The organism is Streptomyces sp. NPDC042336 (assembly GCF_055581985.1).
The window spans coordinates 1-54,532 of sequence record NZ_JBVJEA010000015.1 but is presented as its reverse complement, the minus strand read 5'-3'; the positions used below and the strand labels follow the sequence as shown (position 1 = coordinate 54,532).

Sequence of the window (54,532 nt, the reverse complement as noted above, 5' to 3'; positions counted from 1 at the left end):
TGGGTTTCGGGTCCTTCGTCGACGGCATGTTCGGAGGCAAGGACCTCGCAGAGATCTGGCAGAACCGGAACGATCCCCAGGCACTGTTCTCGCAGGCCGCGGGCATCGCGGCCGGAGCCGTTTTCGGGGGCCTGTGCACCGCTGGGACCGCCACGATGGCGACGGCCGCAGGGATGCCCTACCTCACTCCGCTGACCACGGCACGATGCGGTATCGCGGCCGACACCGTAAGCAACGTAACCGCAGGTGCGATGCAGGACTCGTTGTCCTGACAGAAGGAGAGCACGTGGACACTGGCAACGATCAGGGAAACACGCTGGACCACGGCGACGAGGCCGGACGAGCGGTGGCTGCTACCGGATTGTGGATCGCCCTGGCCGCCGGTGTCGCCCTTGTACTCATCGGTGCCTTCGGCATGGTGGCAGGTCTGAAGCCGGCCGTCTGGGTGGCCGTGGTCGGTGTGATCTTCTCGATCGGAGTGGCGGTGGCCATCCGCTCACGGAACAAGTGAGTGGCGGAGGGAACCGATCGGCCGCCACGGGCATCGCCCGGTGCGGCCGGTGGTTCCCTCACCACCGTCTACGGCTGCGACTCCCGCGTCCGCGTCCGCGAGGTCTCCTCCACCCACTTCACCGTCACCTACTTCTACGACGGCGAGGGCAACGTCCGGAGACGCCGGCCTCCAGCGCGCACCGCCATGACGACCTTACGCAGGTCAACGGGTCCTTCCGCGAGGCTTCAGCGGGACGGCCGGCAGCTCGGGGGCGGGCAGCGGGGCGCCGTCGTAGCCCTTGACCTCACCGAACCGCGACCCTTCCATCCAGTCCCGCCGGGCCTGCTCGATCTCCTCCTGGGAGCGCCCGATCCAGTTCCAGAACATGATCAGTTCCTCCTCGAACGGCTCGCCGCCCAGGAGCATCAGGCCCGCGTCCGAGTCGGCGCGCAGGGGCAACTCGTCGCGGCCGCAGCCGAGGTAGAGCATCGAGCCCGGCACCAGGGGCACGCCGTCGACGTGGGCCTCACCGCTCATGGCCAGTACGGCGTACTCGAAGTCCCGTTCCAGCGGCAGGCGTACGTCCGTGCCGCCGGTGAGGGCCAGGTCGGCGCCGACGAGGGGGGTGTACGTGGTGCCGGGCGAGGTGGCGGTGTCGAGGGTGCCGAGGAGCACGGTGGCCGCCAGGCCCGGGGCCGTGACCCGGGGCAGCTCGGCGTGGAACTCGAAGTGGGGGTCGGTGTGCCGGTGGGCGTCCGGGAGGGCCACCCACAGCTGCGCGCCGTGCAGGAGGCGCGCGTGCGGGCGCGGGCTCTCCTCCGAGTGGCTGATCGCGCGGCCGGAGGTCATCAGGCCCAGCTGACGCGGGCGGATGGTCTGCAGGCTGCCGGTGGAGTCGCGGTGCAGTACTTCGCCCTCGTGCAGCCAGCTCACCGTCTGCAGGCCCATGTGCGGATGCGGGGGCACCTGCATGCCGGGCTCGTCGGCGATGTCGTCGGGGCCGTAGTGGTCGACGAAGCACCAGGCGCCGACCATGCGCCGGCCCAGGTTGGGCAGCAGTCGGCGGACCTCGGTGGACTCGCCGAGCTTGACGTGGCGAGGGCTGAGGAGTTCCCGTACGGGCTCCGTCACCACGAAGCCGCGGCCGCCGCAGAGACTGGGTACTGCCTCGCGATCAAGGTTGCTCATGCCGCCCAACCTAGACCCGGCGGGGCCTTCGCGTCAGACGGACGGCGGGCCGTCACCGTGGCGGGCTACGGCGCCCCTCGGCGCACCGCCATCGGTATTGGAATGTTCAACCGTGTGGTGTGGTTGCACGGGCCGAAGGAGGTCCTCAGTGGACATGACGTACTACGACCACGGAACGCCGGCGGAGCGCTGGAAGCGCGCACGGATGTTCTTCGACGCCAAGGACTACGCCGCCGCGGCGCGCGTCCTGGACGGACTGGTCGCCGAGGTGCCCGAGCAGACCGGCCCGCGGCTGCTGCTGGCGCGCTCCTACTACCACTCGGCCCAGTTGCGGCGGGCGGAGGCCGAGCTGCGGATCGTCGTCGAGCGTGATCCGGTCGAGCACTACGCCCGGCTGATGCTGGGCCGCACCCTGGAACGGCAGGGGCGGCAGGAGGAGGCCGACGCCCAGCTGCGGATCGCCTCGGCCCTCGCGGGCGACTTCGCCGAACTCTGAGCGCGAACCCCGGGCGTGGCATCCTGGCGCGATGGGAACCGCGCTGGGAACTCCGAGTGATCGCCCCCCGCTTGCCGAGCGGGTCGAGGAACTGCTCGCCGTCGGCGGCCCGTTGCCGATCGTCGCGGCCGGGGATCCGGTGCTGCGGCGCACGGCCGAGCCGTACGACGGGCAGTTGGCGCCCGCGCTCTTCGAGCGGTTCGTCGAGGCGCTGCGGCTGACCATGCACGCGGCGCCCGGTGTGGGTCTGGCCGCGCCCCAGGTCGGGGTGGGACTGAGGGTCGCGGTGATCGAGGACCCCGCGCCGGTGCCCGAGGCGGTGCGGGTCGCACGGGGGCGGGTGCCGCAGCCTTTCCGGGTGCTGGTCAACCCGTCGTACGAACCGGTCGGCGTCGGGCGGGCCGCGTTCTTCGAAGGCTGCCTGAGCGTGCCGGGCTGGCAGGCGGTGGTGGCACGCCATGCCGAGGTGCGGCTGCGGGCGCGGGACGAGCACGGGCGGTCGGTGGACGAGGTGTTCACGGGCTGGCCGGCCCGGATCGTGCAGCACGAGACGGACCACCTCGACGGCACGCTGTACCTGGACCGGGCCGAACCGCGCTCGCTGGCCTCGAACGCGGCGATGGCGGACCTCTGGTCCCAGCCGACGCCGGAGCGGGCGGCGGCGGCGCTGGGCTTCGACCTGCCCGGCCCGACGGCCTGACCGACCCCCGCGACCGGCCTGCGGCACCGACCTCAGGCACCACCCGCCCACACCGCCCTCCCGCACCGGCCGCGGGACCACCTGCCAGGACCCGCCGCCGGCACCAACCTGCGAGACCCGCCGCCACGACCGACCTCCCGCACCACCCACCGGAACCAGCTCACCGGCACCGGCCTCCCGCACCGGCCACCGGAACCAGCCCACCGGCACCGACTACCTGGACCGGTCACGGGACCGCCCACCAGCACCGCCAGCCAGCCCGCACCGGCCGCGGGACCGCCTGCCAGGACCCGCCACCGGCACCGACCCCCCGCACCGCCCACCGGAACCAGCCCACCGGCACCGACTACCTGGACCGGTCACGGGACCGCCCACCAGCACCGCCAGCCCGCACCGGCCGCGGGACCGCCTGCCAGGACCCGCCACCGGCACCGACCTCCCGCACCGGCCACCGGAACCAGCCCACCGGCGCCCGCCGCCGGTTCCGGGCCGGCGCGGCGGGGCGGGTCAGTTGTCCCGGTACGCCTCCAGCAGCCTCAGCCATACCTCGCTGATCGTCGGATACGACGGGACCGCGTGCCACAGGCGGCTGACCGGTACCCGGCCGGCGACGACCACGGTCGCGGAGTGGATCAGCTCGCCGACGCCGGGGCCGACGAAGGTGACGCCGCGGACGATCTCGTCCTCCAGGTCGACCACCATGCGGGCCCGGCCCTTGTAGCCGTCGCCGTACAGGCTCGATCCCGCCACCGCGATGTCGACGTCGACCGCGCGCACGCGGTGGCCGGCCTGCTCGGCCTCGGCCAGGCTCAGGCCGACGGACGCCGCCTCGGGGTCGGTGAAGACCACCTGGGGAACGGCGTGGTGGTCGGCGGTCGCCGCGTGGGCGCCCCACGGGTCGGACTCCAGGATCGGTACGCCGGAGGCGCGGGCGGCGATGGCGGCGCCCGCGATGCGTGCCTGGTACTTGCCCTGGTGGGTGAGGAGGGCGCGGTGGTTGACGTCGCCGACGGCGTAGAGCCAGTCGTGGCCCTCCACCCGGAGGCTGTCGTCGACCGGCAGCCAGGAGCCGGGCTCCAGACCGACGGTCTCCAGGCCGATGTCGCCGGTGCGCGGCGTCCGGCCGGTGGCGAAGAGGATCTCGTCGGCCTCCAGGCGGTCGCCGGTGTCGGTGACGGCGACGACGGTGCCGTTCTCGCGGGTGACGGACTCGACCGAGACGCCGGTGCGGATGTCCACCCCGGCCTCGGTGAGCGCCTCGGCGACCAGTTCCCCGGCGAAGGGCTCCATCCGCGCGAGCAGGCCGCCGTCGCCGCGCACCAGCATCGTGACCCGGGAGCCGAGGGCCTGCCAGGCGGTGGCCATCTCCACGGCGACGACTCCGCCGCCGACGACGATCAGCCGGCCGGGCGCGCTCTTGGCGCTCGTGGCCTCGCGACTGGTCCAGGGGCGCACCTCGGCGAGTCCCGGCAGCGGGGGCAGGGCGGCGGCGCTGCCGGTGCAGACGGCGACGGCGTGCCGGGCGGTCAGGCTCCGGCGGCTGCCGTCGGACCCGGCCACCTCCACGGTGCGCGGTCCGGCGAGCCGCCCCTGGCCGCGGTACAGGTCGGCGCCGATGCCCTCGACCCACTGGACCTGGCCGTCGTCCTTCCAGTGCGAGGTGAACTCGTCGCGGCGGGCGAGGACGGCCTGCGCGTCGAGGGGGTCCTGGACGGACTGGGCGAGGCCGGGCAGGCGGCGGGCGTCCGCGCGGGCGATGACCGGGCGCAGCAGGGCCTTGCTGGGCATGCAGGCCCAGTAGGAGCACTCGCCGCCGACCAGTTCGCTCTCCACGATCGCGGTGGACAGCCCGGCCGCGCGGGTGCGGTCGGCGACGTTCTCGCCGACGGGTCCCGCGCCGATCACCACGACGTCGTACGTGAGGGAATCCGATTGCGTCATGGGGTCAGTCTGGTGGGTGGTGTGCGAGGTGGCCACATGGGTACGCGCGCGGAATACCCACCAGGTCGGCAGTGTTGTGCCGACGGCTTCTCCCCCGAACCCAGGAAGAGGGATCACCTCATGACCAGCACCGTGGAACTCACCAAGGAGAACTTCGACCAGACGGTCACGGACAACGAGTTCGTGCTGATCGACTTCTGGGCGTCCTGGTGCGGTCCGTGCCGTCAGTTCGCCCCGGTCTACGAGAAGGCGGCGGAGGCCAACCCGGACCTGGTGTTCGGCAAGGTGGACACCGAGGCGCAGCCCGAGCTGGCGCAGGCCTTCGGCATCCAGTCGATTCCGACGCTGATGATCGTGCGGGACCAGGTGGCCGTGTTCGCGCAGCCGGGCGCGCTGCCGGAGGAGGCCCTCACCGACGTGATCGGTCAGGCCCGGAAGCTGGACATGGACGAGGTCCGCAAGGCGGTCGCCGAGCAGCAGGCGCAGGCCGGGCAGAACGGCGAGGAAGGCCGGTAGCGGGCGGACCGGCCGCCGGTCAGCTCGACTCCCGGTGCACCACCCTCGCGCCCAGCACCTTGTGGCGCTCGGGCGCGGCGCCGGGGTCGTGCACCGCCCGGTCGACGAGTGCCGCCAGGTCGCGGCCGGCGGGCAGATCCAGGTGGACGGTGCTGAGCCGGGGCCGCAGCAGCCGGCCCAGCATCAGGTCGTCGGCGCCGATCACGGCGGCGTCGCCGGGGATGTCGAGGCCCTCGTCCTGAAGGGCCCGCATCAGCAGCATCGCGTACTCGTCGTTGTACGCGTACACCGCGTCGAGTCCCAGGGGACGCCAGCGCGCCGCGAGGCGGGCGGCGTCCCGTTCGTCGTAGGCGAGGGGCAGTTCGGTGACGGTGGCGTCGGTGCCGGACACGGCCCCGCGGGCGCCGGCGAGGCGCGGTGCCGAGAAGACGTCGAGGCCGCCCTCCGCGGGCACGACGACGCCGATCCTGCGGCGTCCGCGGTCGTAGAGGTGGCGGGTGGCGCTGCGGCCCACCCCCTCCTGGTCGGTGAGGAGGGCGTGTGCTCCGTCGACGGCCTCGGGGCCGAGGGTGAGGACTGCCCGGGCGCCGGAGCGTTTGAGGACCTCCACCCCCCGCGGGCCGAGGCCGGAGCCGGGTACCAGGACGGCGACCGGGCGCAGTTCGGCCCAGGCACGGGCGGCCTCGTCGCCGTGGACGCCGACGGTGCCGTGCTGCACGACTGTGTAGTCGAGGCGGCCCAGCGCCCACTGGAGTTCGGTGAGGAAGCGGTTGTAGAGCGGGCCGGCGGGGAAGGACGGCGCCGGCATCAGGACCATGCGGCTGTGTCCGGCGCGCAGTGAGCGGGCCGCGGCGTGCGGGACGTAGCCGAGTTCCCGGGCGGCCTCGCGGACGCGGCGGCGGGTGGGTTCGCTGATCCGTACGGCGTCGGCGTTGTTGAGGACGTAGGAGACGGTCGCGCGCGAGACGCCGGCCAGGCGGGCCACATCGGCGCTCGTGGGGGCGGAGCGCGGTGCGGAGGGGTCGGGGGGCGGCTGATTCGGTATCTGCACCATGACGTACGGCATCCTGGCAGAAGCCGGGCGCGGGTCGGCGGGCGGGGCAACTTCGGCCGCCGCGGACCGAGTTCAGGCCGGCGGTGCGGGGGCCGGGAGTTGCGTCCCGGGGGCCGGGGTGTCGGTGCGGGTGACCCGCGCGACCAGGTCGAGCCAGCCCGCCCGCACGCGTTCGGCGGGCAGCCCGCACTGCTGGGTGAGGTGGTGGATCAGGGCGGCGTCGAGGTACGCCATGAGGGTGTGCGAGAGGAGTTCGCTGTCGGCGTCCGGCACGGCCTCCCGCAGCAGCAGCGCCACGTGATGGCGCAGGAAACGGCGTGGCGGGAAGGTGTGGCGGCGTTCGGCGCTCGGTTCCCCGGCCAGGAGCAGGTCGAGTTCGTCGATGGAGCGGCGCAGCAGCGCGCAGCCGAAGGCCCGCAGCCGCTCGACCGGGGGCGCGCCGGGGCCGAGGGGTGGCGGGCCGGTCAGGAGCGCGGCCTGGAACTTCCGCTCGGAGTGGTCGAGCAGCGCCGCGAGCAGCCCGGTGCGGTCGCCGAAGCGGCGGAAGACCGTGCCCTTGCCCACGCTGGCCGCGGCGGCCACCGCCTCCATGGTGAGGGCGCCGGCCCCGTGCTCGGCGACCAGCCGCTCGGCGGCCTCCAGGAGCCGGGCGCGGTTGCGGGCGGCGTCGGCCCGCAGGCAGGGCTCGTCCTCGTCGGTCCCGGTGCCGAGTTGCAGCAGCTCGGGCGGACCGGCGTTCTCCTGGGGCTGCGGGAAGCGCGGCGGGGCGGCGGACATGAAGCCAGCGTAAAGCATCGGGAAGAAAACTGGACCGCGGTCCGTTTGGGATGTTAGAAATTAAACGGACCTCGGTCCGGATCGTCACGGCAGTGTGTCGGTCCGCCCGCCAACCCTTGTTCAGCAGTGGGAGTACTCATGTCTGTCCGCATCCTTGCGCTCGTCGGCAGCCTTCGCGCCGGTTCGCACAACCGCCAGCTCGCCGAGGCGGCCGTCAAGTTCGCGCCGGAGGGCGCCGAGGTGCAGCTGTTCGAGGGGCTCGCCGACATCCCCTTCTACAACGAGGACATCGACGTCGAGGGCAGCGTCCCGGCCGCCGCCGCGAAGCTGCGCGAGGCCGCCCAGGGCGCGCAGGCCTTCCTGCTCTTCTCGCCCGAGTACAACGGCACCATCCCGGCCGTCCTGAAGAACGCCATCGACTGGCTGTCCCGCCCCTACGGCGCCGGCGCCTTCACCGGCAAGCCCGTCGCCGTGGTCGGCACCGCCTTCGGCCAGTACGGCGGCGTGTGGGCGCAGGACGAGGCCCGCAAGGCCGTGGGCATCGCCGGCGGCAAGGTGATCGAGGACATCAAGCTGGCCATCCCCGGCTCGGTGACCCGCTTCGCCGAGACCCACCCGGCCGACGACGCCGAGGTCGCCGCCCAGCTGACCGAGGTCGTCGCCCGGCTGCACGGCCACGCGGACGAGGCCGTCGCCGCCTGACCGGCGCACCGGCACACCTGCGGGACCGGAGCTCCGCCGAGCTCCGGTCCCGCCGTGTGTCAGGCCACCGCCGCGGCGGCCAGCGTGCGCAGTTCCTCCAGCGCGGCCGCGACCGCAGCACGGCGATGACCACCGCTGCGCGTGCAGGTCAGCAGCTTGCGGTGCGGCCGGCCTGCGCAGGGCACGCGGACGATCGGCAGCTCGGGGGTCAGCCGGGCGAGCCGGGGCACGAGCGCGACACCGAGCCCGTGGGCGACCAGGTGGGCCGTGACGTTCCAGTCCACCGCGAGATGGACCACGTCGGGAGTGAACCCGGCGGCACCGCACGCCGCCACCATGTGCGTCCGGCAGGGGCTCTGCGGCATCGGCGCGATCCAGACCTCGTGGGCCGCCTCGGCGAGGTCGGCCTCCTCCCGCCCGGCCAGCGGATGGTCCGCGGGGACGACCAGGTCGAACGGCTCGTCCAGGAGCGGCCGCTGCTCGAAGCGCGCGTCGGCCGACGGCGGGCTGACCGGGGTCGCCTCCACCACCGCCAGATCGCTCTCCCCCTCGAAGAGCAGGTCGAAGCTCTCCGCCACCTCCACCTCCCGGATCCGCACCGACAGCCGGGGGTGCCGCTCCCGCAGCCGCGCCGCCATGGGGGCCAGCAGGACGGCGACGGCCACCGGGAACCCCGTCACCCGCAGCGGCCCGGCCGGGGCCCCCTCCCCTGCCCGCAGATCCTGTTCGGCCTCGTCCCAGCGCGCCTCGATCGCGTCGGCGTGTGCCAGCAGGCTCTCCGCCGCCGCGGTGAGCCGCACCCCGCGCCCCTGCGGCTCCAGCAGGTCGACGCCCAGGTCCCGGGCGAGCTGCCGGATCTGCTGCGAGGCGGCCGAGGGGGTGAAGTGCAGGGCACGGGCCGCCGCGGTGACGGTGCCGTAGTGGGCGACCGCCCGCAGCACGTGCAGCCTGCGCAGGTCAATCATGAAGTGCACGCTTCACGGTGGAGTCCGTAAAGTCAACCTGGACGTGAACGGATCCGTGGCCGCACCCTGTCAGTGGCGCCACGGTGGGACCGGCGCCCACACCAGCATCCCGACGTACCACTGACGCGAGGAGTCGCCATGCCCAGCACGACCGGTGTCGTCTGCCCGCACTGCGGGTGGCCCGACGGTGCCGAGCCCTTCCAGGTGCTGTCCGCCCACCCCACCGGGGCGGGCGGCACGCTGTGGACCCGGTGCGCCTGCGGTTCGCTCCAGGCCCGCGTCGTCGACGACCACGGCACCCGGGTGGTCTCGCGCGGCAGGCCCACTCCCGCCGGCCGCTGAGCGGCCGGGCGGCCAGGCGGCCGGGCGGCCAGGAGCGGGTGGAGCGGGTGTCAGGCCCGCTCCTGCCGCCTCGTGGCCCACAGGCTGCTCGCCGTGGTGACCGCGAGGACCAGCACGATGAACCCCAGCGAGAACGGGATGCCGATCTCTGGCACGTCCACGCCCGACTCGTGCAGCGCGTGCAGTACCAGCTTGACGCCGATGAACCCGAGGATGACGGACAGGCCGTAGGAGAGGTGGACCAGCTTCTTCAGCAGGCCACCGATGAGGAAGTACAGCTGACGCAGGCCCATCAGGGCGAACGCGTTGGCGGTGAACACGATGTACGGGTCCTGGGTCAGCCCGTAGATGGCGGGGATGGAGTCCAGGGCGAACAGGATGTCGGTGAACCCGATGGCGAGCATCACGACCAGCATCGGGGTCATGACCCGCCTGCCGTTCTGCTCCACCCACAGCCGGGTGCCGTGGTACCGGTCGGCGACGCCGAAGCGGCGCTCGATCGACTTCAGCAGCTTGTTCTCCTCGTACTCCTGCTCGTGCTCGTCCTTGCGGGCGTCCTGGATGAGCTTCCAGGCCGTCCAGATGAGGAACGCACCGAAGAGGTAGAACACCCAGGAGAAGGCGGAGATGATCGCCGCGCCGGCCGCGATGAACGCGGCGCGCAGCACCAGGGCCACCAGGACGCCGACCATCAGCACCCGCTGCTGGTACCGCGAGGGCACCGCGAACTTGGCCATGATCAGCACGAAGACGAAGAGGTTGTCGACGCTGAGCGACTTCTCGGTGAGGTAACCGGCGAAGAACTCGCCCCCCGGTCCGCCGCCGCCGACCACCAGCAGCCCCACCCCGAACAGGCAGGCCAGGACCACCCAGACGGCCGTCCAGATCCCCGCCTCCCGGAGGGACACGTCGTGCGGCTTGCGCCCGATGAAGAAGTCGGCGGCGACGAGGACGCACAGGCCCGCGACGGTCAGCAGCCAGACGCTGAGGGAGACGTTCACCGGTGCTCCTCGTGCGGATCGGGTCGCGTACGGGTGGTTCTTGGCCAGGGTGTTTCCGGGATGCGGCGCAGGCAACCCGGCACCGTGCGCGGCCCCACGCACCGAGACCGGCGCGCGCCGGCCGATTCCGACGTGACGGGAGTCCCCGGATGAACCTTCGGCCCTCGCATCCGCCCCCCGCCCGCCGGGGCCCGCGCATCGGCGTGCTGGGTTCCTACGGCGGCTTCAACATCGGCGACGAGGCGATCCTGACCTGCGTGCTGAGCTGTCTGCGCGCCCGGCGGCCGGACGCGCACCTCGTCGTCCTGAGCCGGAACGCGGAGCACACCCGTGCCCATCACCCCGACGCCGACGAGGTGGTGCCCTGGGAGGGGGTCAGCCGCAACCACGTCCTCGACGTGCTGCCCGGCCTGGACCTCCTCGTGCTGGGCGGCGGCGGAATCCTGTACGACGGCGAGGCGCGGCGCTATCTGCGCCTGGTGCGCGCCGCGCAGACCCGGCACGTGCCCACCTTCGCCTACGCCGTCGGCGCCGGGCCGCTGACCGACGCCGAGGACCGGGACGCGGTGCGCACGGTGCTGGCGGAGATGGACGACGTGGTGGTGCGGGACGAGGAGTCGCGGCTGGTGCTGGAGGAGGTCGGCCTGGAGCGGGAGGTCGCGGTCACCGCCGACCCGGCGCTGCTGCTGGCCCCGGAGCCGTTCACCGAGGCGATGATGCGCGACGAGGGCATCCCGTCCGGCGCGCGGCTGGTGGGGATGTCGGTGCGCGAGCCGGGGCGGGCCGCCGAGAAGCTTGACGAGGGCGGCTACCACGCGCTGCTCGCCGATGTCGCGGACTTCCTGGTCCGACGGCTGGACGCGCACGTGGTGTTCCTGCCGATGGAGCGGCACGACGTACGGCACGCGCACGCCGTGCTGTCCCACATGACGGCCCCGGACCAGGGCCGCATCCTGCACGGCGACTACAGCCCGGGGCAGGTCCTCGGCTTCATGCGCCATCTCGACGTGGCCGTGGGCATGCGTCTGCACTTCGTGATCTTCGCGGCGCTCACCGGCGTACCGGTGCTGCCGCTGCCGTACTCCGGCAAGGTCTTCGACTTCGCGCGCCGGCTGGGCGCCCCGGCGCTGGTGGGTGTGGCGCGGGAGCAGGCGGGGCTGCTGCTGGCGGAGGTGGACCGGCTCTGGGACGAGTATCCGCAGCGCCGCGACGACCTGCGGACCCGGATGGGCGAGCTGTCCGCGTCGGCGCGGGAGACCTGCGAGCGGTGCGGGTCCCTGCTCGACGAGATCGGCGCCGCACGAGGGTCGGGCGGCGCCCCCGCGGCGGACGCGGGCCCCGCGGACGGAGGCCCGGCAGGTGGGGGCCCGGCGAGTGGAGGCCCGGCGGGTGGAGGCCCGGCCGGTGACGGGACGTACGGCGCCGAGCCGCGGCCGCTGAACGCCTGATCCGGAGGTGAACGATGCCGATACTGCAAGAGCCCCACGAGTCCCGCACCGTCACCCTGCCGCCCCGGCCCGCCCGGCACGGCGGCCGCTGCGACGTCCTGGTGGTGGGCGGCGGTCCCGCCGGGTTCGCGGCGGCGGTCGGCGCGGCCGACGCCGGGGCGGACGTCGTGCTGGTGGAGCGGTACGGCTTCCTCGGCGGCAACGCGACCGTGGCGCTGGTGATGCCGCTGATGTCGTTCCACAACGAGCACAAGCAGGCCGCGTTCACCGAGGACGGGGACACCTCACGGCTGCTGCCCACCGACCACGGCGAGGGCGAGCCGGTGGTCGCGGGCGTCCTGTGGCAGTTGCTCGACCGGCTCATGGGCCGCGGCGGCTGTCTGCCGCCCTCTCCGAAGACCGGGTACACGGTCCCCTTCGACCCGGAGCTGTTCAAGTCCGCCCTGCTGGAGATGATGGACGAGTCGGGGGTGCGGATGCTGTTCCACTCCTTCGCCTCCGGCGCGCTGCCGCTGGAGGACGGCTCGGGCTGGCGGGTGGTGTTCGAGACCAAGTCGGGGCCGGTGGTGATCGACGCCGGGGTCGTCGTGGACGGCACGGGCGACGGCGACGTGGCGACGGCCTGCGGAGCGCCGTACGAGATCGGGCGGCCGGAGGACGGGCTGGTGCAGCCCATGACGCTGATGTTCCGCGTCGCCGACTTCGCCCGGCCCGACTTCGCCGCGTACGTGCGCGAGCACCCCGACCAGTGGCGGGGTGTGCACGGGCTGTGGGACCTGATCGAGGAGGCCAGGGCGGGCGGCGAACTGCGGCTGCCGCGCGAGGACATCCTCTTCTTCGCGACCCCGCACCCGCACGAGGTCGCCGTGAACAGCACCCGGGTGAACCGGGTCCTGGGCACCAGCGTCTGGGACCTCTCCCGCGCCGAGTACACCGCCCGGCGCCAACTGGCCGAGATCGACCGCTTCCTGCGCACCCGGGTGCCCGGGTTCGAGGAGTCGTACGTGGTGCAGAGCGGCACGCACATCGGGGTGCGGGAGAGCCGCCGGGTGCTCGGCGACTACCAGCTGACCGGCCACGACATCCTGGCGGCGCGCACCTTCCCGGACGTGATCGCGCACGGCGCCTATCCGGTCGACATCCACAATCCGCGCGGCTCCGGCACCGTCCTGAAGAGGGTGCCGCGGGGCAGATTCTACGACATCCCGCTGCGCTGTCTGCTCCCCCGGGGCACCGACCGGCTGCTGGTGGCGGGCCGCTGCATCTCCGGGACGCACGTGGCGCACTCGTCGTACCGGGTGATGCCCATCGCCATGGCGACCGGCCACGCGGCCGGGGTGTGCGCGGCGCTGACCGTCCGGCACGGGCGCGGACCGCGAGGTCTGCCCTACCGGCTGGTCCAGCGCGAGCTGCTGCGGCAGGGGGCCCGGCTGCGGACGGGGCCCGAGTAAGAGTCCGCCGCCTCGGCTCCGGCCGGGTCAGCTCGCCCAGTCCAGCAGGCGTTCCCGGTGCTCGGGTGCGCGCAGGTGGGCGAGCGAGGCCTTCTCCAGCTGGCGGACGCGTTCGCGGGTGAGGCCCACGTGCTGGGCGACCTGTTGCAGGGTGCGGGGACGGCCGTCGTGCAGTCCGTAGCGCAGGCTGAGGATCAGGGACTCGCGGGGTGCGAGGGTGCCGACGGCCTCCCGCAACTCCGCCGCGAGCGCCTGGAACTCGGCGACCTCCGGGGCGCGCAGCACCTCGGTGTCGGGGATGAGGTCGCCCACGACGGTGTCGCCGGTCTCGTCCACGGGGGTGTCCAGGCTGACCGCGTCCCGTCCGACCCGGCGCAGCCAGACGACCTTGTCCGCGTCGATGCCGCTCTCGGCGGCGACCTCCTCGGTGGTCGGCTCGCGGTCGAGGCCCGCGCGGAGCTTGCGTTCGACCTTGGCGAGTTTCTGGAGCTGCTCCACGACGTGGACCGGCAGCCGGACCGTCCGGGCGTGGGTGGCCAGGCCCCGCTCGATGGCCTGGCGGATCCACCAGGTGGCGTACGTGGAGAACTTGAAGCCCTTGGTGTGGTCGAACTTCTCCACGGCCCGGATCAGTCCGAGGTTGCCCTCCTGGATGACGTCGAGGAGGGGCAGACCGCGGTGGGCGTGGCGCTTGGCCATCGACACCACCAGCCGCAGATTGGCCCGCACCATGTGGTCCTTGGCCTCCTGGCCGTCGTGCACGGTCTCCTGCAGCGCGCGGCGCCGCCCGGGCGCGGGGGCGGGCTCGCCGGTGTCGGCCGCCTCCAGTTCCTCCCGGGCCCGCACGCCCGCCTCGATGCGCGTGGCGAGCCGTACCTCGTCCGCGGCGGTCAGCAGGGGCGTGGCGCCGATCTGGGTCAGGTACTGGCCGAGCAGGTCGGGTTCCTCGTCGGGTTCGGGGATCCGGGTGCGCAGCCGTGCGGTGCGGGTGGTGGCGCGGCGGTCCTCCCGGGTGCGTGGTGCGGGTGTGCGTGCCGTGGGCGCCATGTCGGTCCCTCCGTCCCCCTCATCGGGTCGCTTCGTCAGTGCGGCTGGTGTCCGTTCCGCAGCCGTCGGACCACCACCAGCAGGTCGGCCGCCGCCGGCAGGGCGAGCGCCCCGCACACCACGGCGATCACCACGAGCGTGCCGCGGCCGGGACTGTCGCCGGAGGCGGTGTCGGCGGCCCACGCGCCGAAGAACGCGGCTCCCGCGAGGAACAGCGGCGGGAAGAGCGCCGACAGCAGCAGCCTCAGCCGCAGCGCGCTCCGCGCGTGGACCGGTTCGCTCATGCCGTTCCTCCCCGGTGCCGGGGTGTCAGTGGCCGGGTGCGGCCCGGCTGATGTCCGCCAGCGCGGAGTGCGGGTCGTCGGTGGCGGCGAGGTCGCCGAGGCTGACGACGCCGACCGGGACGCCGCCGTGCTCGACGACCGGGAGCCGGCGCACGGCGTGGCGGCGCATCAGCTCGGCGGCGCGGTCGGTGGTGTCGTCGGGTCCCAGGGTGACGACGGGTGGGGGCGTGCACACCGCGCCGACCGTGGTGGCGTCGGGGTCCCGGCCGTCGGCGACACCCCGGAGCACGATGTCGCGGTCGGTGAGGACACCGAACAGGTCGCAGTCGTAGGTCACGAGGACGTCGCCGACGTCCTCCTCGCGCATCAGCCGGGCCGCCCGCGTCACGGTCGTCATGGGCTCGACGGCCACCGCGGCCGGTGACATCACGTCTCGGATGCGCCGTGTCATGTCGCGCCTCCCGGGGGTGTCGGTACGGGATCGTCCGCAGGCCGCGTAGCCCGCACCCGGGCCGGTAAACCGTGCCGCGACGGCCGGTTCAGCCCAGGTCGATCAGGGCCAGGCCGATGTCGGGACGGTGGGTCCTGGCCAGCTCGGCCGGGCTGTCCCGGACGACGACCTCCAGCGTCGGCCAGACCCGGCCGGACAGCAGGTGGCCGCCGCGGGTCGAGCCGTCGGACAGGCCCAGTACGGCGTGCAGGTGCGGGGTGGGTCCGTCGTCGGCGACGGCGATGTCCCCGATGAGGGACAGCACCTCGCACTGCTCCTGGACCGGGACGCGCCGGTAGTCCTGGGCCCGCCGGTCGAACCAGCCGACGACCGCCTCGGAGAAGGCGCCCACCGCGGTCACCTGGGAGGCTCCCAGCGACCGGTCACGGGCGAAGGCGGTCAGTTCGGCGACCGCGTCCTCGCCCTGGTCGAGCACCACCACGTACACCGCGGACGGACCGTCCTGGACCTGCTGCCACTTCATGGCCCGGCGGGTACCCGGCACGGGCCGGGGCAACCCCGGTCGGCGTCCCGCCGCGGGGCCCGGCTCGGCGCGAGGTCTGTCCACGCCGGTCCCCGGCCTCGGCAGGCCCGTGACGACGGCTCGCCGCGACTCCGTCACGCGTCCAGGGTCCGGCGGATCGCGTCGAGCCATCCGTCGACCGGTCCGAAGGTGAGCAGTCCGCTGCCCGCGCCCGCGAGTTCACCGGACGCGGGCAGCAGCCTGTCGTACGTCCGCCGCAGGGCCGGGCGGTCGCCGAGTGCGAGGGCGAGTGCGGCCTCGGCGCAGCACAGGGCCTCGTAGAGGAGGTCGGGCGGAGGTTCCGGCAGGGCCCGCAGGGCGCCGCGGGCCTCGGTGTCACGGCCCTCGGCCAGCAGGGCGAACGGCTCGGCCCAGGGCCGGTACGGCCCCCAGTCCGCGCCCGGGTCCACCGCCGCGGGCCGGCCGTGGGCCAGGCGCAGGCCGAGCAGGGCGAGGGGCAGCAGCCCGCGTTCCAGGCCCGGCATCCCCGCGCCGTCGAGTCGCCCGGCGGCCGACCGGTAGGCGGCCTCGGCGCGGTCGTGGGAGTCGGCGGAGCAGTCGGCGGTGGCCGCCCGGCGCAGGGCCAGGTACCAGGCGGTGAAGACGGCCACGAGGGGTCGTTCGTGCCGTTCGGCGAGGCGGTCGACGGCGCTCGCGTGTGCGTCGGCGGCGGTGAGGTCGGCGAGGGCCGAGCGGGCCTGGAGCCGGATCAGGTGGCCGAGCACCTCGTAGTTGACCAGGCCGTGCCGGGTGCCGAGGGCGACGAGTTCGGCGCCGATCGCGTCGCGGCGGGGAGCCAGCCCGGCGCGGGTGCAGGACTGCATGAAGACGCCGTTGAGGGCGAACGCGAGCAGCGCGGGGTCGTCCAGGCGGCGGGCGATCCGCTCGGCCTCGGCGGCCGCCCGCGGCCCGCGCGGGGAGCGCACGCCCCGCGACTCCAGGGCGACGGTGGCCAGCAGGCGGCAGCGTGCCGCGTCCGTCGTGGGGCTCTCCGGCAGAGCGGCGAGGGTGCGTTCGGCGGCGGCGACGAGGCTCCGGGCCAGTTCGGGGTCGTCGCTGCGAGTCCAGTTGGCGGGGACGTCGTAGGCGCCGATCACCCGGGCCGTCAGTTCCGCGTCGCCCGTCTCCTCCGCCGCCTGGACCGCCGTCATCCGGTGTTCCCGGGCAGCCTCCAGGCCACCGCCGCCGGTGACCGCGAGGCTCCGCAGCAGGCCGACGGTGGATTCCAGGCGGGCCCGGGAACCGGCGGCGACCGTGCGGTCGTACGCCTCGGTCGCCCGGGCCCACAGCCGGGCCGCCGCGTCCGCCGGTTCGCCGGGCGGGTCCAGGTCCGGGTCCTGGGCGAGGATGCCGGCCTCCAGCCTGCGCAGCCGCGGGCCGGGGTCGATGCCCAGCCGGCCGGCCAGCAGGGCGCGGGCCCGGCGCAGCACGGCGAGGGCGTCCGCCTGCCGTCCGGTCCGGTACAGGGCGAGCGCGAGCAGGCGCCAGGACTCCTCGCGCCAGGGGTGCTCGGCGAGGTGCGCGTCCAGGTCGGGGACGGCCTCGGAGGCGCGGCCGAGTTCCACGAGCAGCTCCGCGCGGCGTTCGACGGCGCGCAGCCGCAACTCGGTGAGCCGGGAGCGTTCGCCGCGGGCCCAGTCCGCCGCGCCGAACTCGGCGTAGGCGGGTCCCCGCCACTCCCCCAGGGCCACCCGCAGCCGGTCGGGTGCCTGGGCGGCCGGCATCCGGTCCGCCTCGGCGACGGCGGCCTCGAAGCGCCACGCGTCCACGGTGGCGGTCGCCGCGCGCAGGGCGTATCCCGGGCCCTCGGTGACGAGCAGCCGGGCGGGGGCGCGCGGCGGGCGCTCCGGTTCCAGGGCGCGGCGCAGGTCCCCGACGAAGGTGCGCACCGCCCCCACGGCCCGCGGCGGCGGCGCGTCCCACAGGTCATCGACCAGGCGGGCGACCGGGACGACCCGCCGCCGGGCCAGGATCAGCCGGGCGAGCACGGCCCGGTGCCGGGGGCCCTTGAGGGCGAGCACGTCGGGGCCGCGCCAGGCGGTGACCGCGCCGAGCACACCGAACGTGACCGCTTCCATGTCCGTGTTCCGTCCGCTCCGATCCGCCACCGCGCCTGCGCTGACCACGGTACGCGTGCGGGCCGGTCCCCGGCCGGTCGCGGATCGGCTGCTGATCGGTTGCTGATCGGTTGCTGATCGGCGCGCGGCAGTCTCGTAGGCGTCACAGGAACGTGTGACACGAGCGGGAACAGAGAGGCATCTACCACCATGACCACCACGGAACCGGCCATCCCCGGCTTCACCCAGGAACGCGTGACCGTCGCCGACGGCGTCGGCCTGCACGTGGCCGTCGGCGGCACGGGCAGCCCCGTCGTACTGCTGCACGGCTTTCCCCAGACCCACCTCATGTGGCGGCACGTCGCCGCCGACCTGGCGGCCGACCACACGGTCATCTGCCCCGACCTGCGCGGCTACGGCGCCAGCGACAAGCCCGCCGACCCGGACGGCACCGCGTACGCCAAGCGGTCCATGGCCGCCGACGTGGTCGCCCTGGCCCGGGAGCTGGGGCACGATCGGTTCGCGCTGGCCGGTCACGACCGGGGCGCGCTGGTCGCGGTGCGCGCCGGGCTCGACCACCCCGACGCGGTGACGCACCTGGCCGCGCTCGACGTGCTGCCGACGCTGGACATGTGGGACGTCCTGCACGGCACGACGGCGGCGGTGGGCTTCCACCTGTATCTGATGGCGCAGCCGCCGGGGCTGCCGGAGCAGCTGATCGGCGCCGCGCCGGACGCGTTCTTCGGTCACTTCCTCGACGTGTGGACCCGGGACCCGCAGGCCCTGCCCGCCGACGTCCGCGCCGCCTACCTGAAGGCGTCCCGCGAGGCGGTGCCGTCCATCGTGGCCGATTACCGGGCCTCGGCCGGCATCGACGTCGAGCACGACCGGGCGGACCGGGAGAACGGCAACCGGCTGCGGATGCCGGTGACCGTGCTCCAGCAGGACTGGGGCGCCGCTCTCGGGTACGACGCCGCGGCGCTGTGGCGGGCGTGGGCCCCTGACCTGCGGCACGAGACCGTCGACTGCGGGCACTTCATGGCGGAGGAGGCGCCGGGCGAGGTCGCCGGGGCGCTGCGCAAGCTGCTGGCCCGGTAGGACGCGCGGAGCCACGCCGCACAACGATCGGTTGTACGTACTGCCCGGCCGGTTGTTTGATCCGCCCGGGCCCGGCTCGCTTTGATGTCCGGCGTGACGGAGTCGGGTGTGGCCGGGTCGGACGTGGTGGGCAGCAGCGGGTCGTTGGGACGGGGGTTCGGATGGCTGTGGGCGGCGTTCACGGTCAGCACCTTCGGCACGCGGCTCGCCTTCGACGCCTTTCCGTTGATCGCGGTCCTGGTGCTGGACGCCGGACCGGCTCGGGTGGCGGCGCTCGCGGCGGCCGGTCTCGCGGTGGGGGCGCTGGTGGCCGTGCCGCTCGGGCCGTGGGTGGAGTTCCGGCGCAAGCGGCCGGTGATGGTCGCGATGGACCTGGTCCGGTGTGCGGTGCTGCTGAGCGTGCCCCTGGCGTACGCCTTCGGCCGGCTCGGCTTCGCCCAGTTGCTGGTCGTGTCGGTCGTCGTCGCCGCGGCCGACATCACCTTCAGGTCCGCCGCCGGTTCCTGCCTCAAGGCGCTGGTACGGCCGCCGGACCTGCTGCGCGCCAACGGCCGGTTCGAGTCGACGACCTGGACCGCGGCCATGCTCGGACCCCCGGTCGGCGGGGCCGCGGTCGGGCTGTTCGGCCCGGTGGTGACGGTGGCGGTCGACGCGGTCAGCTATCTCCTGTCGGCGCTGGGCATCCGGGCGATCGGGGGCGGGGAGCCGCGCCCGCGGCGTGCGGGGGCGAGCCGGTTGCGCGCCGGTGACCTGCTGGACGGCTGGCGGTACGTGCTCGCCTCATCGGGTCTGCGTTCGCTGTTCCTCAACACGGTCCTGGTCAACGGGCTGATCATGGCGACGGCACCGCTGCTGGCCGTGCTCATGCTGGGCGACCTGGGCTTCGCGCCCTGGCAGTACTCCCTCGCCTTCGCGGTGCCGTGCGTCGGCGGGCTGATCGGCTCGCGCCTGGCCGGACCGCTCGTGGCGCGCTTCGGGGAGCACCGGGTGCTGGTCACCAGTGGCGTGCTGCGCGTGTGCTGGCCGGCCGGGCTGGCTTTCGTGGGGCCGGGGACCTCGGGGCTGGTCCTGGTGATGGCCGTCGAGTTCGCCCTGATCACGTCCGTGGGCGTGTACAACCCGGTGTGCGTCGCCCGGCGGCTGGAGTTGACGCCCGCGGACCGGGTGGCGCGCACCCTGTCGGCCTGGACGGTCAGCGGGAAACTGACCACAGCGGCGCTGACCGCGGTGTGGGGTCTGCTGGCCGGCCTGACCGGAACGCGCACGGCGGTCGCCCTCGCGGGCGTCCTCCTCCTGGCGACCCCGCTGCTGCTGCCGCGACGGAGCCGCGCGTCCGCCCCCACCCCGGCCCGGCACACCGCCGACCGCTGAGGCCCACCTGTCACCCACCCGGCGTGGGCCGGGCTGAGCACCGGCTCCGACGGCTCTCATTCCGAGCCCCGTCCGCATCCGCACGGCCAGTCCCCCTCGCATCCGGCACCTCGGGGCCACCGGTACGCGGAGGGGGTCTGACCACGGTCCTGCCCGACAGCGGCGCGTGACGGCCGCGTGAACGGCCCCGGGACGCCGGTCAGCGGGCCCCGGGCACGTCCTCCGTGACGCCGTTCAGCGGCGAGGACGGGTCACTGCCGTACGGGCGGGTGAAGGCCTCCATGCCGTGTCCGGACGGGTCGGTGAAGTACACGCCCCGGCCGCCGTCGTTGCGGTTGATCCGGCGCGGGTGCCGGCCTTGTGGGTCGGCCTGGATGGGGATCCCGCCCTCGACGAGCCGGGCGAGGACGTCGTCGAACTCTTCCTCGGAGACGAGGAACGCGTAGTGCTGCACGGGGATGTCGACGTCGACGGTGGCGAAATCGAGGGTGACGCCGTTGGCGGTCGTCACGGGCAGGAACATTCCGGCCGGTTCGCCGACCTCGAGGCCGAGGACTCCGGCGAGGAAACGGGCGGACTTCTCCCGGTCGCGGGAGAGAACGATGGTGTGGTTGAACTCGACTGACACGGGTCAATGCCTCCACGGGCATCTCCGCGGCGCCTCCATGCCTCACCCAGACGGTGACCGACACGCGATGCCGCCCGAAGATCGTACACCCCGTGACCGCACCCCGGTGGCCGGGCGCGCTGTTCCGGCGCCCGGCGCCGCAGGGTCCGTCCGTCAGCCCACCTGGGAACTGTCCTTCAGGGCTCCCCAGCCGTGCCAGCGCTCCACCTCGATCCAGGCGCTGACCCGGGGACGCTCCCGGTTCGGGTACGGGTTGCCCGTGTAGTGCCGGGAGAGGCGGTCGATGCCGGAGAGGTCCTCGTCGTCGCGCATCTCGGCGACCCGGCCGATGAGGGTGACGTGGGTGTACCAGTCGTCGCCCGCGAGGACGGTGAGGGTGATGCGCGGGTCGCGGCGCAGGTGTCCCAGGCGCACGCGGCCCGCGTCGAGATTGATCAGCACGCGGCCGTCGTCGTCCCAGGCGTACCAGGTGGGCGTGGTGACGGGGGCGCCGTCCTGGCGGAGGGTGGCCATGACGCACGGGTTGGGGCGGCGCAGCAGTTCGACGGCCTCGGGCGGCAGCGGCGGCTTGGACATGCGGGGGCTCCTCGCTGTTCGTGTGGTCCGGCACCGGGTCCGGTCGCCGGTGTCGGGCTGGTCTCGTGCACCCGGTACCCCGGGTGGGCTCAGTCGGTCGCCTTCTCCTCGAAACTGGCGAAGTAGGCCGCCGCCATGTCCTCGTCGCCGTGTCCCTGGGCGGCGGCCCGGGCGAACCGCTGCACCCCGGCGGCGGCGAGGTCCAGCCGGACCCCGTTCGCCTCGCCGGCCTCGACGATCAGGCGGGCGTCCTTCTCGGCGGTGGCGACGGCGAACTGGGCGGGGGTCAGCGAGCCGTCGCGGATCAGACCGGCCTTGGCGCGCAGGTAGCCCATGTCGAGCGGCCCGCCGGCGATGGCGTCGAAGAACGCGTCCGGGTCGACGCCCAGGGCCTTGGCGAGCGAGAGGGTCTCGCCGCCGGCGTTGGTGACGGCGAGGACCCAGCTGTTGGCCACCAGCTTCAGCCGGGTCGCGCTGCCGGCCGCGCCGTCCTCACCGGTCCACACGGTGCGTGAGCCGACGGCGTCGAACACGGGCGCCACGGTGCCCCGCGCCTGGCCGGGACCGGCCGCCAGCACGAGCAGCTGACCGGCCTCGGCGGGCTGCCGGGTACCGAGCACGGGAGCGTCGAAGAAGACGAGGCCGTGCTCGTGGGCGAAGGCGGCCAGGTCGGCGACCGCGTCGACGCCCGCGGTGGTGGACTGCGCCCACACGGTGCCGGGGCTCAGCCCGGGCGCGGCCCGTCGCATGACGTCGAGGGCGGCCGGACCGTCGTACAGCATCGTGAGGACGACGTCGGCACCCCGTACGGCCTCGTCCGGGCCGCCCGCGACGTGCGCGCCGTCGGCGGCCAGCGGCTCGGCCTTGTCCCGGCTGCGGTTCCACACGCGGACGGCGTGTCCGGCGCGGGCGAGGTTGCGGGCCATCGCGGCACCCATGATGCCGGTGCCCAGGACGCTCACGGTGAGCTGGTCGGTCATGACGTCGCCTTCTGACTCGTGCCGGCTTACTGACTCGTACTGGCTTGCCGGGGCCAGCCTGCCACCGGTGCAGGGTCACCGCGCGTCCACGCGGACCCGTCCCGTACGGTACGGGCCGTGAACGCCTTCACCGACGACATCGACAGCAACGGCGGGACGGTCCCGGGCCGTTACGGCCCCTTTGCCACCACCGAGGCCGACCCGCGGGAGGTGGGCCGGGTGCGGACCGAGTACTCCCCCGCGCACGACGGCGACCCCGATCCCGGCGAGATCGTCTGGACGTGGGTGCCCTACGAGGAGGCGGACGGCCGGGGCAAGGACCGGCCGGTGCTCGTGGTGGCCCGGGAGGCGGCCGGGACGGTGCTGGCGGTGCAGCTCTCCAGCAGGCGGCACGACGGGGACCGGGAGTGGGTCGCCATCGGGAGCGGGCCGTGGGACCGCTCGGGGCGCGACTCCTGGGTCGACGTGGACCGGGTGCTGCGGCTGCACGACGCCGGGATGCGCCGCGAGGCGTGCGCCCTGGACCGGATGCGCTTCAACCTGGTGCGGCAGCGGCTGCGGGAGCGCTACGGCTGGAGCTGACCGGGGCCGCCCGTGCCCTCCGGGAAGGCCCGCTCGAACGCCGCCCGGACGGTGGCGCCGGGGGTGCGGTCCAGGATGCCGAACGCCACCCGGTCGAAGGCACCGGCGAACCGTCCGCCGGGCCCGAGCAGTGTCCGGAACGCGCCCGCCACCTGGGCGGGGTCGTTGCGGAACACGCCGCAGCCCCAGGCGCCGAGCACCAGCCGCCGGTACCCGTGGGCCACGGCGGTCTCCAGCACCCGCTCGGCGCGTGCGGCGAGGGCGGCGGGCAGGTCGGCGGCGCGCTCCGGGGCCGTGCGCAGCACCACGCCCGCGTTGGGCGCGGCGGAGGTGAGGAATCCGGCCGTGAACGGTTCGTCCAGCAGGCGGCCCCGGTCGTCGCGGAAGACGGGTACGCCGGGCGAGTGGACGACGCGGTCCGTGTAGAACGGGTCGCGGTGGGCGCGGTGGTGGTCGTAGAACTCGGGCGCCCGCAGCAGGCAGGTGTACAGGGCGGAGGCCCGGCACAGGGCCTCCTCCTGGGCCTGGGCGCCGTTGAGGTAACCGCCACCGGGGTTGCGGGCGGAGGCGAAGTTGAGCACGGCGACGGCGCCGCCGAGCCGCCGGGCGGCCTCCAGGCTGCTCTCGCCCGTGACCTCGAAGACCGTGCCCACCCGGGTGGGAAGGGACACCTCGACGGGCCCCGGACCGTACATCCGGGTACCGTCCCCGGCCGCCCCGATCGCCGCCGCGAGGGACACCTCACGCCCGTCGGACGTGCGGTAGGTGCCGGCCGCGACGATCTGCTCGGTGCGCTGTGCGATGCCCCGCAGGCGCGCGCTCACGGCGCCACCCCCGTGGACGCCGTGACCGCGCGCGGCGCGGTCTCCCCCGTCGTGCTCATGCGGAGATCCTGGGTGATGCTGGGGATGCGGTGCAACGGAGTTTCCCGACCGGCGAACGACGGGGAAAGGCCCCGGGAACGGACGGATCGCGGAGATTACCGAGCGGGAACGTCCCGAAATGCATCCTTGTGCGGAGCGGCACGAGGGTCTTGGGTGGGACAGGTGTGCCGGCCCGGCCCACCGCAGAAGGGCCGGCGGCATGGTGGAATCTCAGGAGGATCCCGACATGTCCGATTCGGTTGGTGGCTGTATCCGGCCACGTACCGCTGTCAGTGAGGCCGAGGTCGAGGCGCTGGTCCACGGCATCTGCTTCAAGACCGGTCCGCCCCGGCTCCTCGGCGTCGAGGTGGAATGGCTCGTCCACGAGCTGCGCGAGCCGCGGCTCCCCGTGTCACCCGAACGGCTCCGTGCGGTGTACACCGCGCTGCGGGCCGTGCCCCTGAGGTCGGCGCTGACCGTCGAGCCCGGCGGCCAGCTGGAGCTGAGTTCGCTCCCCGCCGCCTCGCTGACGGAGTGCGTCCGCTCCGTCTCCGCCGACCTCGACGCCGTCCGCGCCGTACTGCGCGAGGACGGCCTCGCCCTGGTCGGCCTCGGCCACGAGCCCTGGCAGACGCCGCGCCGCTATCTGCGGCAGCCCCGCTACGACGCCATGGAGTCCTGCCTCGACCGCGCCGGCCCCGGTGGCCGCTTCATGATGTGCTCCTCGGCCTCCGTGCAGGTGTGCGTGGACGCCGGGCACGAGGAGCCCGGGCCGATGGGACACGTACGCCGGTGGTGGCTGGCCCACCACCTGGGCGCCGTCCTGCTGGCGGCGTTCGCCAACTCCCCGCTGTCCGGCGGCCGGCCCACCGGCTGGCGGTCCACCCGGCAGCTGCGCTGGACGCAGATCGGCGCCGGCCGGGCCGGCGGTCCCCCGCTGGACAGCGACCCGCGCGGCACCTGGACCCGGCACGTGCTGGACGCCCCGGTGATGTGCGTACGCCGCGACGCCGGCCCCTGGGACGTGCCTCAGGGCCTGACCCTGCGGGAGTGGACCCGCGAACCGGCGCCCCGGCCGCCGACCCGGGAGGACGTCGACTACCACCTCACCACGCTCTTCCCGCCGGTCAGGCCGCGCGGCCACCTGGAGCTGCGCATGATCGACGCGCAGCCCGGGGACGACGGCTGGATCGTGCCGCTGGCGGTGACCGCCGCGCTGTTCGACGACCCGGAGGCGACCGAGACCGCCTACCGGGCCGTCAAGCCGCTGGCCGAGCGCACGCTCGGCCGGCCCGCGCCGCACAACCCGCTGTACGAGGACGCGGCCCGGGACGCGCTGACCGATCCGGAGCTGCGCGAGGCGGCCGTCACCTGCTTCACGGCGGCGCTCGCCGCGCTGCCCCGGCTCGGCGCGAGCACCGAGGTGACGGACGCCGTCGCCGGGTACCGGGAGCGCTATGTGCTCAGGGGCCGCTGCCCCGCCGACGATCTGCTGGACATGCCGGGCGGCGCGGACCGTGGCCCGCACGGGAGGGAGACCCGCTCATGACCGACCCCGTCGACACCACCGACACCACGGCCGCCGTCACCTCCGGTGAAGGGGCGGCCGTGGACGCCGAGAAGCTGCGGGAGCGGGCCCTGACCACGCTGGTCACCGCCCGCGCGCGCACCACGCTGCTGACCAGCTGCGTGGAGGGCCCCGACCTGACCGCCCAGGTGTCGCCGCTGATGTCCCCGCTGGTATGGGACCTGGCGCACATCGGCAACCAGGAGGAGCAGTGGCTGCTGCGCGCGGTCGCCGGGCAGGAGGCGATACGCCCGGAGATCGACAGCCTGTACGACGCCTTCGAGCATCCCCGCTCCGAGCGGCCGAGCCTGCCGCTGCTGTCGCCCGCCGAGGCCCGCCGGTACGCGGCGGACGTGCGCGGACGGGCCCTGGACGTGCTGGAGGCCACCGCGTTCGACGGCACGCGCCTGACGGAGGCGGGCTTCGCCTTCGGGATGATCGCCCAGCACGAGCAGCAGCACGACGAGACCATGCTGATCACGCACCAGCTGCGTCGGGGCCCGCAGGCGCTGACCGCGCCCGACCCGGACCCGGTAGCGCTGTTCACCGGGCCGGCGGAAGTCCTGGTGCCGGGCGGCCCGTTCACCATGGGCACCTCGACCGAGCCGTGGGCCCTGGACAACGAACGGCCCGCGCACCGGCGCGAGGTGGCCCCGTACTACATCGACACCGTCCCGGTGACCAACGGCGCCTACCGGGCGTTCATCGACGACGGAGGCTACGACGACCCGCGCTGGTGGACCCCCGAGGGCTGGGATCACATCCGCCGGCACACCATCGCCGCCCCGCTGTTCTGGAGCCGCGACGGCGGACAGTGGCTGCGGCGCCGCTTCGGGGTGACCGAGGCGGTACCGGACGACGAGCCGGTGCTCCACGTGTGCTGGTACGAGGCCGACGCCTACGCCCGCTGGGCCGGGCGCCGGCTGCCGACCGAGGCCGAGTGGGAGAAGGCCGCGCGGTACGACCCGGCCGGCGACCGCGCCATGCGCTACCCCTGGGGCGACGCCGACCCGGGACCGGAGCACGCCAACCTCGGGCAGCGGCACCTGCGCCCGGCGCCCGCGGGCAGCTACCCGGCCGGTGAGTCGCCGCTCGGCGTACGGCAGTTGATCGGCGACGTCTGGGAGTGGACGTCGAGCGACTTCGCGCCGTACCCGGGGTTCCGGGCGTTCCCGTACCGGGAGTACTCGGAGGTGTTCTTCGGCCCCGAGTACAAGGTGCTGCGCGGCGGTTCCTTCGCGGTGGACGCGGTGGCCTGCCGGGGCACGTTCCGCAACTGGGACTATCCGATCCGGCGGCAGATCTTCTCCGGGTTCCGCACGGCCCGGTCGGCGGAGGCGGTCTGATGTGCCGTCACCTGGCCTACACGGGTCCCGCACAGCCGCTCGGCGAGCTTCTCGTGGCGCCGCCGCACGGCCTGTACCGCCAGTCGTGGGCGCCGCGGCACCAGCGGTACGGCACGGTCAACGCCGACGGGTTCGGCGTCGGCTGGTACGCCGAGGGGGACCCGGTGCCCGCCCGGTACCGGCGGGCGGGACCGATCTGGGCGGACCAGTCCTTCGCCGACCTGGCCCGGGTCGTACGCACCGGCGCACTGCTGGGCGCCGTACGGGACGCGACGCTGGCCGGCGCCGACGCGGAGGCGGCCGCGGCACCGTTCGCCGCGGGGACCTGGCTGTTCAGTCACAACGGCGCCGTGGCGGGGTGGCCGGACTCGCTGGCCCCGGTGGCGGCGACGCTGCCGCCCGGCGAGCTGCTGTCGCTGGAGGCGCGCAACGACTCGGCGCTCGTGTGGGCGCTGGTCCTGGCCCGGCTGCGGGCGGGGGACGACGAGGGCAGGGCGCTGGCCGAGACGGTGCCGGAGGTCGCCGCGGCGGCCCCCGCCTCCCGGCTCAACCTGCTCCTCACGAACGGGTCCACCGTCACCTCCACCACCTGGGGCGACACCCTCTGGTACCTGTCCCGTCCGGGCGGCGGCACGGTCGTCGCCTCGGAGCCCTACGACGACGACCCGCACTGGCGGGAGGTCCCCGACCGCACCCTGCTCGTGGCGAGCGGCACGGACGTGCGGATCACCCCGCTCAAGGTCCCGGGCGAAACCGCCCCGGCAGACGCTTTCGCCTCTGTGAAGGAGCCCCGCACGTGAGCCAGTTCCGTCTGACCCGGACGCTGCCCGAGGACGCCACGGACGCCGCCCTGCGCGCCGACGTCCTGGCGGGCCTGACGAGCACGCCCAAGTGGCTGCCGCCGAAGTGGTTCTACGACGCACGGGGCAGCGAGCTGTTCGAGGCGATCACCGCACTGCCGGAGTACTACCCGACCCGGGCCGAACGGGAGATCCTCGTCGACCGGGCCGGGGAGATCGCGACGGCGACCGGCGCGCACACCCTGGTGGAGCTGGGCTCCGGCTCCTCGGAGAAGACGCGCGTGCTGCTCGACGCGCTCACCGAGCGGACCGGGCTGCGCGGCTATGTGCCGGTCGACGTGAGCGAGAGCGCCCTCACCCAGGCCGGGCAGGCGCTGGTCGCCGAGCGTCCCGGTCTCCAGGTGCACGCGCTGATCGCCGACTTCACGGCCGGCCTGACGCTGCCCGACACGCCCGGACCCCGGCTGGTGGCGTTCCTGGGCGGCACCATCGGCAACCTGCTGCCCGAGGAGCGCGCCGCGTTCCTGGCCTCCGTCCGCGCCCTGCTCTCCCCCGGCGACAGCCTGTTGCTGGGCACGGATCTGGTCAAGGACGAGGGGGTGCTGGTCCGCGCGTACGACGACGCGGCCGGGGTGACGGCCGAGTTCAACAAGAACGTGCTGTCGGTGGTGAACCGTGAACTGGCGGCCGACTTCGCGCCCGCGGCCTTCGAGCACGTGGCGCTCTGGAACGCCGAACGGGAGTGGATCGAGATGCGGCTGCGCTCGCGCACCGCGCAGACCGTCAAGGTCCAGGCGCTCGACCTGGCCGTGGACTTCGCGGACGGGGAGGAGTTGCGTACCGAGGTGTCCGCGAAGTTCCGGCGGGAGGGGGTGCGGGCCGAGCTGGCGGCGGCCGGGCTCGATCTGGCCCACTGGTGGACGGACGGCGGGGGCCGGTTCGCCCTGTCGTTGAGCGTGGCGCGCTGAGCGTGGCGCGCTGAGCGGGTCGTACCGGGCGGGCGGGCCGGGTGGTTTCGGCCCGGCCCGGCCCGGCCCGCTCAGCGCGCGTTGGCGTCCAGCAGCTCGGTGACGCGGTCGGAGGCCTTGCGGGCCTCCGACTTCGCATCCGACCCGGTGAGCACCTTCGTCATGTACTCCTTGATCGGGTTGTCCGCCTCGACCGCGCCCCACTGAGGCGTACCGGGGGTCGCCCGGCCCTGTGCGGCACCGGCCGCCATGGCCTCGATCCCCTCCTCGCCGGAGACTTCCTTGGCGAGCGACTTCTTGTTCGGGACGTAGTTCATGGTGCGGGCCAGGTCGGTGTTCCACTTGGTGCCCGCGAGCGCCTCGATCACGGCGAGGGCGCCCTCCTCCTGGTCGGTGTTCTTCGGCACGACGAGGTCGGAGCCGCCGGTGAAGACGGCGCCGGGCTCGGCGGCGTTCTTGCCGGGCACGGGGAAGAAGCCGATCTTTCCCTTGAGGCCGGGGTTCTCGCGCAGGATCGACTGGGCCTGGCCCGGCACCGCGACGATCTGGGCGACCCGGCCCTTCGCGAAGACCCCGGACTGCGGCGGGTGTTCCTCGTCGGCGTCGACCGGGCCGTCGCCCAGGGCCTGTAGTTCGCGGTAGAAGTCCATGCCGCGCAGGGCCTCCTCGGAGTCCAGGGCGCCCGTCCAGGTACCGCCCTCGCCGTCCTGGGTGGCCAGTTCGCCGCCCTCGTCCCAGATGAAGCCGGCGAGCGTGTACCAGTCCTGGCCGGCCAGGTAGATGCCCTGGTCGCCGTCCCTGTCGAGCTTCTCGGTGGCGGTGATCCACTCCTCGCGGGTGCGGGGCGGCTCGTTGACGCCGGCCTGCTCGAAGAGGTCCTTGCGGTAGATGACGACGCGGTTGGCGGCGTACCAGGGGATGCCGAACTGCTGGGACATCCACTGCCCCGGTTCGGCGAGACCCGGCAGCCAGTCCCGGATGCCCCAGTCGCGCATCGACTCCAGGGTCAGGTTCTGCAGCCGGCCGCCCTCCGCGTACTGCGGGACCTGGGTGTTGCCGACCTCGACGACGTCGGGGCCGTCCGTGCCGTCGGCCTTCAGCGCGGCCTGCACCTTGTCGCCGATCCCGGTCCACTCCTGGATGCGGATGTCCAGGTCGAGGTCGGGGTGGTCGGCCTCGAAGCCCTCGGTGAACCGCTTCAGGAAGTCCTGCGAGGCGCTGTCCTTCATCAGCCACACGGTGACGGTGCGCCGGTCGCTCCCGCCGTCCTGCGAGATCAGGCCGCAGCCGCTGAGCACGGAGGCGGAGACACAGACAAGGGCGAGGAGGCGACGTCTCACGAGGGGTCCTTCTGACTGACGAACACAGGGCGCGGGCAGGTGGGTCCTGCACATGCGAAGGGAAGCCCGACGTGGGGGACGAGCCCGAGGCTCGAACGGGTGTCTGGGATTTTGGTATGGACCAATACAAAGGTCAAGGGGAGGTACCGGACGGTTGCCACCCACGAGCCCGATGCCTCGCGCTCCGTCCCGACTTGGGGCACGGTGGAGTGACGCAGGGCACACCGCTGTCCCCGCGGAAGGGAGCACCCGCATGTCGAACCACACCTACCGGGTCACCGAGGTCGTCGGCACCTCGCCCGACGGCGTCGACCAGGCCGTCCGCAACGCCGTCACGCGCGCCTCGCAGACCCTGCGCAAGCTGGACTGGTTCGAGGTGACGCAGGTGCGCGGCCAGATCGAGGACGGACAGGTCGCGCACTGGCAGGTCGGTCTCAAGCTCGGCTTCCGCCTGGAGGAGTCGGACTGACGCCCCCGCAGCGCCCTCGGGCGGCCACGTCCCTCAGGTGCGGCCCTCGCGCTCCTGCGCCACGCGCAGCTCGGCCGACCGGGCCGCCCAGCGTGCCCTGAGCACGGGGAAACCGGCCCGTTCGGCGTCGTCGCAGACCAACTCGTCGTCGTCCACCAGGACCCGGACCTCGCGGGTCCGCGCGAGCCGCCGCAGGACCTCCAGCTTGGTGCGCCGGGCGGGCCTGCGGTCGGCGTCGCCCCGCATGTGCACGGCCCCGTCCGGCAGGCCGTGCGCGGCCAGCCAGTCGAGCGTGTCGCGCCGGCAGCGCTCGGGCCGTCCGGTCAGGTAGACGATCTCGCACTCCTTCGCGCTCTCCCGTACCAGCGCGACGCCCTCGGCGAGCGGCGGATCGTGCGGCGCGGCGGCGAAGAAGGCGTCCCAGTCGCGGGGCCGGCGCTCCAGGAACCGCTGCCGGTGCGCGGTGCCGGCGAGGGTGTTGTCCAGGTCGAACACGGCCACCGGGGGCCTGCTGCTGTCGCTCACCCGGCCACCCTAGAGCGCGCGGCCCGGAACGGGCGCCCGGAGCCCGTGCCGCGTGCGGCTTCGGGAATCTGTGCGGCGTGCGGGCGTTGAACACCATGTGACCTCCGTACTCGCCACCACCCGCTTCTCCGTCCTCGACCGTTCCCGCATCCGGGCGGGCCGCAGTGCCGGGGAGGCGCTGCGCGACACCGTGGAGCTGGCCCGGGAGGCCGAGCGGCTCGGCTACCACCGGTTCTGGGTGGCGGAGCACCACGGCGTGCCCGGGGTGGCCGGATCGGCACCCACCGTGCTCGCCGCCGCCCTGGCCGGGGCCACGAGCCGCATCCGGGTCGGCACCGGGGGTGTGATGCTGCCCAACCACCGGCCGCTGGTCGTCGCCGAGCAGTTCGGCGTGCTGGAGTCGCTCTTCCCCGGCCGGGTCGACATGGGCCTCGGCCGCTCGGTGGGCTTCACCGACGGCGTCCGCAGGGCGCTGGGCCGGGACAAGGACGACGCCGAGGACTTCGACGCGCAACTGGCCGAGCTGCTCGGCTGGTTCCGGGGCACCTCGCCCACGGGCGTGCACGCGCGCCCCGCGGAGGGGCTGACCGTACCCCCGTTCGTGCTGGCCATGGGCGAGGGTGCGGCGGTCGCCGCCCGGGCCGGCCTGCCGATGGTCATCGGGGACCTGCGCGACCGGGACCGGATGCGCCGCGGCATCGACCGCTACCGCGCCGGGTTCCGTCCCTCCGAGTGGAGCCGGGAGCCGTACGTCGTCGTCTCCGGGTCCGTCGCGGTGGCCGCCACCCCCGCGGCGGCCCGGCGGCTCCTGGTCCCGGAGGCGTGGTCCATGGCCCACGCCCGCACGCGCGGCTCCTTCCCGCCGCTGCCGCCGGCCGAGGAGGTCGAGGCCCGGACGATGACCGGCAAGGAACGCGACCTGTACGAGGCGGGTCTCGCGGGCCACGTCGCCGGCACCGAGGAGCAGGTCGCCGACGAGCTGGAGCGGCTGGTGAAGGAGACGGGCGCGCAGGAGGTCCTGGTCACCACCAGCACGTACGACCGCGCGGCGCTGCTCGACTCCTACCGGCGGCTCGCCCGTGTCACCGGTACGGGACCGCTCGGCGCCCCGGCGTAGAATCGCGGGGTTTGTCCCGCCCACCGTACGGAGCCCTCCGCGATGCACAGCCCCCACGACCCGTACGTCCGGGTGCGCGACGCCCGCGAACACAACCTCAAGGGCGTGGACGTGGACGTCCCCCGGGACGTGGTGGCGGTGTTCACCGGGGTCTCGGGATCGGGCAAGTCGTCGCTGGCCTTCGGGACGGTCTACGCGGAGGCGCAGCGGCGCTACTTCGAATCGGTCGCGCCGTACGCCCGCCGGCTGATCCACCAGGTCGGCGCCCCCAAGGTGGGTGAGATCACCGGGCTGCCGCCCGCCGTGTCGCTCCAGCAGCGGCGGGCGACCCCGACGTCCCGCTCCTCGGTGGGCACGGTCACCAACCTCTCCAACTCCCTGCGGATGCTCTTCTCCCGCGCCGGCGACTACCCGCCGGGCGCCGAGCGGCTGGACTCCGACGCCTTCTCGCCGAACACCGCGGCCGGGGCCTGCCCTCGGTGCCACGGGCTCGGCCGGGTGCACCGCACCACCGAGGAACTGCTGGTCCCGGATCCCTCGCTGTCGATCCGGGACGGTGCGATCGCCGCGTGGCCGGGGGCCTGGCAGGGCAAGAACCTGCGGGACGTCCTCGACGCGCTCGGATACGACGTGGACCGGCCCTGGCGCGAGCTGCCCGCCGAAGCGCGGGAGTGGATCCTGTTCACCGACGAACAGCCGGTGGTCACGGTGCACCCGGTGCGGGAAGCGGGCCGCATCCAGCGGCCGTACCAGGGCACGTACATGAGCGCTCGGCGCTATGTGATGAAGACGTTCGCGGACTCGAAGAGCGCCACCCTGCGGGCGAAGGCGGAGCGATTCCTCACCAGCGCGCCGTGTCCGGTGTGCGGCGGCGGCAGGCTGCGGGCCGAGGCGCTCGCGGTGACCGTGGGCGGCCGCACCGTCGCCGAGCTGGCGGCGCTGCCGCTCACCGAGCTGGCCGGGCTGCTGCCGACCGAGGGCGAGACGGCCAAGGTCCTGACCGAGGACCTCACCTCCCGGATCGCGCCCGTCGTCGAGCTGGGGCTCGGCTATCTGAGCCTCGACCGGCCCACCCCCACCCTGTCGGCGGGCGAGTTGCAGCGGCTGCGGCTCGCGACCCAGCTGCGCTCCGGGCTGTTCGGCGTCGTGTACGTCCTCGACGAGCCCTCGGCGGGTCTGCACCCGGCGGACACGGAGGCGCTCCTGACGGTGCTGGAGCGGCTGAAGGCGGCGGGCAACTCGGTGTTCGTGGTGGAGCACCACCTGGGCGTGATGCGCGGCGCCGACTGGATCGTGGACGTCGGTCCGCGGGCCGGGGAGCACGGCGGGCGGGTGCTGTACAGCGGTCCGGTCGAGGGGCTGGCCCGCGTCGCGGAGTCCGCCACCGCCCGTCACCTCTTCGACCGCTCCCCCGCGCCGGGCCGCGAGGTACGCGCCCCGCGCGGCTCGGTGACGGTCGGTCCGGTGACCCGGCACAACCTGCGCGGGGTGACCGCGCGGTTCCCGCTCGGGGTGCTCACGGCGGTGACGGGCGTGTCCGGCTCGGGGAAGTCGACCCTGGTCGGCGAGATCACCGAGGACCTGGCGGGGGTGGACCGGCTGGTCTCCGTGGACCAGCGGCCGATCGGCCGCACCCCGCGCTCCAATCTGGCCACGTACACGGGCCTGTTCGACGTGGTACGGAAGGTCTTCGCGGCCACCGGCCAGGCGCGCGAGCGCGGTTACGGCGTGGGCCGGTTCTCCTTCAACGTGCCGGGCGGGCGCTGCGAGACCTGCCAGGGCGAGGGATTCGTCAGCGTCGAGCTGCTGTTCCTGCCGAGCACGTACGCGCCGTGCCCGGACTGCGGCGGGGCGCGCTACAACCCCGAGACGCTCGAAGTGGCGTACCGCGGGCGGAACATCGCCGAGGTGCTGGACCTGACGGTGGAGGGCGCGGCGGAGTTCTTCGCGGACTCACCGGCGGCGGCCCGCGCTCTGGCCGCGCTGCTGGACGTCGGGCTGGGGTATCTGCGGCTGGGCCAGCCCGCGACCGAGCTGTCCGGCGGGGAAGCCCAGCGCATCAAGCTGGCGAGCGAGTTGCAGCGCGGGCGCCGGGGCCACACCCTGTACCTGCTCGACGAGCCGACGACGGGTCTGCACCCGGCCGACGTCCAGGTGCTGATGCGGCAGTTGCACGGCCTGGTCGACGCCGGGCACACGGTGGTCGTGGTCGAGCACGACATGAGTGTGGTCGCGGGCGCCGACCACGTGATCGACCTGGGGCCCGGCGGCGGCGACGCGGGCGGCCGGATCGTGGCCGCCGGAACACCCGTCGAGGTGGCGGCCGTCGAAGGAAGCGCCACCGCGCCCTATCTGGCCCGTGCCCTGGACGCCGGGAAGCGCCGGTGAACTCCGTTCACCGGCGCACGGTCCCGCGCTGAGGACGGGGGACGGTCACTCGCGGCCCCGCCGCTTGCCGCTCCGACCGGTCTCGTCCTCCGTGAAGGACTCGGTCTCGGCCTCGATGCGCTCCTTGCGGACCTGGCCGCGCACCGTCTCGTTCTCCGTGAGCTCCTCCGTGGTCATCCGGACGCGCTCCACCGGCACCGTCTCCGTCTCCACGACGGGGCGTTCCGCGTGCAGCGTGACCTCGTGCTCGGCCTCGCTGATCTCAGGCCCGGCCAGGGCCTCGTCACGGTTGGCGTCCGTGATGGGCTCGCGCACCACGCGCACTTCCTCGTGGGTCACCGGAACGGTCTGCTGGACCTCTTCGGTGACCACGTACTTGCGCAGCCTGGCCCGGCCCGACTCGTGCCGTTCGACGCCGACGTGCATCTGCTCCTCGGAGCGGGTCATGGCCTCGTCGCCGCGCATGCCCTCGCGCTCCATGGCGTCCTTGCGGCCGGTCATGCCGCCCGCGGTCCCGGCCGTGCCGCCGGTACCGGCCGTACCGCGTACGTCCTTCTCGCCGGTCCGGCCGGCCAGGCCCGCCGCACCCGCGGCTCCGGCGGCTCCGGCCGCGCCCGTCGGGCCCGGTCCCGCGGCGAAGCGGCCGTCGTCGGTGCGCTCGGCCTCGGACAGCACGCTGTCCCAGTTGATGCCGTAGTAGTCGTAGAGCCGGTGCTCCTCGGTCTCCGACAGATGGCCGCCCGCGTCGACGTCGACCGAGGGCGCGCCCTTGACCTGGTCCTTGCCGTAGGGAACCTCGAGGTGGTCCTGCACCAGCGCGGCGTCGCGGATGGGTACGAAGGACTCGGCGGAGCCGAACATACCCGTCTTGACGCTCACCCACTCGGGGCGCCCGGTCATGTCGTCGAAGAAGACATGCTTCGCGTCGCCGATCTTGTTGCCGTCCCCGTCGTAGACCGGTTGGTCCAGGACGTTGGCGATCTCTTCACGGGTGATCATCTGCCATCACCCTCCTTTCGAGTGCCTGCCTTCCGGTTGTCCGCATCCAGCGGTAAGGAAACGGCACAAACCTCACAAAGAACACATACTTTTCGAAGGTGCTTTCCCGGGGTCACCGTGGACCTCGTCCTCGACGGCCCGGGCCAGGGAACGGCGGTCACGGTGACGACCTGGCGGTACGACCGGTCGCACCTCCACCTCGGCGGTCAGGCCGCGGGCCGAGGCCACCCGCCACAGGGAGGCGAGCAGCGTGTCCGGGCCGACGAACGCGGGCGTCGTGCTCACCGCCCGCTCCCCGGCCCGGTAGCGGATCAGGACCGGCAGGACCGGCACCCCGGCGTCCAGGGCGGCCTGGAACACCGCCCGGCGGAAGGGGCCGTGGGCCCGTCCGCACCACGTGCTGCCCTCGGGGAAGGCGGCCACCGCGGCGCCCGCGCGCAGGGCCCGCGCGATCGCCTCGACCGTGCCCGGCAGGGCCCGCGGCCGGTCCCGTTCGATGAACAGCGCCCCGGCGCGCGCCGTCGGCCCGCCCGCCACCGGCCAGCACCGTATCTCGCTCTTGGCCAGCATCCTCGCGGGACGTACGGCGGCCAGCAGCGGGATGTCGAGCCAGGAGACGTGGTTGGCGACCAGGAGCAGCCCGCCCCCGGGGACGGCGGCCCCCGTGACGCGGACCCGGATCCCCGCGGCCCGCACCACCCCCCGGCACCAGCGCCGCACCAGGGCCGCGGGCAGCCTGCGCCTGAGGCCAAAGGGCGCCAGCACGACGGCGATCCCGGCGAGGAGCAGCACCGCGACCGCGGTGAGCCGCAGCACGGCCCGCGGTACGGCCGCCACGGCCGCGGTCGGCTCCACGCACACGGCGGGGGTGCAGGGCGCGAAGGGGAGCCAGCCGCTCATCAGGCCGGGGCCAGCGAGAGGAAGTGCCGCAGGTAGCGCGGGTCGACCCGGTTCATCGGCAGCAGCACGTACAGGTCCGCGACGCCGAAGTCCACGTCGTGCGCGGGCTCCCCGCAGACCCAGGCGCCGAGCCGGAGGTAGCCGCGCAGTAGCGCCGGCAGCTCGGCGCGGGCGGTGGGCGCCGCCGGGCGCGGGACCCACGGCAGCAGCGGCCGCACCCGGTACTCCTCGGGCGCCAGGTGCTTGGTCCGTACCCGGTCCCAGGCACCGGCGGCGAGGGCCCCGCCGTCGGCGAGCGGGAGTGAACAGCAGCCCGCCAGCCAGGCGTGGCCGCGGTCGGTCATGTAGCGGGCTATGCCGGCCCAGACGAGTCCGATGACCGCGCCGTCGCGGTGGTCGGGGTGCACACAGGACCGGCCGACCTCGACCAGGGAGGGCCGGATCGCGTCCAGCGCGGAGAGGTCGAACTCGCCCTCCGCGTACAGCCGTCCGGCGACCGCCGCGCGCTCCGGCGGCAGCAGCCGGTAGGTCCCGACGACCTGCCCGGTCGTCTCCTCGCGCACCAGCAGGTGGTCGCAGTACGCGTCGAAGGCGTCGACGTCGTGGCCGGGTTGCGGGCTCGCCAGCAGCGCGCCCATCTCCCCGGCGAACACGTCGTGCCGCAGCCGCTGGGCGGCCCGCACGTCGTCCTCGTCGCGGGCGAGGGCGACGGTGTAGCGGCGGGGAGCGGCGGGTTTCGGGGGACGGTCAGCGGTCAGTACGCCGGTCATGGGTGCTCTCCTGGTCGTGAGAACGCGGTCGCGGGACGGCTCGACCCAGTTCTTCCGACACCGGCTGTACTGCGCATGACGAGTGCCGGGAGCGCGGATGTGCGCTTCCTGAATGCCGGGAGCCCGGTCGCACTTCCCGGATGCCGGGTGCGCGCAAAGCGAGACGGGGCCGGGAGGAGCACCTCTCCCGGCCCCGTCCGTCCGCACCTTTCGGCGAACGTCGGTGGGGCTACTTCTTCGCCACCTTGCGCGTGGCCCGCAGCCACTCCTTGTTCATGCTGGTGATGGACACCAGCGGGATGCCCTTCGGGCAGGCGGTCGCGCACTCACCGGTGAGCGTGCACCCGCCGAAGCCCTCCGCGTCCATCTGCCCCACCATGTCGAGCACTCGTGTCTCGCGCTCGGGCGCGCCCTGCGGCAGGACGTTGAGGTGGTTCACCTTCGCGGAGGTGAACAGCATCGCCGCCCCGTTCGGGCAGGCCGCCACGCACGCGCCGCAGCCGATGCACTCCGCGTGCTCGAAGGCGAGGTCGGCGTCCGGCTTGGGCACCGGCGTGGCGTGCGCCTCCGGCGCGGCACCGGTGGGGGCGGTGATGTAGCCGCCGGCCTGGATGATCCGGTCGAAGGCCGAGCGGTCGACGACCAGGTCCTTGACGACCGGGAAGGCGGACGCCCGCCACGGCTCGATGTCGATGGTGTCGCCGTCCTTGAAGGACCGCATGTGCAGCTGGCAGGTGGTGGTGCGCTCGGGGCCGTGGGCGTCGCCGTTGATGACCAGCGAGCAGGCGCCGCAGATGCCCTCGCGGCAGTCGTGGTCGAAGGCGACCGGGTCCTCGCCCTTGAGGATGAGTTCCTCGTTGAGGGTGTCGAGCATCTCCAGGAACGACATGTCCTGCGAGATCCCGTCCACCTCGTACGTGGACATGGCGCCTTCGGCGTCGGCGTTCTTCTGGCGCCAGACGCGCAGGGTGAGCTTCATGCGTAGCTCCGCTGGGTGGGGTGGACGTACTCGAAGACCAGGTCTTCCTTGTGCAGGGTGGGGGCCTCGCCGGTGCCGGTGAACTCCCAGGCGGCGGCGTACGCGAACTCGTCGTCCTTGCGGGCCGCCTCGCCGTCCGGGGTCTGGGACTCCTCGCGGAAGTGGCCGCCGCAGGACTCGGAGCGGTGCAGCGCGTCGAGGCACATCAGCTCGGCCAGTTCCAGGTAGTCGACGATGCGGTTGGCCTTCTCCAGCGACTGGTTGAACTCCTCGCCGGTGCCCGGGACCTTGATGCGCCGCCAGAACTCCTCGCGGATCTGCGGGATGCGCTCCAGGGCCTTGCGCAGGCCGGAGTCGGTGCGGGCCATGCCGCAGAACTCCCACATCAGCTCGCCCAGTTCCCGGTGGAAGGAGTCCGGGGTGCGGTCGCCGTCGACGGACAGCAGCAGGTTCAGCCGGTCCTCGGTCTCGGCCAGCACCTCCTGCACCACCGGGTGGTCGTCGTCCACGTCGTCCTTGTGCGGGTTGCGGGCGAGGTAGTCGTTGATGGTGGCCGGCAGCACGAAGTAGCCGTCGGCCAGGCCCTGCATCAGCGCGGAGGCGCCGAGGCGGTTGGCGCCGTGGTCGGAGAAGTTGGCCTCGCCGATCGCGAACAGGCCTGGGACGCTGGTCTGGAGGTCGTAGTCGACCCACAGGCCGCCCATCGTGTAGTGCACGGCGGGGTAGATCCGCATCGGGACCTTGTAGGGGTCCTCGTCGGTGATCCGCTGGTACATGTCGAAGAGGTTGCCGTACTTGGCCTCGACCGCCCCCCGGCCCATGCGCTCGATGGCGTCGGCGAAGTCCAGGTAGACGCCCTGCCCGCCGGGGCCCACTCCCCTGCCCTCGTCGCAGACGTTCTTCGCGGCGCGGGAGGCGATGTCACGGGGCACGAGGTTGCCGAAGGACGGGTAGATGCGCTCCAGGTAGTAGTCGCGCTCGTCCTCGGGGATCTTGTTCGGCGGCCGGTCGTCGCCCTTGGCCTTGGGCACCCAGATCCGGCCGTCGTTGCGCAGCGACTCGCTCATCAGCGTCAGCTTGGACTGGTGGTCGCCGGTGCGCGGGATGCAGGTCGGGTGGATCTGCGTGAAGCAGGGGTTGGCGAAGTAGGCGCCACGTCGGTGCGCCCGCCAGATCGCGGTCGCGTTGGAGTTCATGGCGTTGGTGGAGAGGTAGAAGACGTTGCCGTAGCCACCGCTGGCCAGGACGACGGCGTCCGCGAAGTAGGTGTCGATCTTCCCGGTGATCAGGTCCCGGGCGACGATCCCGCGGGCCCGGCCGTCCACCACGATCAGGTCGAGCATCTCGGTGCGCGCGTGCATCTCGATGTTCCCGGCCGCGATCTGCCTGCTGAGCGCCTGGTAGGCGCCGAGCAGCAGTTGCTGGCCCGTCTGGCCGCGGGCGTAGAAGGTGCGGGAGACCTGGACGCCGCCGAAGGAGCGGGTGTCGAGCAGGCCGCCGTACTCGCGGGCGAAGGGGACGCCCTGCGCCACGCACTGGTCGATGATCTCGACGGAGATCTGCGCGAGCCGGTGCACGTTGGACTCGCGGGAACGGAAGTCGCCGCCCTTGACCGTGTCGTAGAACAGGCGGTGGATCGAGTCGCCGTCGTTGCGGTAGTTCTTCGCGGCGTTGATGCCGCCCTGGGCGGCGATGGAGTGGGCGCGGCGCGGCGAGTCCTGGTAGCAGAACTGGACGACGTGGTAGCCCTGTTCGGCCAGTGTCGCGCCCGCGGAGCCGCCCGCGAGGCCGGTGCCGACGACGATGACGGTCTTCCCGCGCCGGTTGGCGGGGTTGACCAGCTTCGCCTCGAAACGGCGCGTGTCCCAGCGCTCGTTGACCGGTCCGGCGGGGGCCTTGGTGTCGGCGACCGGCTCGCCGGTCGTGTAGTCGGCGTAGGTTGTCATGTCAGCTCACCACTCCGGTCATGACGCCCACGGGTACGGCGACGAAGCCGATCGTGAGCAGCAGCGCGAGGACGTTCGCGGTCGTCTTCAGGGCGCGGTCGCGGGTACGGCTGCCCGCGCCGAGGGTCTGGGCGGCGCTCCAGAAGCCGTGCCGGATGTGCAGGCCGAGGGCGAGCATCGCGACGATGTAGATGACGTTGCCGTACCAGGTGGAGAAGGTGTCCACGACGTTCTGGTAGGGCTTGCCGCTCTCGAAGCCGCCGGTGTGCACGGTGCCGGTGGTCAGGTCGAGGATGTGCCAGACGATGAACAGGCCGAGGATGACCCCGCCCCAGCGCATGGTGCGCGTCGCGTAGCTGGAACGGGGCTTCTTGTGCACGTACTTGCTGGGCCGCGCCTTGATGTCGCGCCGGCTGAGCTGGTACGCGGACGTGGCGTGGGCGACGACGGCGACGACCAGCACGACGCGGATCAGCCAGAGCGTCCACTCGTAGTGCATGAACGGCTCGCCGACCGTGCGCAGCCAGTGGGCGTAGTGGTTGAACTCCTCGACCCCGAAGTAGATCTTCAGGTTCCCGATCATGTGGGCGACCAGGTAGAGCAGCATGACGAGACCGCTGACCGCCATCACTGTCTTCTTGCCGACGGTCGAGTCCCACACGGTGCGCGCCATGGACGGCCGTCGGTCCGTCCGCGTTGCCAGAGCCATGTCACAGGACGTTACGGGCCCGGCACCCCATCGGTCCAAGACATGGAACACCTGGTTTCCATAGGGTTTGCCTATCAAGGCCGTATGCTCGCCGTATGCAGTTGCAACAGCTCCAGTACTTCGTGGCAGTCGCCGAGACCCGGCACTTCACCCGGGCCGCCGAGGTGGTCCATGTGGCGCAGCCCTCGCTGTCGCAGCAGATCAAGGCGCTGGAGCGGGAGCTGGGCGCCGACCTGTTCCTGCGGGCGCGCGGGAACATCACGCTCACCGACGCCGGGGAGGCGCTGCTGCCGCTGGCCCGGCGCATCCTGGCGGACGCGGACACCGCCCGGCACGAGGTGCTGGAGCTGGCGCAGCTGCGCCGGGGCCGGGTCAGGCTGGGCGCCACCCCGAGCCTGTGCACCGGCCTGCTCCCGGACGTGCTGCGCGCCTTCCACGACCGCTATCCCGGCATCCAGCTGCTCATCGAGGAGGGCGGCTCGCACGACCTGGTGCGGGAGCTGGCGCGCGGCGCGCTGGACCTGGCCCTGGTGGTGCTGCCGCTGCCCACCGCCTCGCCGGCGCTGACCACGGTGGAGCTGCTGCGGGAGGACCTGGTGGTGGTGTCGTCCCCGGAGTCGCCCCGGCCGGGCGGCGGGCGCCGTGCCGTGCGCATCACCGACCTGGAGGGCGAGCGTCTGGTGATGTTCCGGCACGGCTACGACCTGCGGGAGCTGACCGTGGCCGCGTGCCGCTCGGCCGGGTTCGAACCGGACTTCGCCGTGGAGGGCGGGGAGATGGACGCGGTGCTGGGCTTCGTGCGGGCCGGGCTCGGCATGGCGGTCGTCCCGCGGATGGTGGCCGCCCGCTCCGGACGCGGACTGCGGGTGACCCCGCTGGCCCGGCCCGGCCTGCACCGGACCATCGCCCTGGCCCACCGCAGCGACGTGGCTCCGCCGCGGGCGGCGCGGGAGCTGCAGCGGATGCTGCTGGAGCGGTGACGGCCCCGGGCCCCGGGCTCGGTTCCCCTCACGCGAGCACGGCCGGCCTGAGCACCTCCTCGCACCAGCGGCGGAAGCTCGTGGGCGCGGTGTCCGGGGTGGTCGGCTCGGCGGCGCCGTAGAAGCCCTGGGCGTCCATCGCCGAGGCCATGTCGGCCAGGCCCTGGGCCCCGGCCTCGCTCGCCCCGAAGCGGAGGGCCGACGCCCGGTACTCCTCGGGCGTGGTCTCCCGTACCCGTACCGGCCGGCCCAGTACGTCGGACAGCACCTCGGCCATGCCCTCAGGGGTGAGGTCGTCGGGGCCGACGAGCGGGACGTCGGCGCGGCCGGTCCAGGAGGCGTCGAGCAGCAGCCGGGCGGCCGTGGCGGTGATGTCGGCGGTGGCGCAGGTCCGCAGGACCCGGTCGGCGGCGCAGGCCATGCGGAACTCGCCCGTGTCCCGCAGGACGGCCGCCTGCCCGAGCAGGTTCTCCATCAGGAAGGGCGGGCACAGCGCCCGGTAGTGCACACCGGTCGCCGCGATCCGGTCGTCCATGGCGAGCGAGGCGGAGATCGGTCCGGCGTCCTTCGCCACGCCGCGCCCCAGGCTGGAGACGGCGACGACCCGTTCCACGCCCTGCCGCGCGATCACCTCGCACAGCGGCAGCGTGAAGTCGCGGAAGTGGCCCTCGACGCTGTCGGCGCCGGGCGCGGGCGGCACCAGCCAGAACACCCGGTCGGCATCCTCGCAGGCCGCGCCCAGGACCTCGGCGTCGGCGTGCGAGCCCTGGAACACCTCGGTCCGCTCGCGGGCGCGGGCGGTGAGGCGGCCGGGATCGCGGGCGATGACGCGCACGGCGGTCCCGTCGTCCCTGGCGTCGAGGGCGTCCAGGACGTCGTCGAGGACCTGTCGGCCGATTCCGCCGGTCGGGGTGGTGATGACGATCACGAGCACAACTCCGGTTCAGGGAGGGAGAAGAGAGTGGGTGCGCTGTCGGGGCGGGAGGTCGGTTCGCTTCGCGCTCCGGCGCTCTCCCATCCTGTTCGCCGGGCGCCCGGAACTGAAGGATCGATCGGGTCCCGCTTGTTACCCTGAAGGCAATGCCGGGGGGCATCAAAGGAGGCGGAGGATGGAGTCGCGTTCCCTGCGCTACTTCGTGGCGGTCGCCGAGGAACTCAACTTCGCGCGCGCCGCCGAGCGGCTGGGCATCTCTCCCCCGCCCCTGTCCAGGGCGATCCGCCGTCTGGAGACGGAGCTGGGCGTCACCCTGTTCGAGCGGACCACCCACAGTGTCACCCGGACCCCGGCCGGGGACGTGCTGCTCGCCGAGGCGCGCGTCGCACTGGACGCCCTGGAGGCCGCCGGACGGCGGGCCAGACGGGCGGCCGAGGGACCGAAGCTGGTGCTGGCCGTGAAGGCCGACGGGGACGCGGGGCTGCTGGAGCCGATCCTCGCGCGCTACGCGTCCGAGCCCGGGTCCGTGCCGGTCGTCGTCCGGCTGTGCGGGTGGCAGGAGCAGCCGCGGCTGCTGCGCGCCGGCGAGGCGGACGTCGCCCTGGTCCACGCGCCGTTCGACGGGGCCGGTCTCGACACGGAGACGCTGGCCGCCGAACCGCGCGTCGCCGTCCTGGCCGCGGACCACCCGCTCGCCGCCCGCGATCGCCTGGAGCTGGCCGACCTCGGCCTCGACGCGGGCAGCGTGGAGCGGCACATCGACGAGGCGCGGCGCGGCCACGACGATCTGGCCCAGGTGCTCACGGCGGTCTCCCTCGGCAAGGTCGTCACCCTGCTGCCCGCCTCGGTGACCACCCGCTACCCCCGCCCGGGCGTCGCCTACCGCCCGGTCCCGGACGCCCCTCCGGTCGTCCTCTCCCTCGCCTGGCCCCAGCAGTCACGCTCCACGGCGACCGCGGCCTTCGTCCGCGCCGCGACCGAGGCCGCCGAAGCGACGCGCGACGGTGTGTGATCCGGTCGGCGCCGCCCGCGGCGCCCCTCAGCCCGTGGCGTCCACCAGGGCCAGCTCGTGGAGCCGCTCCGGTGGGCCCGGGCGGGCGTAGTACCAGCCCTGGGCCGTGTCGCAGCCCAGTATGCGCAGTTGCTCGGCCTGGGCGCCGGTCTCCACGCCCTCCACGGTGACCGCGAGGTCCAGGCTGTGGGCCAGGGCGACGATCCCTTCGACGATCTTCAGGTCGACGGGGTCCGCCGGGAACTGCTGCATGCTCTGCGTGAACGAGCGGTCCAGCTTGAGTACGCTCACCGGCAGCCGGCGCAGGTTGGCGAGGTTGGAGTAGCCGGTGCCGAAGTCGTCCAGGGCGATGTCCACGCCCATCTCGGCCAGCCGGCGCAGCGGTTTCAGCAGGTCGTCGTCCGCGCCGATCAGCGCCGACTCGGTCACCTCAAGGCACAGCGCGTCGGGCGCGACGCCGGTCCGCTCCAGGATCTCGACGGTGTCCTGGACCAGGCCGGGGTGGGTGAGCTGACAGGGCGAGAGGTTGACGTTGATGCGCAGCGGGCCCGCGGCGCCGCTCTCGCCGTACCGCTCGCGCCACAGGCGGGCCTGTCGCACGGACTGTTCGAGGACCCAGCGCCCCAGCGGCACGATCAGCCCCGTGTGCTCGGCGAGCGGGATGAACCGGTCCGGGCCGAGCACCCCGTGCTGCGGGTGCAGCCAGCGCACCAGCGCCTCGGCGCCGCGCACACTGCCGTCGCCGAGATGGACCAGCGGCTGGTACTCGATGAAGAACTCGCCCCGCTCAAGGGCGGCGGGCAGCGCGGTGGTCAGCCCGTGCCGGGTGATGACACGGGCGTCGGCCTCCGGGTCGGCCAGCTCGAAGCGGTTGCCGCCCGCCGACTTGGCCCGGTACATGGTGATGTCGGCGCTGCGCAGCACCTCGGCCGGGCTGCGCTCGCCGGCCGGGCCCTCGACGATGCCGATGCTGCCCCGCACGGTCAGTTCGCGTCCGTCGACGCTGACCGGGGCGAGCAGCGCGTTCATGATGCGCCCGGCCAGCTCGTCGACCTCGTGCCGGGTGTCGGGTCCGGTGGTCAGCGCCACGAACTCGTCGCCGCCGAGCCGGGCCACCATCTCGCCGGGCGCGGTGGCGCAGGCCTGGAGGCGGTCCGCGACCTCCACCAGCAGCCGGTCGCCCGCCGCGTGGCCGAGGCTGTCGTTGACGGTCTTGAAGCCGTCGAGATCGAGGTAGCACAGGCCGAAGCGCTGGCCCGGGCCCGCGTTCAGGGCCTTCTCCAGGCGTTCGAAGAAGAAGCTGCGGTTGGGCAGGCCGGTGAGCGCGTCGTGCGTGGCCTCGTAGCGCAGCCGCAGGTTGAGCAGCCGCCGTTCGGTGGTGTCCTCCATCAGCGCGAGCTGGTACTGCGGGGTGCCGTCGGCGTCCCGGAGCAGGGACACGGTGAGGTTCGTCCACAGGACCGTCCCGTCGGGCCGGTAGAAGGCCTTCTCCACGTGGTAGTGCTCGCGCTCGCCGCGCACCAGTTCCTCGTAGAGCCGCCAGGTCTGCGGCGCGTCGTCGGGGTGCGTCCACTCCGTCGCCCGGCGGCCGCCGAGTCTGGAGTCGGCGATGCCGAACATGCGCATCAACGCGTCGTTGACCTGGAGGACGTTGCCGTCCAGGTCGGCGATGCCGATGCCTATGGCGGCGCCCTCGAAGACCGCGCGGAAGCGGGCCTCGCTGGCGTGCAGGGCCTCGGCCACCACGCCCTGCGCCTTCAGGGCGGCCTGCGCGATGGCCTCCTGCTCGGCGAGGGTCCGGGCGCGCAGCGCCCCGGCGAACCCGGCCGCCATCGCGTGCTGGAGCCGTGCGGAACGGGCCCGCAGGTCCTCCGGGTCGCCGTCCTCGCCGCAGTAGAGGACCAGGTAGGCGTCGACGCAGTCCAGCGTCCGGGAGAGCGCCTCGGGGTCGGTGCAGTGCGCGTCGACGAGCGCGGCACCGACCGCCCGGGCCTCGCCGGCGTCGAAGCCGCGGGCGTGCAGCACCTCGCTCAGCCGACGGGCCAGCGGCAGCAGTTCCGCCTCGAACTCGGGCCGGGTGGACGATGTCGAGGTCACCGGGAACACCGCCCGGCTCCAGATCGTGGCGAACCGGCGCAGCCTGTCCTCCGGCCCGTCCGGCTCCGCGCTCACGCCGTACGCCCCACGCCGGCGAACCCGGAGAACGCGTACGGGTCCTCTTCCTCCGGCTCCCCCTCCGGCCTCCAGCGCGGCATCGGAACCAGTCCGGGTTCCACCATGTCGTACCCCTCGAAGAACCGCGCGATGTCGTCGCGCGAACGCATGATCAGCGGATTGCGGATGTCCTTGTACACGTCCACCGCGCCCCCGGCCCGCTCGGCGGGCAGCGGGATTCCCTCGTACGAGGCGTGCGTGAGGACGAGCAGGCTGCCGGGCGCGAGCGCGTCGCTCAACTCGGCCACCGCAGCGTACGGGTCGTCCTCGTCTTCCACGAAGTGCAGTATGGCAACCAGCAGCAGGGCGACCGGTCGATTCAGGTCGATCAGCCGCTCCACCTGCGGGCTGGCCAGGATCTCCCGTGGCTTGAGCAGGTCGCCGGCCACCACGTCCGCGTCGTCGTTGCCCGCCAGGACGGCCTCGCTGTGCGCGACCGCCACCGGGTCGTGGTCGACGTACACCACGCGGGCGCCGGGGCGGCTGCGTCCGGCCACCTCGTGGACGTTGCCGAAGGTGGGGATGCCGGAGCCGATGTCGAGGAACTGGTCGATGCCCTCGTCGGCCGCGAAGCGCACGGCCCGGCGCATGAACGCCCGGTTCGCCTGCATGATCTTGGGGAGTCCCGGCATGAACTCCATCGCCCTGCGGGCCGCTTCCCGGTCGACCTCGAAGTTGTGCGAACCGCCCAGGTAGAAGTCGTAGATCCGGGACACGCTGGGCACCGAGACGTCGATGCTGCGAGGGGCCCAGGCGGGACGCTCCATCTAGCTCTCCAAGGCATAGGCGATCCGGTGTTCGAGCTGAGGCTACTGATCGCCCGCCAAAGGGGCGAGCCCAAACGGAAATTGACCGTCCGTTCCCGGTCACTGCCCGCGGCACGTGCCGTGGGCGAAGGCATGCCAAAGCGCACGAACGGGACCGTCCCCTCCGTCCGGGAACGGAGGGGACGGAGGGGACGGCCCGTGGTCGTGCGCTGAAGGCGGGCGGGCGGGAGGTCGCTACTTCTTCGGCGCGCCGACCGGCTTTCCGTCGGGCTTGACGGCGTACCAGGTTCCGCCCACGCCCTGACCGTTGGTGTCCCCGGCCTTCTTGTCGCCGGCGAAGGTGTAGATGGGCCAGCAGTCGATCGTCTGCTGGGCGGCGCCGTCGGGCCGGGTGAAGCTCATCAGGCCCTTCTTCTCCACGCCCTTGGTGTCGTCGGCCTCGACGGGCGCCACGACCGGCCACTTCTCCAGGCACGCTCCGGTGCAGGCCGACACCGGTTTCGGCCAGGCCTCGTCCTTCATGAAGCGGTAGACGGTCATGCCGTTCTTGTCGACGACGATCTCGCCGAGCTTCGGGTCCTCGCGGGTGGACAGCCCGGCGGCCGGTTCGGCCGTGGCCTTCTTGCCGTCGGCGGCCAGCGCGTACCACTTCTTGCCGACGCCCTGGCCCTTGACGTCTCCTGCGGCGGTGTCCTTGGCGTAGCGGTACGCGGGCCAGCCGCCGATCGTCAGCTGCTTGGTGCCGTCGGGGCGGGTGACCTCGCCGAGCAGGTCCTTGTCGATGCCCTCGCCGACGAGGGCGTCGTCCGCGGCCACGGGCGGCCACATGGTGGCGCAGTCGTTCTCGCAGGTCGTCTTGGGCGGCTGGGCGGTGTCGGCGTCGAAGCGGTAGAGGGTACGGCCCGCTCCGTCGGTCACCAGCTCGCCGATCTCGGGGTTCGCCGAGACGGACAGCTTGCCCGCGGGCTCCGGCGCGCTCGCCGAGGCCTGCCCGGCGCCCGCCCCGGTACCGAGTCCGTCGCCTGCGCCGAGGTCGCCGACGTCGCCGGGGGCGGCCGCCGTGGCACCCACGTTCTGACTGCCGGTGGCTCCGCCGCCGTCCTGGCCGCACGCCGTCGTCAGCGCCAGCAGCGCCGCGGCGCCCGCCACGAGTGAGGCGCTCCGCCAGGAGGTCTTCATCGTCAATCCCCGATCGTCACGAAGGTGTTGGGGCGCCCTGGTGGGCCGCCGCACGACACTGGGTACGCACGGGGGAGCCCGTTGTGTTCAACCGGCCGCGGGTTTTCTTCCCGCCCGCCACGGGCGTGGGGCCCCCTCGTACAGGCTTCCGGGCTCCGGCGCGGGCGGGTCCTCCGTCGTCAAACCCCTGGTGGGGTCGTGTCCCTCCTTCGGGGCAATCGCCGGGCACTCGGGCGTGGGGCGGTGCGCCAGGCTTCATGATCTGCGTCGTGCATGGACCCGAACCGACCCGATCCGCCGCCGCCGGACGGGTGTTGGCCCTGGTGACACTGACGTTCACCCTCGTCGGCATACCGGTCGGCCCGGCCCAGGCCGACGCCTGCGCGTACGCGTCGACCGGACCGGACGGCACCGACGCGGTGGCGGTCGCCGGGAGCGCTTCCTGGCCCACCTTCCCGCCCTGTCCCCGGCCGACTCCGACGCCCACACCCACCCCGACGCCCACCCCCACGCCTCCCCCGCCGCCCGAGCCCACTCCCCCGCCGCCTCCCGCACCGAAGCCTCCGCCGCCCAAGTCGCCGACACCGAAGCCCGAACCGCCACCCCCGCCTCCGCCCGCGCGCCCGGCGCCGCCCCGGACCACACCGACCCCGGCCCCGACGCCCCGTCCCACCCCGCCGCCGGTCCGTCCCGCGGCGCCCGCGCCCGCACCCTCGGTCACGCCCGAACCCACGCCCCGGCCGTCGCTCAGCCCGGTGCACTATCCGCGCCACCGCGCCGCCCGGGCGCCGCAGCGGCCCTCGCGCGGGGCCACGTCGCCGCTCGTCTTCGTCCTGCTCATCACGGTGCCCGCGGTGGTCGCCGTCGCCGCGCTCCGTGCGCGCTGATTCCTGGAGGCCTCTCTTGCCGGAATGGCTTGTTCTCACCCTCGCGATGCTGGCCGCCTGTGTCGTGGTGGTCATCGTCACCCTCCTACGGCACCGCACCGCGTCCGACGACGAGGACATCACCGAGACCCCGGACGTCATCGAGTACATGACGATGTGGATCGGCGTGGTGTACGCCATCGTCCTGGGCCTGGCCATCGCCGGTGTCTGGGAGGCGCGCAGCGCGGCCCAGGCCGACGTGCAGACGGAGGCCGTCGCCCTGCACGAGATCTCGGAACGGGCCCGGGTCTACCCGCCCGACGTCCGTGACCGCATCCGGGCGGATGTCAACGCCTATGTCGGACACGTCGTCACCACCGAGTGGAAGACCATGGCCGACCGCGGCGAGGTGACCGACCGCGGCACCGAACTGCTCGACCGGGTCCGCGCGGACGTCACCGACTACGAGCCGAGGTCGGACTTCGAGGCGCAGGCGTACCAGCCCCTCGTCGACCAGGTGGCCCTCGCGGACCAGGCCCGGAACTCCCGAACCCAGTCGACCGGGGCCACCATGCCGGGGGTGGTGTGGTTCGGGCTGATCGCCGGGGCCGTCGTCACCATCGGGATGGTCTTCGCCCTGCAGATCCGGCGCACGACGCGCGAGCTGGTCCTCGCGGGGCTGTTCTCCGCGCTGATCGCCTTCCTGCTCTTCCTGATCTGGGACTTCGACGCCCCGTTCAGCCGGGGCATGGCGGCGTCGACCGACCCGTTCCTGAGCCTCTTCCCCGGCGCCGGGAACTGACCCGGCACTGGCACGGCGGTGGGGACGGTGACGGCCGACACGCCGTCACCGTCCCCTGAGCGGCCCACACTCTTGCCCCATTCGCGCGACTGCGATCGCGGCGGGGCGCACGGCTTCCTAGCGTTTCGGACATCGAGGTGCATTCCTGGCGCGAGCGGAACAGGTCCGCCGCTGCTCCTCGGGGATCCGGAGGACTCACCATGCGCGCGATACCCGTCGCCTCGGTCGCACTGCTGGGCGGCGCCGCCCTCTCCGCCTGCGTACCGGCCGGGGCCGTGGGCTCGAACACGTACGGCTTCACCGTCAGCCCCGCCACCGTGGCGCCCGGCGGTGAAGTCACGCTGGGGGTGGGCCGTACCGCCGCGGGCTGCCGGGGCCGGGTGACGGTGACCTCGCCGGTGTTCGACACGGTCACCATCCCCCGTGACGAGTCGTCGGCGACGGCGCGGGTCGACCGGGACGCCCGGCGCGGTGCGGTCTACCAGGTGACGTTCGCCTGCCGGGACAAGACCGGCACGGTGGACCTGACCATCGCGGGCGGCGGCTCGCACCACCCGTCCGACGAGCCCTGGCACTCCAAGGGCGTGCACGCCGGGGAGGGCGGCAGCGTCGCCGGGTTCGACCTGAAGCAGATCGGCATCGGCGCGGCGCTCGTCGCGGGGGCGGTGGGCACGGCGTACCACCTCTCGCGCCGCCGTACCGGCGAGCACGGCTCCTGATCCCGCCCCGCATAGCGCAGCCCCCGCCGACCGCAGGACTCCGCCCCGGATCCGACGAAGGTCCGGGGCGGAGTCCTGCGGTCGTGCTCCGGCCGCGGGCGCTCAGATCCGCCGCTCGGACCGGCGGCGCATCCAGAACAGACCGCCACCGGCGACGGCCGCGGCGACGAGCCCGCCGCCGATCGCGATGTCGGTCGAGGTCGCCCCGCTGGAGCTGCTGCCGCCGAGGCCGCCGCGGACACCGCCGATGACGGTGAAGGCCGCCGGCCGGGTCAGCCGCCGGCCCGAGCAGTTGACGGTGATGTCGTACGAGCCCGGCCTGGCGTCCTGCCTGATGGTGGCGGTGCCCCTGGACGTCTCGTTGGCTCCCCTGACCGGGGTCAGGTGGGTGGTCCGGAAGGCGTCCGAGGTCATGGTGCCGCCCTGGGGGCAGCCGTCGACCGTGACGGTCATCTGGCCGCCGCGGGCGATCACGCTGGGCAGCGCGACGATGTTGCTCGGCTGGTTGTGGTCACCCCCGGCGGTGGCCGTGGGAGCGGCCAGTCCGAGGACAGCGACGGCGGCGCCGGCTGCCGCGAGGGCACGAGTGTTGCGCATGTGATCCTCCGCGGAAGACGCCCCGGGTCCCGTCCCCGGTCGATCGGCGAGAAAGCGCCTCCCAGAAAGACCCTCAGTTGCCCTGCCCGCAGCCGCATTTCGGGAATGGTCCGTCCTGGTGAGCGGGTTACCGGGACGGAACCGCGCCAGTGGATATCGCCGCAGGTCACGCCCCGTCAGAAAATCTCCGTCGGTCACCTCCCGGATGGCTCACGGAAGGACGCGCGCACCACCCGTTCGCCGCCGCCCCGTCGCCGGTCCCCCGCACGGCGCTTAGCGTGCTCGTATGCGCGGATGATCCGGCGACGGCCGGGTCGAGAGGGGAAGGCGAATGTACGACTCCGAGTTGGCCGAAGAGGAGGAGCGGCGGAGGAAGCGCGCTCCCTGGGGCGTGATAGCGCTTGTTCTGCTGACCGGTCTCGCGCTCATCCGCAACGGCTCCGGGGAATTCGACGTGGGCCCCCCGCAGCCCGCGTCGGCCGCCGCCTCGGACACCCGCGCGGCCGCCGGCGACGGCGCCGCCTCGGGCGTCACGCCACTGCCGTACTCGGTGCCCGACCGGGTCTCCGTCCCCGCCATCCAGGTCGACGCGCCGGTCATGGGGGTCGGCCTCGACGCGGACGGCTGGGTCGACGCGCCGCCGCCCGAGGACCCGAACCTGGCCGGCTGGTTCACCGGGGCGGTGTCCCCCGGGGAGAAGGGCACCGCGGTCGTGGTCGGCCATGTCGACAACGAGCAGGGCCCCGCCGTCTTCTACGGGCTCGGCGCCCTGAAAAAGGGAAACAAGGTGGAAATCCACCGCCAGGACGGAAAGACTGCGGTCTTCGAGATCTACGGCATCGAGGTCTTCGAGAAGAACAATTTCCCCGGCGACCGGGTCTACGGCTCGAAGGGCGGCCCGGAACTGCGGGTCATCACCTGCGGCGGCGGTTTCACCAAGCAGAACGGCTACGACGGGAACGTCGTCGCCTTCGCCCGCCTGGTCGGGGACCGCTGAGCGTGCCCCGGCCCGGCGGGCGCGGCGGCTGCGGTCAGATCAGGCGGCGCCGGGGAACGGTGAGGTGGTACCCGGAGTCGAGCAGCTCGGGCAGATAGCGCCGCAGGGCGCGCACACTCTGCGACCGGTCGCCCCCGGCGTCGTGCGAGAGCACCACGACGCCGGGGGCCGCGCCTTCCTCGACCCGGTCGACGATGGTGCCGGTGCCGGGTGTCGTCCAGTCGAGGGTGTCCACGGTCCAGGCGAGCGGTTCCATGCCGAGGTCCGCGCCGAGCTGGAAGGCGGCGCGGTTCCAGGCGCCGTACGGGGCCCGGAACCAGCGGGGCGCCTCGCCGTAGGCCTGCTCGACGACCTCGCTGGTGCGTTCCATCTCGGAGCGGATGCGGCGCCGGCTGAGGCTGGTCAGCAGCGGGTGGGACCAGGTGTGGTTGCCGACCACGTGCCCCTCGTCGGCCATCCGGGTCAGCAGGTCCCGGTTGTAGTCCGCCATCTCCCCGCACACGAAGAACGTCGCGCGCACCTCGTACTTGGCGAGGGTGTCCAGGATCCGCGGGGTGTACTCGGGGTGGGGTCCGTCGTCGAAGGTGAGCATCATGGTGCGGCCCCGGCCCGTCATGCGCAGGATCGGCTCGCTGCGCACCGGGGGCCGGCCGGGCGCGGCCCGTGGGGCGCCGTATCCGGTCAGCGGCTGGAGGCGGTAGGCGGAGGGCTTGAGCGGGCTGCGCTGCGGAGGTCCGGGTGCGGGGACGGGGGCGGGCGGCCGGGACGGTCCGTGTCCCAGGCCCGCCGCGAGTGCGCCGCCGGCGCCGGCCGCGCCCAGGGCCGCGGCGCCGGTGAGCAGGGTGCGGCGGGTGAGCAACTGGTCCTTCTTCATGACTCATCAGTCGCCCGGTCACGGTGCGCCGCACCTGAGCAACACCGGGGCGGCGGCATGAAACCACCCGCCCGGCTCAAGATCGCCGGGGACTCCGATAGCCTCGCCGCGTGACGGAACAGCACTCCCATCAGTTCGAACGCGGCACGGACGGACCGAAGGTCATCGTCGTCGGTGTCGACGGCTCCGACTCCTCGTTGCGGGCCGCGGCCTACGCCGGCGGGCTGGCCAGGCGGCAGGGCGCCCTGCTCGCCGTGGTGTACGTGCAGCCGGTGCTGGCCGGGGGTGCGGCGCTCGGGGCGTCGGTGGCGGAGACGACCGACGAGATCGCCGAGGAGCTGGTGGCCCAGATCCGGGAGGCGACCGAGCGGGCGAAGGGGATATTCGACGTCCGCTGGGAGTTCCACACGTTCCGCGGCGACCCGTACAACGGCCTGGTGCAGACGGCCGACGAGCTGAAGGCGGACGCGGTGGTGGTGGGCGCCTCCGAGCAGGCCGGCCACCGCTTCGTCGGCTCGGTAGCGGTGCGGCTGGTGAAGGCGGGGCGCTGGCCGGTGACGGTGGTGCCATAGCACCGACGGCGTCGGTGCGGGCGTCTTGGGTCCTGTGTGCGTCGTGACTTCCGTCACGGACGTGTGTGCGTCATCATGATCCACCGTCAGCCGTTTGCCGTTCACGAAGAGGTGAGGCGCATGGCCCGGTTCCGCATGGGTGAGGGTGTTCTCCGCCGCAAACCCATCGAGCACATCGAGGAGACGGAGAGCGGCGGGGGCCTGGTGCGCTCGCTGGGGCTGTGGCAGCTGACCGCGATCGGCGTCGGCGGCATCATCGGGGCCGGGATCTTCACGCTGGCCGGCACGGTCGCCAACGGCACGGCGGGTCCGGCGGTGCTCGTCTCCTTCCTCATCGCCGGTGTCGCGAGCGCGGCGGCCGCCCTGTCGTACGCCGAGTTCGCCGGGCTGATCCCGAAGGCGGGCTCCGCCTACACCTACGGGTACGCGGTCCTGGGCGAGCTGGTGGGCTGGTTCATCGGGTGGGACCTGCTTCTGGAGTACACGGCGATCGTGGCGGTGGTCGCGATCGGCATCTCGGGCTACTTCAGCTTCCTGGTCGGCGAGATGGGCGCCGATCTGCCGAACTGGATGCTGGGGGCGCCCGGCACAGGGGGCGGGCACAAGGTCGACCTGTTCGCGGCCGTGCTGTGCCTGCTGATCGCGTACCTGCTGACGCTGGGCATCCGGAACGCGGCCCGCTTCGAGATGGTCGTGGTCGTGCTGAAGGTGCTGGTGGTGCTGCTGGTGATCGGGGTCGGCGTCTTCCACATCAACAGCTCCAACTACCACCCGTTCTTCCCGTTCGGGGTCGGCGGGGCGTTCACCGGTGCGGCGACGGTGTTCTTCGCGGTCTTCGGCTACGACGCCATGTCGACGGCGGCCGAGGAGTCGAAGGACGCCCAGCGGCACATGCCGAAGGCGATCATCTACTCGCTGATCATCTCGATGGTGCTGTACGTCGCGGCCTGTCTGGTGCTGACCGGCATGCAGAACTACAAGGAGATCGACCCGGAAAGCGGCTTCTCCACGGCGTTCAAGTCGGTGGGGCTCAGCTCGCTGGCCGACATCATCGCGGTCGGCGCCATCATCGGCATCCTCACGGTGATGTTCACCTTCATGCTGGGTGTCACCCGCGTGTGGTTCTCGATGTCGCGCGACGGGCTGCTGCCCAAGTGGTTCGCCAAGACGCACCCGACGCGGCACGTGCCGACGCGGGTCACCTGGATCGTCGGGGTCGCCTCGGCCGTGATCGCCGGGTTCCTGCCGATCGGCGAGGCGGCCGAGCTGACCAACATCGGCATCCTGCTGGCGTTCGTGGTGGTGTGCGCGGCGGTGATCGTGCTGCGCTACCGGCAGCCGGACCTGCCGCGCACCTTCCGTACCCCGTGGATGCCGTTCGTGCCGGCGCTGGGCATCGTCTTCTCGATCTGGCTGATCACGTTCCTGCAGTGGCAGACCTGGGTGCGGTTCGCCGTGTGGTTCGTGGTCGGCCTGGTGATCTACTTCGCGTACTCGTACCGGAAGTCGGAGCTCGCGCGGCGCTAGATGTGTTGTTCGGGGAGGTTGGTGACGCGGCTGGCGGGGGTTTGGCCTGCGATGCCGGTGTGGGGTCGGTGGTAGTTGTACCAGTGCAGCCAGTGG

The 54,532-nt window shown here is 73.3% G+C and carries 56 protein-coding genes (1 of these 56 cut by a window edge); 27 read left to right on the top strand and 29 right to left on the bottom strand.

The features are described 5' to 3' along the window. Both ACZ6IM_RS28140 and ACZ6IM_RS28135 read left to right on the top strand, forming a co-directional pair. Positions 1–272, top strand: the 3' portion of a protein-coding gene (locus ACZ6IM_RS28140; RefSeq protein ID WP_469560147.1) for a hypothetical protein. The gene continues 196 nt to the left of window position 1, outside the view; the window shows 272 of its 468 coding nt (coding positions 197–468); its start codon lies beyond the left edge, outside the window; its stop codon occupies positions 270–272. A 14-nt stretch (positions 273–286) separates the two neighbouring features. Then, positions 287–511 (top strand): hypothetical protein, encoded by a 225-nt coding sequence (locus ACZ6IM_RS28135; protein ID WP_052842567.1) that lies wholly within the window; start codon positions 287–289, stop codon positions 509–511. Between the two features lie 204 nt (positions 512–715). Here the strand turns inward: ACZ6IM_RS28135 and ACZ6IM_RS28130 are convergent, their stop codons facing one another. Next, the gene (locus tag ACZ6IM_RS28130; protein ID WP_052842566.1) at positions 716–1,681 is read right to left on the bottom strand and encodes a pirin family protein; all 966 of its coding nucleotides are present in this window, start codon (positions 1,679–1,681) and stop codon (positions 716–718) included. A 148-nt stretch (positions 1,682–1,829) separates the two neighbouring features. On the opposite strand from ACZ6IM_RS28130, the gene ACZ6IM_RS28125 reads away from it, so the two are divergent. Beyond that, positions 1,830–2,177 (top strand): tetratricopeptide repeat protein, encoded by a 348-nt coding sequence (locus tag ACZ6IM_RS28125; protein ID WP_469560143.1) that lies wholly within the window; start codon positions 1,830–1,832, stop codon positions 2,175–2,177. A 43-nt stretch (positions 2,178–2,220) separates the two neighbouring features. Beyond that, positions 2,221–2,877 carry a peptide deformylase gene (locus tag ACZ6IM_RS28120; protein ID WP_052842680.1) on the top strand — a complete coding sequence of 219 codons (657 nt, stop codon included), beginning with the start codon at positions 2,221–2,223 and terminating at the stop codon, positions 2,875–2,877. Between the two features lie 507 nt (positions 2,878–3,384). Here the strand turns inward: ACZ6IM_RS28120 and ACZ6IM_RS28115 are convergent. After that, entirely contained in the window at positions 3,385–4,818 is a 1,434-nt protein-coding gene (locus ACZ6IM_RS28115; RefSeq protein WP_052842679.1) for a dihydrolipoyl dehydrogenase family protein, read from the bottom strand. 120 nt (positions 4,819–4,938) lie between these two features. Between ACZ6IM_RS28115 and trxA the strand changes: the two genes are divergently transcribed. Next, entirely contained in the window at positions 4,939–5,334 is a 396-nt protein-coding gene (gene trxA / locus ACZ6IM_RS28110; protein WP_052842564.1) for a thioredoxin, read from the top strand. Between the two features lie 19 nt (positions 5,335–5,353). Here the strand turns inward: trxA and ACZ6IM_RS28105 are convergent, their stop codons facing one another. Both ACZ6IM_RS28105 and ACZ6IM_RS28100 read right to left on the bottom strand, forming a co-directional pair. Then, complete coding sequence (locus ACZ6IM_RS28105) at positions 5,354–6,388, bottom strand: LacI family DNA-binding transcriptional regulator (protein WP_469560139.1); 1,035 nt, start codon at positions 6,386–6,388, stop codon at positions 5,354–5,356. A 72-nt stretch (positions 6,389–6,460) separates the two neighbouring features. After that, entirely contained in the window at positions 6,461–7,165 is a 705-nt protein-coding gene (locus tag ACZ6IM_RS28100) for a TetR/AcrR family transcriptional regulator (protein WP_469560136.1), read from the bottom strand. A 138-nt stretch (positions 7,166–7,303) separates the two neighbouring features. Here ACZ6IM_RS28100 and ACZ6IM_RS28095 point away from each other — a divergent pair, with 138 nt between their 5' ends. Next, positions 7,304–7,867 carry an NAD(P)H-dependent oxidoreductase gene (locus ACZ6IM_RS28095; RefSeq protein ID WP_052842562.1) on the top strand — a complete coding sequence of 188 codons (564 nt, stop codon included), beginning with the start codon at positions 7,304–7,306 and terminating at the stop codon, positions 7,865–7,867. A 59-nt stretch (positions 7,868–7,926) separates the two neighbouring features. Here the strand turns inward: ACZ6IM_RS28095 and ACZ6IM_RS28090 are convergent, their stop codons facing one another. After that, positions 7,927–8,832 carry a LysR family transcriptional regulator gene (locus ACZ6IM_RS28090; protein ID WP_052842677.1) on the bottom strand — a complete coding sequence of 302 codons (906 nt, stop codon included), beginning with the start codon at positions 8,830–8,832 and terminating at the stop codon, positions 7,927–7,929. A gap of 138 nt (positions 8,833–8,970) precedes the next feature. Between ACZ6IM_RS28090 and ACZ6IM_RS28085 the strand changes: the two genes are divergently transcribed. After that, positions 8,971–9,174 (top strand): hypothetical protein, encoded by a 204-nt coding sequence (locus tag ACZ6IM_RS28085; protein ID WP_469560133.1) that lies wholly within the window; start codon positions 8,971–8,973, stop codon positions 9,172–9,174. Between the two features lie 50 nt (positions 9,175–9,224). Here ACZ6IM_RS28085 and ACZ6IM_RS28080 read toward each other — a convergent pair whose 3' ends face one another. Further along, complete coding sequence (locus ACZ6IM_RS28080; protein WP_052842560.1) at positions 9,225–10,175, bottom strand: TerC/Alx family metal homeostasis membrane protein; 951 nt, start codon at positions 10,173–10,175, stop codon at positions 9,225–9,227. Between the two features lie 149 nt (positions 10,176–10,324). Between ACZ6IM_RS28080 and ACZ6IM_RS28075 the strand changes: the two genes are divergently transcribed. Both ACZ6IM_RS28075 and ACZ6IM_RS28070 read left to right on the top strand, forming a co-directional pair. Further along, the gene (locus tag ACZ6IM_RS28075; protein ID WP_469560130.1) at positions 10,325–11,623 is read left to right on the top strand and encodes a polysaccharide pyruvyl transferase family protein; all 1,299 of its coding nucleotides are present in this window, start codon (positions 10,325–10,327) and stop codon (positions 11,621–11,623) included. Between the two features lie 14 nt (positions 11,624–11,637). Then, the gene (locus ACZ6IM_RS28070) at positions 11,638–13,074 is read left to right on the top strand and encodes an FAD-dependent oxidoreductase (protein ID WP_469560127.1); all 1,437 of its coding nucleotides are present in this window, start codon (positions 11,638–11,640) and stop codon (positions 13,072–13,074) included. Between the two features lie 27 nt (positions 13,075–13,101). Here ACZ6IM_RS28070 and ACZ6IM_RS28065 read toward each other — a convergent pair whose 3' ends face one another. The 5 genes from ACZ6IM_RS28065 to ACZ6IM_RS28045 form a co-directional block, all read right to left on the bottom strand. Further along, positions 13,102–14,121 carry a sigma-70 family RNA polymerase sigma factor gene (locus tag ACZ6IM_RS28065; RefSeq protein ID WP_469560124.1) on the bottom strand — a complete coding sequence of 340 codons (1,020 nt, stop codon included), beginning with the start codon at positions 14,119–14,121 and terminating at the stop codon, positions 13,102–13,104. A gap of 35 nt (positions 14,122–14,156) precedes the next feature. Continuing rightward, positions 14,157–14,405, bottom strand: a complete 249-nt coding sequence (locus tag ACZ6IM_RS28060) for a DUF6343 family protein (RefSeq protein ID WP_052842556.1) — start codon at positions 14,403–14,405, stop codon at positions 14,157–14,159. 25 nt (positions 14,406–14,430) lie between these two features. Beyond that, positions 14,431–14,856 (bottom strand): CBS domain-containing protein, encoded by a 426-nt coding sequence (locus ACZ6IM_RS28055; RefSeq protein WP_052842555.1) that lies wholly within the window; start codon positions 14,854–14,856, stop codon positions 14,431–14,433. 88 nt (positions 14,857–14,944) lie between these two features. Then, the gene (locus ACZ6IM_RS28050) at positions 14,945–15,379 is read right to left on the bottom strand and encodes a PPC domain-containing DNA-binding protein (protein ID WP_052842554.1); all 435 of its coding nucleotides are present in this window, start codon (positions 15,377–15,379) and stop codon (positions 14,945–14,947) included. Between the two features lie 134 nt (positions 15,380–15,513). Next, positions 15,514–17,496, bottom strand: a complete 1,983-nt coding sequence (locus ACZ6IM_RS28045; protein WP_052842553.1) for an AfsR/SARP family transcriptional regulator — start codon at positions 17,494–17,496, stop codon at positions 15,514–15,516. Between the two features lie 189 nt (positions 17,497–17,685). Between ACZ6IM_RS28045 and ACZ6IM_RS28040 the strand changes: the two genes are divergently transcribed. Both ACZ6IM_RS28040 and ACZ6IM_RS28035 read left to right on the top strand, forming a co-directional pair. Then, complete coding sequence (locus tag ACZ6IM_RS28040; protein WP_469560118.1) at positions 17,686–18,573, top strand: alpha/beta fold hydrolase; 888 nt, start codon at positions 17,686–17,688, stop codon at positions 18,571–18,573. An 84-nt stretch (positions 18,574–18,657) separates the two neighbouring features. Further along, positions 18,658–19,944: an MFS transporter gene (locus tag ACZ6IM_RS28035; protein ID WP_469560115.1), complete on the top strand. Its 1,287-nt coding sequence runs from the start codon at positions 18,658–18,660 to the stop codon at positions 19,942–19,944. A 199-nt stretch (positions 19,945–20,143) separates the two neighbouring features. Here ACZ6IM_RS28035 and ACZ6IM_RS28030 read toward each other — a convergent pair whose 3' ends face one another. The 3 genes from ACZ6IM_RS28030 to ACZ6IM_RS28020 form a co-directional block, all read right to left on the bottom strand. Beyond that, positions 20,144–20,572 carry a VOC family protein gene (locus ACZ6IM_RS28030; RefSeq protein ID WP_052842551.1) on the bottom strand — a complete coding sequence of 143 codons (429 nt, stop codon included), beginning with the start codon at positions 20,570–20,572 and terminating at the stop codon, positions 20,144–20,146. Positions 20,573–20,725: 153 nt separating this feature from the next. Continuing rightward, on the bottom strand, positions 20,726–21,148 hold the full coding sequence (locus tag ACZ6IM_RS28025; protein WP_052842550.1) for a PPOX class F420-dependent oxidoreductase: 423 nt from the start codon (positions 21,146–21,148) through the stop codon (positions 20,726–20,728). Between the two features lie 89 nt (positions 21,149–21,237). Continuing rightward, complete coding sequence (locus ACZ6IM_RS28020) at positions 21,238–22,128, bottom strand: NAD(P)-dependent oxidoreductase (RefSeq protein WP_052842549.1); 891 nt, start codon at positions 22,126–22,128, stop codon at positions 21,238–21,240. 117 nt (positions 22,129–22,245) lie between these two features. On the opposite strand from ACZ6IM_RS28020, the gene ACZ6IM_RS28015 reads away from it, so the two are divergent. After that, positions 22,246–22,710, top strand: coding sequence for a type II toxin-antitoxin system PemK/MazF family toxin (locus tag ACZ6IM_RS28015; protein ID WP_052842548.1), 465 nt, complete (start codon positions 22,246–22,248; stop codon positions 22,708–22,710). Here the strand turns inward: ACZ6IM_RS28015 and ACZ6IM_RS28010 are convergent. Then, positions 22,695–23,534, bottom strand: coding sequence for a TIGR02452 family protein (locus ACZ6IM_RS28010; protein WP_469560110.1), 840 nt, complete (start codon positions 23,532–23,534; stop codon positions 22,695–22,697). The genes ACZ6IM_RS28015 and ACZ6IM_RS28010 overlap by 16 nt on opposite strands. Positions 23,535–23,820: 286 nt before the next feature. Between ACZ6IM_RS28010 and egtA the strand changes: the two genes are divergently transcribed. From egtA to egtD, 4 genes are read left to right on the top strand one after another with little or no spacing between them, the layout of a single operon-like run. Further along, a complete protein-coding gene (egtA, locus tag ACZ6IM_RS28005) occupies positions 23,821–25,122 on the top strand; it encodes an ergothioneine biosynthesis glutamate--cysteine ligase EgtA (protein WP_469560107.1) in 1,302 nt (433 codons plus the stop codon). After that, positions 25,119–26,486, top strand: coding sequence for an ergothioneine biosynthesis protein EgtB (gene egtB / locus ACZ6IM_RS28000; protein WP_469560104.1), 1,368 nt, complete (start codon positions 25,119–25,121; stop codon positions 26,484–26,486). Before egtA ends, egtB begins: the two co-directional genes overlap by 4 nt. After that, on the top strand, positions 26,486–27,286 hold the full coding sequence (egtC, locus tag ACZ6IM_RS27995; protein WP_469560101.1) for an ergothioneine biosynthesis protein EgtC: 801 nt from the start codon (positions 26,486–26,488) through the stop codon (positions 27,284–27,286). The genes egtB and egtC overlap by 1 nt, the downstream gene beginning before the upstream one ends. Further along, the gene (gene egtD, locus ACZ6IM_RS27990) at positions 27,283–28,254 is read left to right on the top strand and encodes an L-histidine N(alpha)-methyltransferase (protein ID WP_469560098.1); all 972 of its coding nucleotides are present in this window, start codon (positions 27,283–27,285) and stop codon (positions 28,252–28,254) included. Before egtC ends, egtD begins: the two co-directional genes overlap by 4 nt. A 71-nt stretch (positions 28,255–28,325) precedes the next feature. Here the strand turns inward: egtD and ACZ6IM_RS27985 are convergent, their stop codons facing one another. Further along, positions 28,326–29,594, bottom strand: coding sequence for an extracellular solute-binding protein (locus ACZ6IM_RS27985; RefSeq protein ID WP_469560096.1), 1,269 nt, complete (start codon positions 29,592–29,594; stop codon positions 28,326–28,328). 253 nt (positions 29,595–29,847) lie between these two features. On the opposite strand from ACZ6IM_RS27985, the gene ACZ6IM_RS27980 reads away from it, so the two are divergent. Next, positions 29,848–30,063 carry a dodecin gene (locus ACZ6IM_RS27980; protein WP_016325534.1) on the top strand — a complete coding sequence of 72 codons (216 nt, stop codon included), beginning with the start codon at positions 29,848–29,850 and terminating at the stop codon, positions 30,061–30,063. A 33-nt stretch (positions 30,064–30,096) separates the two neighbouring features. Here the strand turns inward: ACZ6IM_RS27980 and ACZ6IM_RS27975 are convergent, their stop codons facing one another. Then, positions 30,097–30,588, bottom strand: a complete 492-nt coding sequence (locus tag ACZ6IM_RS27975) for a phosphatase domain-containing protein (protein WP_052842541.1) — start codon at positions 30,586–30,588, stop codon at positions 30,097–30,099. A 97-nt stretch (positions 30,589–30,685) separates the two neighbouring features. Between ACZ6IM_RS27975 and ACZ6IM_RS27970 the strand changes: the two genes are divergently transcribed. After that, on the top strand, positions 30,686–31,705 hold the full coding sequence (locus ACZ6IM_RS27970) for an LLM class flavin-dependent oxidoreductase (protein ID WP_469560092.1): 1,020 nt from the start codon (positions 30,686–30,688) through the stop codon (positions 31,703–31,705). A 42-nt stretch (positions 31,706–31,747) separates the two neighbouring features. Next, complete coding sequence (locus ACZ6IM_RS27965; protein WP_469560089.1) at positions 31,748–34,093, top strand: ATP-binding cassette domain-containing protein; 2,346 nt, start codon at positions 31,748–31,750, stop codon at positions 34,091–34,093. Positions 34,094–34,138: 45 nt separating this feature from the next. Here the strand turns inward: ACZ6IM_RS27965 and ACZ6IM_RS27960 are convergent, their stop codons facing one another. The 6 genes from ACZ6IM_RS27960 to ACZ6IM_RS27935 form a co-directional block, all read right to left on the bottom strand. Beyond that, positions 34,139–35,092 carry a DUF2382 domain-containing protein gene (locus ACZ6IM_RS27960; protein ID WP_052842539.1) on the bottom strand — a complete coding sequence of 318 codons (954 nt, stop codon included), beginning with the start codon at positions 35,090–35,092 and terminating at the stop codon, positions 34,139–34,141. Positions 35,093–35,164: 72 nt separating this feature from the next. After that, on the bottom strand, positions 35,165–35,992 hold the full coding sequence (locus ACZ6IM_RS27955) for a lysophospholipid acyltransferase family protein (RefSeq protein WP_469560085.1): 828 nt from the start codon (positions 35,990–35,992) through the stop codon (positions 35,165–35,167). Beyond that, on the bottom strand, positions 35,992–36,762 hold the full coding sequence (locus ACZ6IM_RS27950; RefSeq protein WP_469560082.1) for a GNAT family N-acetyltransferase: 771 nt from the start codon (positions 36,760–36,762) through the stop codon (positions 35,992–35,994). The genes ACZ6IM_RS27955 and ACZ6IM_RS27950 overlap by 1 nt, the downstream gene beginning before the upstream one ends. A gap of 229 nt (positions 36,763–36,991) precedes the next feature. Next, positions 36,992–37,741, bottom strand: coding sequence for a succinate dehydrogenase/fumarate reductase iron-sulfur subunit (locus tag ACZ6IM_RS27945; protein WP_469560079.1), 750 nt, complete (start codon positions 37,739–37,741; stop codon positions 36,992–36,994). Beyond that, complete coding sequence (locus ACZ6IM_RS27940) at positions 37,738–39,687, bottom strand: fumarate reductase/succinate dehydrogenase flavoprotein subunit (protein WP_052842533.1); 1,950 nt, start codon at positions 39,685–39,687, stop codon at positions 37,738–37,740. Before ACZ6IM_RS27940 ends, ACZ6IM_RS27945 begins: the two co-directional genes overlap by 4 nt. Position 39,688: 1 nt before the next feature. After that, on the bottom strand, positions 39,689–40,360 hold the full coding sequence (locus ACZ6IM_RS27935) for a succinate dehydrogenase (RefSeq protein WP_052842531.1): 672 nt from the start codon (positions 40,358–40,360) through the stop codon (positions 39,689–39,691). 131 nt (positions 40,361–40,491) lie between these two features. On the opposite strand from ACZ6IM_RS27935, the gene ACZ6IM_RS27930 reads away from it, so the two are divergent. Continuing rightward, positions 40,492–41,376: a LysR family transcriptional regulator gene (locus ACZ6IM_RS27930; RefSeq protein WP_052842528.1), complete on the top strand. Its 885-nt coding sequence runs from the start codon at positions 40,492–40,494 to the stop codon at positions 41,374–41,376. A gap of 28 nt (positions 41,377–41,404) precedes the next feature. Here the strand turns inward: ACZ6IM_RS27930 and ACZ6IM_RS27925 are convergent, their stop codons facing one another. Continuing rightward, positions 41,405–42,304, bottom strand: coding sequence for an NAD(P)H-binding protein (locus ACZ6IM_RS27925; RefSeq protein WP_469560075.1), 900 nt, complete (start codon positions 42,302–42,304; stop codon positions 41,405–41,407). A gap of 181 nt (positions 42,305–42,485) precedes the next feature. Here ACZ6IM_RS27925 and ACZ6IM_RS27920 point away from each other — a divergent pair, with 181 nt between their 5' ends. Beyond that, positions 42,486–43,322: a LysR family transcriptional regulator gene (locus ACZ6IM_RS27920; protein ID WP_052842526.1), complete on the top strand. Its 837-nt coding sequence runs from the start codon at positions 42,486–42,488 to the stop codon at positions 43,320–43,322. Positions 43,323–43,349: 27 nt separating this feature from the next. On the opposite strand, the gene rmdA is transcribed toward ACZ6IM_RS27920, so the two are convergent. The 3 genes from rmdA to ACZ6IM_RS27905 form a co-directional block, all read right to left on the bottom strand. Next, complete coding sequence (gene rmdA, locus ACZ6IM_RS27915; protein WP_469560064.1) at positions 43,350–45,494, bottom strand: cyclic Di-GMP phosphodiesterase RmdA; 2,145 nt, start codon at positions 45,492–45,494, stop codon at positions 43,350–43,352. Then, positions 45,491–46,303, bottom strand: coding sequence for an SAM-dependent methyltransferase (locus ACZ6IM_RS27910; RefSeq protein ID WP_469560060.1), 813 nt, complete (start codon positions 46,301–46,303; stop codon positions 45,491–45,493). Before ACZ6IM_RS27910 ends, rmdA begins: the two co-directional genes overlap by 4 nt. Positions 46,304–46,537: 234 nt before the next feature. Continuing rightward, on the bottom strand, positions 46,538–47,482 hold the full coding sequence (locus ACZ6IM_RS27905) for an SCO0930 family lipoprotein (protein ID WP_052842521.1): 945 nt from the start codon (positions 47,480–47,482) through the stop codon (positions 46,538–46,540). Between the two features lie 269 nt (positions 47,483–47,751). On the opposite strand from ACZ6IM_RS27905, the gene ACZ6IM_RS27900 reads away from it, so the two are divergent. From ACZ6IM_RS27900 to ACZ6IM_RS27890, 3 genes are all read left to right on the top strand, one after another. Next, positions 47,752–48,369, top strand: coding sequence for a hypothetical protein (locus ACZ6IM_RS27900; RefSeq protein WP_469560058.1), 618 nt, complete (start codon positions 47,752–47,754; stop codon positions 48,367–48,369). A 16-nt stretch (positions 48,370–48,385) separates the two neighbouring features. Next, positions 48,386–49,150 carry a bestrophin-like domain gene (locus tag ACZ6IM_RS27895; protein WP_469560056.1) on the top strand — a complete coding sequence of 255 codons (765 nt, stop codon included), beginning with the start codon at positions 48,386–48,388 and terminating at the stop codon, positions 49,148–49,150. A 200-nt stretch (positions 49,151–49,350) separates the two neighbouring features. Continuing rightward, complete coding sequence (locus tag ACZ6IM_RS27890; RefSeq protein WP_469560053.1) at positions 49,351–49,869, top strand: hypothetical protein; 519 nt, start codon at positions 49,351–49,353, stop codon at positions 49,867–49,869. Positions 49,870–49,971: 102 nt separating this feature from the next. Here the strand turns inward: ACZ6IM_RS27890 and ACZ6IM_RS27885 are convergent, their stop codons facing one another. Beyond that, on the bottom strand, positions 49,972–50,466 hold the full coding sequence (locus ACZ6IM_RS27885; protein WP_052843335.1) for a hypothetical protein: 495 nt from the start codon (positions 50,464–50,466) through the stop codon (positions 49,972–49,974). Positions 50,467–50,797: 331 nt separating this feature from the next. On the opposite strand from ACZ6IM_RS27885, the gene ACZ6IM_RS27880 reads away from it, so the two are divergent. After that, a complete protein-coding gene (locus ACZ6IM_RS27880) occupies positions 50,798–51,463 on the top strand; it encodes a class F sortase (RefSeq protein WP_469560050.1) in 666 nt (221 codons plus the stop codon). Positions 51,464–51,497: 34 nt separating this feature from the next. Here ACZ6IM_RS27880 and ACZ6IM_RS27875 read toward each other — a convergent pair whose 3' ends face one another. Continuing rightward, on the bottom strand, positions 51,498–52,337 hold the full coding sequence (locus ACZ6IM_RS27875; protein ID WP_052843339.1) for a polysaccharide deacetylase family protein: 840 nt from the start codon (positions 52,335–52,337) through the stop codon (positions 51,498–51,500). A gap of 110 nt (positions 52,338–52,447) precedes the next feature. On the opposite strand from ACZ6IM_RS27875, the gene ACZ6IM_RS27870 reads away from it, so the two are divergent. Both ACZ6IM_RS27870 and ACZ6IM_RS27865 read left to right on the top strand, forming a co-directional pair. Beyond that, entirely contained in the window at positions 52,448–52,909 is a 462-nt protein-coding gene (locus tag ACZ6IM_RS27870) for a universal stress protein (RefSeq protein ID WP_052843341.1), read from the top strand. A gap of 120 nt (positions 52,910–53,029) precedes the next feature. Beyond that, on the top strand, positions 53,030–54,436 hold the full coding sequence (locus ACZ6IM_RS27865; RefSeq protein ID WP_052843344.1) for an amino acid permease: 1,407 nt from the start codon (positions 53,030–53,032) through the stop codon (positions 54,434–54,436). Positions 54,437–54,532: the final 96 nt, after the last annotated feature.

Excerpts from the sequence above, each read along its gene's own strand:
- ACZ6IM_RS27905 (WP_052842521.1), bottom strand. The coding sequence starts at position 47,482 with ATGAAGACCTCCTGGCGGAGCGCCTCACTCGTGGCGGGCGCCGCGGCG.
- ACZ6IM_RS28085 (WP_469560133.1), top strand. The coding sequence starts at position 8,971 with ATGCCCAGCACGACCGGTGTCGTCTGCCCGCACTGCGGGTGGCCCGAC.
- ACZ6IM_RS27910 (WP_469560060.1), bottom strand. The coding sequence starts at position 46,303 with ATGGAGCGTCCCGCCTGGGCCCCTCGCAGCATCGACGTCTCGGTGCCC.
- ACZ6IM_RS27930 (WP_052842528.1), top strand. The coding sequence starts at position 40,492 with ATGCAGTTGCAACAGCTCCAGTACTTCGTGGCAGTCGCCGAGACCCGG.
- egtC (WP_469560101.1), top strand. The coding sequence starts at position 26,486 with ATGTGCCGTCACCTGGCCTACACGGGTCCCGCACAGCCGCTCGGCGAG.
- ACZ6IM_RS27865 (WP_052843344.1), top strand. The coding sequence starts at position 53,030 with ATGGCCCGGTTCCGCATGGGTGAGGGTGTTCTCCGCCGCAAACCCATC.
- ACZ6IM_RS28095 (WP_052842562.1), top strand. The coding sequence starts at position 7,304 with ATGTCTGTCCGCATCCTTGCGCTCGTCGGCAGCCTTCGCGCCGGTTCG.
- ACZ6IM_RS28070 (WP_469560127.1), top strand. The coding sequence starts at position 11,638 with ATGCCGATACTGCAAGAGCCCCACGAGTCCCGCACCGTCACCCTGCCG.
- ACZ6IM_RS27940 (WP_052842533.1), bottom strand. The coding sequence starts at position 39,687 with ATGACAACCTACGCCGACTACACGACCGGCGAGCCGGTCGCCGACACC.
- ACZ6IM_RS28130 (WP_052842566.1), bottom strand. The coding sequence starts at position 1,681 with ATGAGCAACCTTGATCGCGAGGCAGTACCCAGTCTCTGCGGCGGCCGC.
- ACZ6IM_RS27875 (WP_052843339.1), bottom strand. The coding sequence starts at position 52,337 with ATGAAGAAGGACCAGTTGCTCACCCGCCGCACCCTGCTCACCGGCGCC.
- ACZ6IM_RS28065 (WP_469560124.1), bottom strand. The coding sequence starts at position 14,121 with ATGGCGCCCACGGCACGCACACCCGCACCACGCACCCGGGAGGACCGC.
- ACZ6IM_RS28050 (WP_052842554.1), bottom strand. The coding sequence starts at position 15,379 with ATGAAGTGGCAGCAGGTCCAGGACGGTCCGTCCGCGGTGTACGTGGTG.
- ACZ6IM_RS27965 (WP_469560089.1), top strand. The coding sequence starts at position 31,748 with ATGCACAGCCCCCACGACCCGTACGTCCGGGTGCGCGACGCCCGCGAA.
- ACZ6IM_RS28055 (WP_052842555.1), bottom strand. The coding sequence starts at position 14,856 with ATGACACGGCGCATCCGAGACGTGATGTCACCGGCCGCGGTGGCCGTC.
- ACZ6IM_RS27885 (WP_052843335.1), bottom strand. The coding sequence starts at position 50,466 with ATGCGCAACACTCGTGCCCTCGCGGCAGCCGGCGCCGCCGTCGCTGTC.
- ACZ6IM_RS27890 (WP_469560053.1), top strand. The coding sequence starts at position 49,351 with ATGCGCGCGATACCCGTCGCCTCGGTCGCACTGCTGGGCGGCGCCGCC.
- ACZ6IM_RS28100 (WP_469560136.1), bottom strand. The coding sequence starts at position 7,165 with ATGTCCGCCGCCCCGCCGCGCTTCCCGCAGCCCCAGGAGAACGCCGGT.
- egtB (WP_469560104.1), top strand. The coding sequence starts at position 25,119 with ATGACCGACCCCGTCGACACCACCGACACCACGGCCGCCGTCACCTCC.
- ACZ6IM_RS28045 (WP_052842553.1), bottom strand. The coding sequence starts at position 17,496 with ATGGAAGCGGTCACGTTCGGTGTGCTCGGCGCGGTCACCGCCTGGCGC.
- ACZ6IM_RS28020 (WP_052842549.1), bottom strand. The coding sequence starts at position 22,128 with ATGACCGACCAGCTCACCGTGAGCGTCCTGGGCACCGGCATCATGGGT.
- ACZ6IM_RS27920 (WP_052842526.1), top strand. The coding sequence starts at position 42,486 with ATGGAGTCGCGTTCCCTGCGCTACTTCGTGGCGGTCGCCGAGGAACTC.
- ACZ6IM_RS27880 (WP_469560050.1), top strand. The coding sequence starts at position 50,798 with ATGTACGACTCCGAGTTGGCCGAAGAGGAGGAGCGGCGGAGGAAGCGC.
- ACZ6IM_RS28040 (WP_469560118.1), top strand. The coding sequence starts at position 17,686 with ATGACCACCACGGAACCGGCCATCCCCGGCTTCACCCAGGAACGCGTG.
- ACZ6IM_RS27960 (WP_052842539.1), bottom strand. The coding sequence starts at position 35,092 with ATGATCACCCGTGAAGAGATCGCCAACGTCCTGGACCAACCGGTCTAC.
- ACZ6IM_RS27980 (WP_016325534.1), top strand. The coding sequence starts at position 29,848 with ATGTCGAACCACACCTACCGGGTCACCGAGGTCGTCGGCACCTCGCCC.
- ACZ6IM_RS28105 (WP_469560139.1), bottom strand. The coding sequence starts at position 6,388 with ATGGTGCAGATACCGAATCAGCCGCCCCCCGACCCCTCCGCACCGCGC.
- ACZ6IM_RS28035 (WP_469560115.1), top strand. The coding sequence starts at position 18,658 with ATGTCCGGCGTGACGGAGTCGGGTGTGGCCGGGTCGGACGTGGTGGGC.
- ACZ6IM_RS28060 (WP_052842556.1), bottom strand. The coding sequence starts at position 14,405 with ATGAGCGAACCGGTCCACGCGCGGAGCGCGCTGCGGCTGAGGCTGCTG.
- ACZ6IM_RS28090 (WP_052842677.1), bottom strand. The coding sequence starts at position 8,832 with ATGATTGACCTGCGCAGGCTGCACGTGCTGCGGGCGGTCGCCCACTAC.
- ACZ6IM_RS27955 (WP_469560085.1), bottom strand. The coding sequence starts at position 35,992 with ATGAGCGGCTGGCTCCCCTTCGCGCCCTGCACCCCCGCCGTGTGCGTG.
- ACZ6IM_RS27945 (WP_469560079.1), bottom strand. The coding sequence starts at position 37,741 with ATGAAGCTCACCCTGCGCGTCTGGCGCCAGAAGAACGCCGACGCCGAA.
- ACZ6IM_RS28025 (WP_052842550.1), bottom strand. The coding sequence starts at position 21,148 with ATGTCCAAGCCGCCGCTGCCGCCCGAGGCCGTCGAACTGCTGCGCCGC.
- ACZ6IM_RS28075 (WP_469560130.1), top strand. The coding sequence starts at position 10,325 with ATGAACCTTCGGCCCTCGCATCCGCCCCCCGCCCGCCGGGGCCCGCGC.
- egtA (WP_469560107.1), top strand. The coding sequence starts at position 23,821 with ATGTCCGATTCGGTTGGTGGCTGTATCCGGCCACGTACCGCTGTCAGT.
- ACZ6IM_RS27950 (WP_469560082.1), bottom strand. The coding sequence starts at position 36,762 with ATGACCGGCGTACTGACCGCTGACCGTCCCCCGAAACCCGCCGCTCCC.
- ACZ6IM_RS27935 (WP_052842531.1), bottom strand. The coding sequence starts at position 40,360 with ATGGCGCGCACCGTGTGGGACTCGACCGTCGGCAAGAAGACAGTGATG.
- trxA (WP_052842564.1), top strand. The coding sequence starts at position 4,939 with ATGACCAGCACCGTGGAACTCACCAAGGAGAACTTCGACCAGACGGTC.
- ACZ6IM_RS28115 (WP_052842679.1), bottom strand. The coding sequence starts at position 4,818 with ATGACGCAATCGGATTCCCTCACGTACGACGTCGTGGTGATCGGCGCG.